44 protein-coding genes and 2 pseudogenes (1 of these 46 running past the window's edge) are annotated in these 57,671 nt (G+C 74.3%); 26 read left to right on the top strand and 20 right to left on the bottom strand.

Annotation, left to right across the window (positions count from 1 at the left end; translation table 11 throughout):
- Positions 1-370: 370 nt before the first annotated feature.
- From ykgO to rpmG, 4 genes and pseudogenes are all read right to left on the bottom strand, one after another.
- Positions 371-493 carry a type B 50S ribosomal protein L36 gene (gene ykgO, locus AB0J24_RS13200; RefSeq protein WP_358680030.1) on the bottom strand — a complete coding sequence of 41 codons (123 nt, stop codon included), beginning with the start codon at positions 491-493 and terminating at the stop codon, positions 371-373.
- Positions 494-601: 108 nt separating this feature from the next.
- A pseudogene (locus AB0J24_RS13205) lies at positions 602-870 on the bottom strand (uS14 family ribosomal protein).
- A 229-nt stretch (positions 871-1,099) separates the two neighbouring features.
- Positions 1,100-1,342, bottom strand: a pseudogene (gene rpsR / locus AB0J24_RS13210) (30S ribosomal protein S18).
- Positions 1,342-1,515 carry a 50S ribosomal protein L33 gene (gene rpmG / locus AB0J24_RS13215; protein ID WP_358680033.1) on the bottom strand — a complete coding sequence of 58 codons (174 nt, stop codon included), beginning with the start codon at positions 1,513-1,515 and terminating at the stop codon, positions 1,342-1,344. Before rpmG ends, rpsR begins: the two are co-directional and overlap by 1 nt.
- Positions 1,516-1,592: 77 nt before the next feature.
- Here rpmG and AB0J24_RS13220 point away from each other — a divergent pair, with 77 nt between their 5' ends.
- The 3 genes from AB0J24_RS13220 to solA all read left to right on the top strand — a co-directional run bounded on the left by AB0J24_RS13220 (position 1,593) and on the right by solA (position 4,502).
- The gene (locus tag AB0J24_RS13220) at positions 1,593-1,901 is read left to right on the top strand and encodes a hypothetical protein (RefSeq protein WP_358680036.1); all 309 of its coding nucleotides are present in this window, start codon (positions 1,593-1,595) and stop codon (positions 1,899-1,901) included.
- Positions 1,902-2,277: 376 nt separating this feature from the next.
- Positions 2,278-3,354, top strand: a complete 1,077-nt coding sequence (locus tag AB0J24_RS13225; RefSeq protein ID WP_358680039.1) for an LLM class flavin-dependent oxidoreductase — start codon at positions 2,278-2,280, stop codon at positions 3,352-3,354.
- The gene (solA, locus tag AB0J24_RS13230; RefSeq protein ID WP_358680042.1) at positions 3,351-4,502 is read left to right on the top strand and encodes an N-methyl-L-tryptophan oxidase; all 1,152 of its coding nucleotides are present in this window, start codon (positions 3,351-3,353) and stop codon (positions 4,500-4,502) included. Before AB0J24_RS13225 ends, solA begins: the two co-directional genes overlap by 4 nt.
- 24 nt (positions 4,503-4,526) lie before the next feature.
- On the opposite strand, the gene AB0J24_RS13235 is transcribed toward solA, so the two are convergent.
- Positions 4,527-6,005 (bottom strand): MFS transporter, encoded by a 1,479-nt coding sequence (locus AB0J24_RS13235; RefSeq protein ID WP_358680045.1) that lies wholly within the window; start codon positions 6,003-6,005, stop codon positions 4,527-4,529.
- Positions 6,006-6,142: 137 nt separating this feature from the next.
- On the opposite strand from AB0J24_RS13235, the gene AB0J24_RS13240 reads away from it, so the two are divergent.
- Genes AB0J24_RS13240 through AB0J24_RS13255 form a run of 4 tightly spaced genes read left to right on the top strand, consistent with a single transcriptional unit; the run spans position 6,143 to position 11,162 of the window.
- Entirely contained in the window at positions 6,143-7,714 is a 1,572-nt protein-coding gene (locus AB0J24_RS13240) for an ABC transporter substrate-binding protein (protein WP_358680048.1), read from the top strand.
- On the top strand, positions 7,698-8,669 hold the full coding sequence (locus AB0J24_RS13245; RefSeq protein WP_358680051.1) for an ABC transporter permease: 972 nt from the start codon (positions 7,698-7,700) through the stop codon (positions 8,667-8,669). The genes AB0J24_RS13240 and AB0J24_RS13245 overlap by 17 nt, the downstream gene beginning before the upstream one ends.
- On the top strand, positions 8,666-9,511 hold the full coding sequence (locus AB0J24_RS13250) for an ABC transporter permease subunit (protein WP_358680053.1): 846 nt from the start codon (positions 8,666-8,668) through the stop codon (positions 9,509-9,511). Before AB0J24_RS13245 ends, AB0J24_RS13250 begins: the two co-directional genes overlap by 4 nt.
- A 40-nt stretch (positions 9,512-9,551) precedes the next feature.
- A complete protein-coding gene (locus AB0J24_RS13255; protein WP_358680056.1) occupies positions 9,552-11,162 on the top strand; it encodes an ATP-binding cassette domain-containing protein in 1,611 nt (536 codons plus the stop codon).
- 31 nt (positions 11,163-11,193) lie between these two features.
- On the opposite strand, the gene AB0J24_RS13260 is transcribed toward AB0J24_RS13255, so the two are convergent.
- Genes AB0J24_RS13260 through AB0J24_RS13280 form a run of 5 tightly spaced genes read right to left on the bottom strand, consistent with a single transcriptional unit; the run spans position 11,194 to position 17,000 of the window.
- Complete coding sequence (locus AB0J24_RS13260; protein WP_358680059.1) at positions 11,194-11,907, bottom strand: class I SAM-dependent methyltransferase; 714 nt, start codon at positions 11,905-11,907, stop codon at positions 11,194-11,196.
- Positions 11,904-13,661 carry an ABC transporter ATP-binding protein gene (locus AB0J24_RS13265; protein ID WP_358680061.1) on the bottom strand — a complete coding sequence of 586 codons (1,758 nt, stop codon included), beginning with the start codon at positions 13,659-13,661 and terminating at the stop codon, positions 11,904-11,906. Before AB0J24_RS13265 ends, AB0J24_RS13260 begins: the two co-directional genes overlap by 4 nt.
- Positions 13,658-15,418 (bottom strand): ABC transporter ATP-binding protein, encoded by a 1,761-nt coding sequence (locus tag AB0J24_RS13270; protein ID WP_358680064.1) that lies wholly within the window; start codon positions 15,416-15,418, stop codon positions 13,658-13,660. Before AB0J24_RS13270 ends, AB0J24_RS13265 begins: the two co-directional genes overlap by 4 nt.
- A gap of 41 nt (positions 15,419-15,459) precedes the next feature.
- On the bottom strand, positions 15,460-16,215 hold the full coding sequence (locus tag AB0J24_RS13275; protein ID WP_358680067.1) for a class I SAM-dependent methyltransferase: 756 nt from the start codon (positions 16,213-16,215) through the stop codon (positions 15,460-15,462).
- On the bottom strand, positions 16,212-17,000 hold the full coding sequence (locus AB0J24_RS13280; RefSeq protein WP_358680070.1) for an alpha/beta fold hydrolase: 789 nt from the start codon (positions 16,998-17,000) through the stop codon (positions 16,212-16,214). The genes AB0J24_RS13275 and AB0J24_RS13280 overlap by 4 nt, the downstream gene beginning before the upstream one ends.
- Positions 17,001-17,103: 103 nt before the next feature.
- Between AB0J24_RS13280 and AB0J24_RS13285 the strand changes: the two genes are divergently transcribed.
- Entirely contained in the window at positions 17,104-18,303 is a 1,200-nt protein-coding gene (locus AB0J24_RS13285; RefSeq protein WP_358680073.1) for a cytochrome P450, read from the top strand.
- Here the strand turns inward: AB0J24_RS13285 and AB0J24_RS13290 are convergent.
- The 4 genes from AB0J24_RS13290 to AB0J24_RS13305 are packed head-to-tail and all read right to left on the bottom strand — an operon-like array spanning position 18,287 to position 33,544.
- Positions 18,287-20,338 (bottom strand): Gfo/Idh/MocA family oxidoreductase, encoded by a 2,052-nt coding sequence (locus AB0J24_RS13290; protein ID WP_358680076.1) that lies wholly within the window; start codon positions 20,336-20,338, stop codon positions 18,287-18,289. The two genes, AB0J24_RS13285 and AB0J24_RS13290, sit on opposite strands and share 17 nt — an antisense overlap.
- Entirely contained in the window at positions 20,335-21,462 is a 1,128-nt protein-coding gene (locus tag AB0J24_RS13295; protein WP_358680078.1) for a saccharopine dehydrogenase NADP-binding domain-containing protein, read from the bottom strand. The genes AB0J24_RS13290 and AB0J24_RS13295 overlap by 4 nt, the downstream gene beginning before the upstream one ends.
- Positions 21,459-26,954 (bottom strand): amino acid adenylation domain-containing protein, encoded by a 5,496-nt coding sequence (locus AB0J24_RS13300; RefSeq protein ID WP_358680081.1) that lies wholly within the window; start codon positions 26,952-26,954, stop codon positions 21,459-21,461. Before AB0J24_RS13300 ends, AB0J24_RS13295 begins: the two co-directional genes overlap by 4 nt.
- Entirely contained in the window at positions 26,951-33,544 is a 6,594-nt protein-coding gene (locus tag AB0J24_RS13305) for an amino acid adenylation domain-containing protein (protein ID WP_358680084.1), read from the bottom strand. Before AB0J24_RS13305 ends, AB0J24_RS13300 begins: the two co-directional genes overlap by 4 nt.
- A gap of 129 nt (positions 33,545-33,673) precedes the next feature.
- Here AB0J24_RS13305 and AB0J24_RS13310 point away from each other — a divergent pair, with 129 nt between their 5' ends.
- The 4 genes from AB0J24_RS13310 to AB0J24_RS13325 are packed head-to-tail and all read left to right on the top strand — an operon-like array spanning position 33,674 to position 37,585.
- Positions 33,674-35,320 (top strand): AMP-binding protein, encoded by a 1,647-nt coding sequence (locus tag AB0J24_RS13310; RefSeq protein WP_358680087.1) that lies wholly within the window; start codon positions 33,674-33,676, stop codon positions 35,318-35,320.
- A complete protein-coding gene (locus AB0J24_RS13315) occupies positions 35,317-36,588 on the top strand; it encodes a DegT/DnrJ/EryC1/StrS family aminotransferase (protein ID WP_358680090.1) in 1,272 nt (423 codons plus the stop codon). The genes AB0J24_RS13310 and AB0J24_RS13315 overlap by 4 nt, the downstream gene beginning before the upstream one ends.
- Positions 36,570-36,758 (top strand): 4-oxalocrotonate tautomerase family protein, encoded by a 189-nt coding sequence (locus AB0J24_RS13320; protein WP_358680093.1) that lies wholly within the window; start codon positions 36,570-36,572, stop codon positions 36,756-36,758. Before AB0J24_RS13315 ends, AB0J24_RS13320 begins: the two co-directional genes overlap by 19 nt.
- 41 nt (positions 36,759-36,799) lie before the next feature.
- The gene (locus AB0J24_RS13325) at positions 36,800-37,585 is read left to right on the top strand and encodes an ATP-binding cassette domain-containing protein (protein ID WP_358680096.1); all 786 of its coding nucleotides are present in this window, start codon (positions 36,800-36,802) and stop codon (positions 37,583-37,585) included.
- A gap of 3 nt (positions 37,586-37,588) precedes the next feature.
- On the opposite strand, the gene AB0J24_RS13330 is transcribed toward AB0J24_RS13325, so the two are convergent.
- Positions 37,589-38,404 carry a formate/nitrite transporter family protein gene (locus tag AB0J24_RS13330; RefSeq protein ID WP_358680099.1) on the bottom strand — a complete coding sequence of 272 codons (816 nt, stop codon included), beginning with the start codon at positions 38,402-38,404 and terminating at the stop codon, positions 37,589-37,591.
- A 165-nt stretch (positions 38,405-38,569) separates the two neighbouring features.
- Between AB0J24_RS13330 and AB0J24_RS13335 the strand changes: the two genes are divergently transcribed.
- Genes AB0J24_RS13335 through AB0J24_RS13355 form a run of 5 tightly spaced genes read left to right on the top strand, consistent with a single transcriptional unit; the run spans position 38,570 to position 44,170 of the window.
- Positions 38,570-40,852, top strand: a complete 2,283-nt coding sequence (locus AB0J24_RS13335; RefSeq protein WP_358680102.1) for an ATP-binding protein — start codon at positions 38,570-38,572, stop codon at positions 40,850-40,852.
- On the top strand, positions 40,828-41,478 hold the full coding sequence (locus AB0J24_RS13340) for a response regulator (protein WP_358680105.1): 651 nt from the start codon (positions 40,828-40,830) through the stop codon (positions 41,476-41,478). Before AB0J24_RS13335 ends, AB0J24_RS13340 begins: the two co-directional genes overlap by 25 nt.
- Before the next feature lie 53 nt (positions 41,479-41,531).
- Entirely contained in the window at positions 41,532-42,467 is a 936-nt protein-coding gene (locus AB0J24_RS13345) for a SurA N-terminal domain-containing protein (RefSeq protein ID WP_358680108.1), read from the top strand.
- The gene (locus tag AB0J24_RS13350; protein WP_358680111.1) at positions 42,464-43,387 is read left to right on the top strand and encodes a MazG family protein; all 924 of its coding nucleotides are present in this window, start codon (positions 42,464-42,466) and stop codon (positions 43,385-43,387) included. The genes AB0J24_RS13345 and AB0J24_RS13350 overlap by 4 nt, the downstream gene beginning before the upstream one ends.
- 45 nt (positions 43,388-43,432) lie before the next feature.
- Entirely contained in the window at positions 43,433-44,170 is a 738-nt protein-coding gene (locus AB0J24_RS13355) for a lytic transglycosylase domain-containing protein (RefSeq protein ID WP_358680114.1), read from the top strand.
- A gap of 25 nt (positions 44,171-44,195) precedes the next feature.
- On the opposite strand, the gene AB0J24_RS13360 is transcribed toward AB0J24_RS13355, so the two are convergent.
- Positions 44,196-44,597: a tetratricopeptide repeat protein gene (locus tag AB0J24_RS13360; RefSeq protein ID WP_358680117.1), complete on the bottom strand. Its 402-nt coding sequence runs from the start codon at positions 44,595-44,597 to the stop codon at positions 44,196-44,198.
- A 141-nt stretch (positions 44,598-44,738) separates the two neighbouring features.
- On the opposite strand from AB0J24_RS13360, the gene eno reads away from it, so the two are divergent.
- The 3 genes from eno (at position 44,739) to AB0J24_RS13375 (ending at position 46,937) form a co-directional block, all read left to right on the top strand.
- Positions 44,739-46,034 carry a phosphopyruvate hydratase gene (eno, locus tag AB0J24_RS13365; protein WP_358680120.1) on the top strand — a complete coding sequence of 432 codons (1,296 nt, stop codon included), beginning with the start codon at positions 44,739-44,741 and terminating at the stop codon, positions 46,032-46,034.
- Between the two features lie 121 nt (positions 46,035-46,155).
- Positions 46,156-46,734 carry a septum formation initiator family protein gene (locus AB0J24_RS13370; RefSeq protein WP_358680123.1) on the top strand — a complete coding sequence of 193 codons (579 nt, stop codon included), beginning with the start codon at positions 46,156-46,158 and terminating at the stop codon, positions 46,732-46,734.
- Complete coding sequence (locus AB0J24_RS13375; protein ID WP_358680126.1) at positions 46,731-46,937, top strand: hypothetical protein; 207 nt, start codon at positions 46,731-46,733, stop codon at positions 46,935-46,937. Before AB0J24_RS13370 ends, AB0J24_RS13375 begins: the two co-directional genes overlap by 4 nt.
- An 11-nt stretch (positions 46,938-46,948) precedes the next feature.
- On the opposite strand, the gene AB0J24_RS13380 is transcribed toward AB0J24_RS13375, so the two are convergent.
- Positions 46,949-48,517 carry an FAD-dependent oxidoreductase gene (locus tag AB0J24_RS13380; RefSeq protein WP_358680129.1) on the bottom strand — a complete coding sequence of 523 codons (1,569 nt, stop codon included), beginning with the start codon at positions 48,515-48,517 and terminating at the stop codon, positions 46,949-46,951.
- A 195-nt stretch (positions 48,518-48,712) separates the two neighbouring features.
- On the opposite strand from AB0J24_RS13380, the gene AB0J24_RS13385 reads away from it, so the two are divergent.
- The 3 genes from AB0J24_RS13385 (at position 48,713) to AB0J24_RS13395 (ending at position 51,056) form a co-directional block, all read left to right on the top strand.
- On the top strand, positions 48,713-49,270 hold the full coding sequence (locus AB0J24_RS13385) for a nucleotide disphospho-sugar-binding domain-containing protein (RefSeq protein ID WP_358680131.1): 558 nt from the start codon (positions 48,713-48,715) through the stop codon (positions 49,268-49,270).
- Between the two features lie 237 nt (positions 49,271-49,507).
- Positions 49,508-50,380, top strand: a complete 873-nt coding sequence (locus AB0J24_RS13390; protein ID WP_358680134.1) for an alpha/beta hydrolase — start codon at positions 49,508-49,510, stop codon at positions 50,378-50,380.
- A gap of 130 nt (positions 50,381-50,510) precedes the next feature.
- A complete protein-coding gene (locus AB0J24_RS13395; RefSeq protein WP_358680137.1) occupies positions 50,511-51,056 on the top strand; it encodes a DUF501 domain-containing protein in 546 nt (181 codons plus the stop codon).
- A gap of 57 nt (positions 51,057-51,113) precedes the next feature.
- Here the strand turns inward: AB0J24_RS13395 and AB0J24_RS13400 are convergent, their stop codons facing one another.
- Both AB0J24_RS13400 and AB0J24_RS13405 read right to left on the bottom strand, forming a co-directional pair.
- Positions 51,114-51,743, bottom strand: coding sequence for a response regulator transcription factor (locus AB0J24_RS13400; protein WP_358680139.1), 630 nt, complete (start codon positions 51,741-51,743; stop codon positions 51,114-51,116).
- On the bottom strand, positions 51,740-53,071 hold the full coding sequence (locus AB0J24_RS13405; protein ID WP_358680142.1) for a sensor histidine kinase: 1,332 nt from the start codon (positions 53,069-53,071) through the stop codon (positions 51,740-51,742). Before AB0J24_RS13405 ends, AB0J24_RS13400 begins: the two co-directional genes overlap by 4 nt.
- 111 nt (positions 53,072-53,182) lie before the next feature.
- Between AB0J24_RS13405 and AB0J24_RS13410 the strand changes: the two genes are divergently transcribed.
- Positions 53,183-54,373: an acyltransferase family protein gene (locus tag AB0J24_RS13410; RefSeq protein ID WP_358680145.1), complete on the top strand. Its 1,191-nt coding sequence runs from the start codon at positions 53,183-53,185 to the stop codon at positions 54,371-54,373.
- Between the two features lie 63 nt (positions 54,374-54,436).
- On the opposite strand, the gene AB0J24_RS13415 is transcribed toward AB0J24_RS13410, so the two are convergent.
- Positions 54,437-56,101 (bottom strand): acyl-CoA dehydrogenase family protein, encoded by a 1,665-nt coding sequence (locus AB0J24_RS13415; RefSeq protein ID WP_358680148.1) that lies wholly within the window; start codon positions 56,099-56,101, stop codon positions 54,437-54,439.
- Between the two features lie 86 nt (positions 56,102-56,187).
- Between AB0J24_RS13415 and AB0J24_RS13420 the strand changes: the two genes are divergently transcribed.
- Positions 56,188-57,141 (top strand): Ppx/GppA phosphatase family protein, encoded by a 954-nt coding sequence (locus AB0J24_RS13420; RefSeq protein ID WP_358680151.1) that lies wholly within the window; start codon positions 56,188-56,190, stop codon positions 57,139-57,141.
- Positions 57,138-57,671 carry the 5' portion of a uracil-DNA glycosylase gene (locus tag AB0J24_RS13425; protein ID WP_358680153.1) on the top strand. Its footprint extends 195 nt past the window's final position, so 534 of the gene's 729 nt are visible here — the first part of the coding sequence; the start codon lies at positions 57,138-57,140; its stop codon lies off the right edge, out of view. The genes AB0J24_RS13420 and AB0J24_RS13425 overlap by 4 nt, the downstream gene beginning before the upstream one ends.

Here is a 57,671-nt window from a genome sequence, read left to right on the forward strand (position 1 = left end):
TGGTCGCAGCGATCCTGCACAACGCCTCCAGCGTCGCCGTCGTCGGGAACAGCTCCCGGCTGATCCGCTACCGGCTCACCGGCTGAGGCACCGGCGACATCACCGACCGGAGGGCCCCAGCATGTAGCCCACGCGGCCCGGCGGTGTCATCCCCCGGTGGTGAGGTGGAGCCGCGCGAGCCTCTCGACCAGCTCTGGTAAGGCTCCTTCCGGAGCGCTACCTCGCCGCAGGGCATGGTAGCTCTGCAGGACCGCGGCCGACACCGTCGCCCGCGTCACGCTGCAACCGAACTCCGCGCACAGTCGTGTCGTGGCCTCGTCACAGCAAGCCGTGCACTGGGTCGAGGTGGCTGCCGCGCGGTTCGATCTGGTCACCCTTGACGGGCCTTGTTCCGCGGGTTCTTCTTGTTGATCACGTAGACCTTTCCGTGACGACGGATCACCTGTGCTCCCGGCTTGTTCTTCAGGGCACGAATCGACGTGCGCACCTTCATGTGCACCTCCTCAAGGCGGCGGCCACACCGGACCGCGACGGGCGTGTTCTTTCCACTGCTCCCGGTTCCGGTCGAGGCCCGGGACCGGAAACCACGTCGGCGGGTAAGTCACCAGCTGGACTTGTGCACCCCCGGCATGGCGCCGTCGTGCGCCAGTTCCCGCATCCGCACCCGGGAGGGGACACCCCGGTCTTGCTCGAATGCCCGCGCGAGCGCCCGTCGACCGAGTCGCGGTCGCGGACCCGGGTGGAGTTCGCGTCGCACGGCTGGAGACGCCACTCTGCGGCCGCCTCGGCCTCCTCCTGCGCGCTGGCGGACGGCCGCGCGAGGACGGCCTTCCGACGCTCGTTCTGGGTGATCTGCCCCGTAGGGGCCATCAGACACCTACTCCCCTCGTGCGGATCCGCGCGACCGCGGTGGTGACGCCGACCCGGCCCACGGTCTTGGTTCCCTTCGCCGAGAGCGTCTGCTGTGCCCAGCGGCTCTCCTCGGCGAACCAGTAGCAGTTTCGACTGCACGCTCGTGTCCCAGTGCCGGTGCGAGCGCCAGACCCGTTTCCCGGACGACGGTTCGCGGCCCCGCGGAACGCGACGTCGGGACACGTGTTCAACGCCCCGCGTTCGGGTAAGGCAGCAGGGCCATCTCCCGCGCGTTGCGGATCGCGACGGCCACTTGCCGCTACTGCTGTCCGGTCAGGCCGGTGACCCTGCGGGCACGGATCTTTCCGCGGTCCGAGATGAACGTGCGCAGCAGCGCAGTGTCCTTCCAGTCCACGCGGTCGATCTTGCGTACGGCGAGCGGGTTCGGCTTACGACGGGCGGTGCGCTGCGGCTTGTTCCGGGGTGGCATCAGTGCTCTGCCTTGAACTTGACGTGCCCGCGGACCCGCGCGTTGTACTTGCGCAGCACCAGCCGCTCCGGATCGTTGCGGCGGTCCTTCCGCGTGACAGAACTCGTGCCGGCGCCGGTGCCGGTCGTCGACCGCAGCTTCACGATCGGCCGGACGGCGGTCGTCGAGGCCATCCTCACCCTCCTGCACATGAGAATCATTATCGTTTAGGCTACACCCGGGCTTGTCCACGTCCAGTTCGGGGGCGGTCGTGACGGGACTCGTGGTCTTGTGCGAGACCGTGCCCATGCCGGGCGTGGTGGCCGCGCTCGACCCGGGCACCTTGCCCGACGGCGTCACCGGTGACGCAACGCTGCTGCCCGAGCGTGGCAGGGTCGATGGCGTGGGTGGCTCCGGCAGTCGTGGGGAGCCGGGCCGTGGTGCCCGTGGACTGGCGCCGTGTTGGCCCGCCGGAGTGAAGGGCGAGCTGCATGTCGGCTGTGAGCGCGAGGAGAGCCTCGTCGTGGCTGATGAGCAGTACGACAGCACCGCTGTCAGCCACGTGGCGGATCTGTTATGAGATGGACTGCAGGTGGCGGTGGTCGGCCGGGACCAAGGCCCGGCCTCCCGCTCATTGAATCGAGAACCTGCTGCCAGCGTGGGTGTGCGGCCCACGGTGGTCTACGGCTCGTACGGGTCCGAGGTGGGCCGGGTCGTCCTGGAGGACGCCGGGGTGACGGCCTTCGGCGAGGGCGAGCGGGCGAGCCCGACCTCGCCTTTGGCGGACCTGGAGGCACTCCTCGATCGCCCACCGTGTGCAGGCGACACGTCGGTCAGGCGTCGCCAGCAGCACCACGACTGCTGCGACCAACAGTGGGGCCGCGAACCCGCAGCTTTAACGGTAATGAGAGTCGATTTCATGTAAGACTGGTGGTCCCCGACATCACGGAGTACCGATGCGTCATGGGATCAGCCTCTTCCCGGTTCTGGAGCCTGCAGAGAAGAGCGCGACCGACTACTACGACGAGAGTCTGCGGTTAGTCCAACTGGCTGAGTCGCTCGGCTACCGCCACGCCCAGATCGTGGAGCACTATCTGGGTGGTTACGGCGGGTACAGCCCCGACCCGGCCACCTTCCTCGCCGCGGCGGCGGCACGGACGTCGGAAATCCGGTTGCTCACCGGCGCGGCCGTCCCGGCGTTCACCCACCCGGTGCAGCTCGCGGGCAAGCTCGCGCTGCTCGACACACTCTCGCACGGGCGGGTGGAGGTCGGCTTCGGGCGTGCTTTCCTGCCAGCCGAGTTCGCGATGTTCGGTGTGGACATCGACACCAGCCGCGACCGTTTCGTCGCCGGGGTCCTGGCCTGTCGGCGGTTGTGGAGCGAGACCGACGTCGTCGTCGACGACGGCTTCCACCGGTTCGGCCCGGTCACCTCGCTGCCCCGGCCGGTGCAGCGGCCACACCCGCCGATCCTGCTGGCCTCGGCGATGAGTCCGCAGACCGGGGCCTGGGCCGGTCGTGAGGGGTTCGGTCTGCAGGTGGTGCCGACCGTGACCTCGCGCGAGGGATTGCGGGAGGTACTGGGCGCCTATCGCACCGCCTGGGCGGAGGCCGGCCGTGACCCGGCGGAGGCGCGGGTGCAGATGAAGTTCACCTGCTACCTCGACACCGATGCCGACCGGGCGATCACCACTGCCGGGGAGCTGGAACGCAACTACGTCGCGAAGATGTCCGCCGTCGTCGCGGACTGGTCGCGCACCCGCACCCGGGCCTACGCAGGGTACGAGCGGCTGACCGAGAAGGTCGCCCGCTACGACTTCGCCGCCGCGCACCGGGACAACAAGGTTCTGGCCGGTGACCCGGCCGGGGTACTCGCCCAGCTCCGGACGATCCGGGAGTGGTACGGCGACGTCGAGCTCAGCTGCGTGTTCAATCCCGGAACGCTTTCCGAGGAACGCGCGGCCGCCGCCGTGCGGCTCTTCGCCGAACAGGTCGTCCCCGCGCTGGACGGCGATCGGGAGGCGGTCGCGTGAGCAGCGCGGAAACCGATGTGGCCGTCGTCGGGCTCGGCGCCTGGGGTGCCGCCGCACTCTGGCGGCTGGCCACCGAGGGGGTCGACGTCGTCGGCGTCGAGCAGTACACCCCCGGGCACCCGCACGGCTCTTCGCACGGTGGTAGCCGGATGTTCCGCACCGCCTGCCTGGAGCATCCCGGGCTGGTTCCGCTCGCCCGGCGCTCCGGTGAGCTGTGGTCCGAACTGTCGCGGGTCAGCGGCCGGCGGTTGGTCGAGCCCACCGGCGGGTTGCTGGTCGGCCCGGCCGGCGGGCACGTCGTCACCGGCACGCTGGCCGCGGCCAAGCGCTTCGACCTGCCGGTGGAGACCCTGGACGCGGCGCGGATCCGCGCGAGGTACCCGGGGCACGAGACCGTCCCGGACGGCCACGTCGCGGTCCTGGAGCGGACGGCGGCGCTGGTGCGGCCGGAGGAGACGATCCGCGCCGCGGTCGACACCGCCACCTCCCGCGGGGCCCGGGTGCTCACCGGGACCGCCGTGCACGAGATCGTGCTCGACGACGACGGGGTGCTCGTCCGGCTGGCCGGTCACGACCTGCGCGCCCGGCAGGTCGTGGTGACCGCCGGGCCATGGCTCGCGGAGCTGGTGCCCGGGCTGCCGGCCGTCGCCGTCCGTATGCCGATGACCTGGTTCGCCCCGAGCGATCCCGACCGGTTCTCGCTGGACCGGTTCCCGGTGTTCATCCGCGAGCTGGACTCCGGGGTCGCCGTGTGGGGACACGGGCTGGGTGCGGACCTGGGCCCGGTCGGTGAGGTCAAGCTGGGGCTGGAGGACGGTGGCTCGGCCTTCGCCGAGGTCCAGGCGTCCGGTGTGGACCGTTCGGTCGGTGAGGCCGACTGGCGGACGTTGACCGCGCTGCTGCCCGGGGCCGTCCCGGGCCTGGGTGCGGCGCCCACCCGGGCCGCGGTCTGCATGATCACCCGGACACCGGACGGGCAGTTCCTCCTCGGGCGGCCGGGCCGTGACCCGCGGCTGGTGGTCGGCGGAGGCTGCAGCGGGCACGGGTTCAAGCACGCGCTGGGGATCGGGGAGGTGCTGGCCGACACCGTGCTGGGCCGCGAACCCCGGCACGACCTGGGCTTCACCGACCCGAACCGGTTCGGCTGAGCCCCGTGGTCCCGGCCCCCGTCGTCATCGGCGGGCGGTCGGGACCCGGTCGGTGTCGCGCACCGTGGTCAGTGCGACGACGACGGCGATCGCGGACAGCACGGCCATCCCGGCGGCGACCACGCGCAGCCCCGATTCCACGGCGCCGGCGACGGCTGCCAGCTCGGCGGGGTCGACCGGTACGCCGGTCAGGGCGGCAGCCCGGTTCGCCGCGGAGAGCCCGGCGCCGTCCACCGCCGCCGTCAGGACGGCCCCGAACCCCGCCACACCCACTGCGGTGCCGAGCGGGAAGAAGGTGTTCGCGGTGCCCGAGGCGATTCCGGCCCTGGCCGGGTCGACCACGCCGACCGCGAGTCCCATCAGCGACGGGAACACCAGGCCCGCGCCCAGTCCGAGCAGCACGAACCCCGGGACGACCGTCCACGGCCCGGCCTGGGCGTCGACCCCGAGCAGGGCCAGCGAACCGACCAGCGCGCAGGCGTTGCCCGCGGCAATCAGCGTCCGTGCCGGAGCCAGCTGCTGCAGACGGCCGGAGACCAGCGCGACCGCCAGTACCGGCAGCGAGAGTGCGAGCAGGTACCCACCGGTCGCCACCGGGGACAACCCGACGACGCCCTCGAACCAGAGGACGAAGAACGGCAGCGCCCCGAACGAGGCCATCCGGCTCAGCAGGCTGAGCACGATCGCCCCGGAGAACGTCGGGATCCGGAACAACCGCAGATCGAGCAGGGCCCGTTCGCCCCGCCTGCGCTGCAGGGCGACGAAACCTGTCCCGGCCGCCACCGCCACCCCGAGCGCGGTCCACGGTCCTGCCCCCCAGCCCGTGGCGGCTCCGGTCACGACCGCGTGGTGCAGGGCGAACAGGGTGAGCGCGGCGAGCACCGCGCCGCCCCGGTCGAGGGGCCGGGCAGCGGCTCCCGCGGGCGGTGCGGGCGCCGTGATCCGCAGCAGGACGGCCAGCAGGGCCAGCCCGATCGGGACGTTCACCAGGAAGATCGCCCGCCAGCCGAGCGTCTCGACCAGAACGCCCCCGACGATCGGTCCCAGGTTCGCGGCGAGGGTGCCGACGGTGACCCAGGCGGTGATGGCGGCCGCCCGCCTGCTTCCGGAGAGGGTCCGGGCCAGCAGCGACATCGAGGTCGCGAGGATCATCGCTGCGCCGACGCCCTGGACCATCCTGGAGCCGACGAGCCACCCGCTGTCGGGCGCGAGGCCGCAGCCGAGCGAGCCGGCGGTGAACAGGCCGACCCCGGTGGCGAACACCGCGCGATCACCCAGCCGGTCGGCCAGGCCGCCCGCGGTGAGGATCAGTGAGGCGAACGCCAGGGTGTAGGCGTTGACCACCCACTGCAGCCCGGACAGGCCGGTGTCGAGATCGGCCCCGATCCGGGGGAGGGCGACGTTCACGATCGTCAGGTCGAGCGCGGTGAGCGCACTGCCGGTGCACACCGCCAGCACGACCACCCGGGAGCTGCCGTGAGGTCGTTCGGTCTCCTGGGTCACGGACCCCTCCGCTCTCCGGCGCTCGATGTGTCCGATGGCAAAGTATATTGACAACGGTTATCGGTACAAGAAAGGGTCGGTCGGTCCGACGTGCGGGGGCGCGGAGCCGAGGTACCGACCCGAAGAAGGAGAACCTGGTGAGGTCAGGACAGATGGACCGTCGCGCGTTCCTGCGCGCGGGCGCGGCGGCGATGGCAGTGGTCGGGGCGGGGGCCTGGCTGAGTGGTTGCGCACCCGGATCGTCCCCGGCGCCCGCGGCCGCTCCCGCCACCGGTGGGACCCTGCGTGCCGCGTTCGTCGGCGGTGGCGCGACCGAGACGCTCAACCACCTCACCGGGCCGACCGCACTGGACTACGTGCGTGCGCGGGCCCGGCACGGTGCGCTCGGCGCGATCGACCCGGCCGCGCCGGACGGCGTCCGCTACGACCTGCTCGCCGGTATCGACGTCTCGGACGACCTGTCCGAGTACACCCTGCGTCTGCGCCCCGGGCTGGTGTTCACCGACGGCTCTCCGGTCACCGTGCGTGACGTCGTCTACTCGCTCGCCGCCCCGGGGACCCTCGGTGCGCTGCCGTACCTGAAGAACGTGGTGGCCGCGTTCGACCTGGACGGCACCCGGGTCGAGGACGACCACACCGCGGTGCTGCGGGCGGTGAGCCCGATCGTCGACGGGCGGTTGCTGATCTGCCAGAGCAACCTCGTGTTCCCCGAGGGCACCCGGGAGTTCACCGTGGACATGCCCACCTGCGGCCCGTTCCGGATGACCGGTTTCGAACCCGGCCAGGGGGCCACGCTCGTCCGGCACGACGGGTACGTCCCGCCCGAGGGTGTCGACGGGCCGCTGCTCGACGGCCTGGAGCTGCGCTCGTTGCCCGACTCGGAGGCGCGGGCGAACGCGCTGCTCGGCGGGCAGGTCGACTACGCGGACAACCTCGCCCCGGCGACCGTCGCCACCGTCGAGGCGGACGGGGCGGTGACGCTCACCCAGACCGAGGTGCCGTTCGTCAACCAGCTGTCGTTCTCGATGAACCTGGCCCACGCACCGTTCGCCGACCCGCGGGTCCGGGAGGCGTTCAAGCTCGCGGTGAACCGCCAGCAGATCGTCGACACCGTCTTCTTCGGCCGGGCCGTGATCGGCAACGACCTGCTCTCGATCGGTTTCCCCGGCTACGACGACGGCATCGAGCAGCGCCCGCACGACCCGGACCGGGCCCGTGCCCTGCTGCGTGAGGCCGGTGCCGAGAACCTCACCGTCGAGCTCACCACGGGCCCGGAGATCCCCGGGATGGTGGAGACGGCGACCGTGCTGGTGGAGAACCTGAAGGCGGTCGGGGTCGACGCCACCCTCGACGCGCTCCCACCGGGACAGCTCTACGCCGACTTCGCCGGCTACACGGCGCTGCCGTTCGCCGGGGGGTACAACCCGCCGCAGCCGCTGCTGACCGCCTACCAGTCCGGCCGGGTGAGCGGTTCACCGTCGAACTTCGGGTTCGACCGCCCGGACATCGACGCGCTGGTCGCCACCGCCCGCAGCGCACCGGACGAGACGGCCCGGACCGAGGCCCTGAACCGGGCACAGCGACTGATGTGGGCCGAGGGAAACTCGATCATCCCGGTGTTCGCACCCGCCGTGAACGCCCAGACCCGCGCCGTGCGAGGCATCACCTACGCGCCTTTCGCCGACTTCACCGGTGCCTCGCTCGGGTGAGCGGCCCGGCTGGGTGCAGTTCCTGGCCGGCCGGCTGCTCGCGGGCGCCTCGACGCTCGCCGTGCTCTCGGTGCTGATCTTCACCGCGACTGCGGTACTGCCCGGGGACGCGTCCGGTTCGCTGGCCGGACCGGACGCCTCCGCCGCCGAACGTGCCGCGATCCGCGCCGAGCTCGGACTGGACCGGCCCGCTGCGGAGCGCTACCTCGACTGGGCGGCCGGTGTGCTGCGCGGTGACCTCGGCACCGCCTGGGTCGGCGGCCGTCCGGTGGCCGAGCTGCTCGCCGACCGGCTCCCGGTCAGCGCGTTGCCGGCCGGGCTGGCCCTGGTGGTGATCGTCCCGTTGGCGTCGGGATTGGGGCTGCTCGCCGGGATGCGGGCCGGTCGTGGCGCCGACCGTGCGGTGTCGGCCGGGGCGCTGGTCACCGCCGCCGTCCCGGAGTTCCTCACCGCGTCCCTGCTGGTCGCCGTGTTCGCCGGGTGGCTGCGCTGGCTGCCGCGGGGGTCGATGGTGCCACTGGGTGAGTCCCCGCTGGCCGACCCACAGATCCTGGTGCTCCCGGTCGCCTGCCTCTGCCTGGTCGGGCTGGCCACCGCGACCCGGCTGGTCCGGGCGTCCGCGGCCGAGGTCGCGGCGACGCCGTACGTCGAGTCCGCCCGGTTGAACGGTGTCCGCGGGCTGCGGTTGGCGTTCGCGCACGTGTTGCCGAACGCCGCGGGCCCGGCCGTGCAGGTGGTCGCGGTGGTCGTCGGGGCACTGGTCGGTGGCGCGGTGGTGGTCGAGACCCTGCTCGGCTACCCCGGGGTCGGGCTGGAACTCGCCCAGGCCGTGGCCCGCCGCGACGTCCCGGTCGTGCAGGGACTGACCCTGGCCCTGGCCGCGGTCGCACTGGCGGCCCTGCTGCTCGGTGACGTCGTTCGCCGGTTGCTCGACCCGACCGGGCGGTACCGGTGAGCCCCGCCGGCGCGCCCCGTGGGCGCAGCAACCTGGTCCCGCTCGCCGCGCTGGGTGCCGTGCTACCGGTGCTGCTGGTCGCGCTGCTCGGTCCGCTGGTGGCCCCGTCCCTGGCGGCGGGGTCGCCGACCGATCAGGTGGGTGCCCCGTTCGGGGCGCCCGGCCCGGTGCACCCGCTGGGCACCGACGTGCTCGGACGGGACGTCGTCGCCCGGGTGCTCACCGGTGGGGCGTCGGTCGTCGGGCTCGCCGCCGGAGCGACCGTGCTGGCCGGGGTGGCGGGGCTGCTGCTCGGCGTGACCGCCGGTACCGCGCCGCGCCGGGTGGGGGAGCTGCTCGTGCGTGCCGTCGACGTGCTCGCGGTGGTACCGGCCCTGCTCGTCGTGCTGGTCCTCGCGACCGGTTTCCCGGGCAGCCCGGCGGCGGTGTTGGTGGCGATCGCGCTGGTCAGCCTGCCCTTCTCGGTGCGGGTGAACCGGGCGGCGGCGGAACGGATCAACACCGCGGGCTACGTGGAGACCGCCCGGGCCCGGGGTGACGGCTGGTGGCGGCTGCTCCGTCACGACCTGCTGCCCGGCATCGCCCCCACGGCGCTGTCGGAGACCGGTCTGCGGTTCGTGGCGGCGCTCTACCTGACCTCGACCGCCGGGTTCCTCGGGCTCGGTGCGGGGCCGCCCGCGCCCGACTGGGGTCGGATGGTGGCCGAGAACCTCCCGGGTGCGGCGCTGAGCCCGTGGCCGTTCCTGGTGCCGGCGCTGTTGCTGGTGGTGCTCGGGGTCGGGGTGAACCTGTTGGTCGACGACCTGGCCGGCCGGTGGGCGTCGGGGGTGTCCGATGGCTGAACCGACCCCAGCGGGGTGCCCCCCAGCACCGGCGGCCGGTGTGTCGGGGGCCGCGCCGGTCACCACCGTCGAGGACCTCACGATCGCCCCGGCGGCCGGGGGTGCACCGATCGTCGACGCGGTGTCGTTCGTCCTGCATCCGGGCGAGGTGCTCGGGATCGCCGGGCACTCGGGCTCCGGGAAGTCGACCACCGCCCATGCACTGTTCGGGCATCTCCGTCCCGGGCTGGTCCGGCTCCGCGGTGCGGTCCGGGTGGGTGGGATCGACCCGTTCGCACCCGGTGGCGCGGCGCGGGTCCGCGGGCACCGGGCCACTCACCTCGGTCAGGACCCGGCCTCCGCGCTGAACCCGGCGCGCCGGCTCGGCGCCCAGCTGGCCGAGGCGGTGCGGCTGCGGGCCGGCGCCCGGCCCGGCCGGGGCGAGGTCGGCGCCACCGTGGCCGAACTGCTGGGCGCGGTCGGCCTGCCCTCCGACCGGGGTTTCCTGCGCCGGTTCCCGCACCAGGTCTCCGGTGGGCAGGCCCGCCGGGTCGCGCTCGCCGCTGCCCTGGCCGGGAACCCCCAGCTGCTGGTGCTCGACGAACCCACGGCCGGGCTGGATCCGGTGGTCGCCGCCGACGTCCGTGGGATGCTCGCCGAGACCCTCGGCCAGCGCTCGGCGGTCCTGGTCAGCCACGACCCCCGGGTGCTCGACGAGCTGGCCGGGCGGGTGCTGAAGATGGCCGGTGGGCGGGTCACTCACGGCCCGGTAGGTGTACCACCTGGCCCGGTCACGGTGCGGGAGATGACGTCACCGGAGCGCCGGACCGGTGCGCTTGCGGAGCGGTCCGCTCCGCGTGCGGTGCCCTCCGGTCCGGCCCGGCCGCCGGCCGTTCCGACCCGGGCCTCGCTCCGCTCGGCACCGACTCGGCCGCCCGGGCGCGGCGCCCCTGGGCTCGCGGTGGTCGGCCTGTGCGCCGGGCACGACGGCACGCCGATCGTGGACGGTGTGTCGCTGGAGGTGCCCCGCGGCGGGCTCGTGGCCCTGGTCGGGCCGTCCGGATCCGGCAAGACGACCGTCGCCCGGTGCGTCACCGGGCTGCACCGCCCGACGGCCGGACGCGTGGAGCTGGACGGCAGGCCGCTCGCCGCAACCGCGGCGGCCCGGGCCGCCGCGGACCGGCGCGCGGTGGCGCTCGTCGCCCAGGACAGCGTCGCTGCGCTGAACCCCCGGGAGACCGTGTGGACAGCCCTTGCTCGACCGCTACGACTGTGTGGGACCGCCCGTGGCCTGCTGGGCGCCGAGATCACCCGACTGCTCGATCGGGTCCGGCTACCTGCCGGCGTCGCGGACCGTCGCCCGGGCGGCCTCTCCGGCGGAGAGCGTCAGCGGGTGAACCTCGCTCGGGCGCTCGCGATCGGGCCGCGGGTCCTGGTCTGCGACGAGATCACCTCGGCACTCGACGAGACCACCGCCGAGGTGGTGACCGATCTGGTCGACGAGCTGCGCCGCGAGACCGGGCTGACCGTACTGCTCGTGACCCACGACGTGACCCTGGTGCGACGGTGCGCCGACACAGCCGTGCTGCTCGGCGCCGGCCGGGTCCGGGCCGAGGGCGATGTCGAGGTGGTGCTCGCCGCGCTGGATCCGGGAGGCCGGCCGGTACCGTGACCGACCCGCGGAGGCGGGGCGGCAGGGCCGCTCAGCGGGTGCCGATGACCAGGTCTCCGTCCACCCGCACGTCCAGTCCTGCTGTCCGAAGCTCATCGGCCAGCCGCTCGGCCGAGACGATCCACCAGTCGTAGCTGGTCACGACCCGTTCCAACTCCCGATCCCCGTCGACGGTCCGATACTGCATCGTCCATCGAACCGAGTCCGGGCCGGTCGGTTCAGCTCTGCCGGTGCCCTCGTACCGCACAGCACCGCGGACCACCCCGATCGGCGGGAAGGGCGGTACCGGCACCGCCGTGTAGGGCGGTTGTACCTGCAGCACGACGGGGGCGCCGGGAGCTAACCGGGCCGCCAGCGCCTTCCACAACGCCCTCCGGTCCTGTGGGGGGAGGTGTCCCACCATGTGCATCCCGACGACTGCAGACAACCGCTCGGGGAGTGGGACCTCCACCGCACCCCCCGGGTAGACGGTGACGCGCTCCGCTCCTGCGATCTCCTCGAGCCTTCCGAGCAGGACCGCGCGCATCGCCGCTGACGGTTCGGCGGCCACCACCGGAGCATCCGGCACTGTTGCCAGGATCGTGGCGGTCCCCGAACCGCTACCCGGCCCCAGCTCCAGGACCGGCCCGGTGGCCGGGTCGACCCTGGCCAGCGCTGCGGCAAGCCGGGGTCGTAGCGGTCTCCAGGCCTCGATGCTCAGCAGATGCACGTACTGCGCAGCACGGTCGTACTCGGTGTAGCTCATCGGTGGCCTCCTGCGGGTAGCGCGGGGCCCGGCACGAGCCGCCATCCCGCGGCGTGGTTGCGACGCTCCCAGAACCCGGCGTACCACCCACCCGTCGCGAGCAGTTCCTCGTGCCGGCCGCGTTCGACGATCCGTCCGCCGTCGAGCACCAGGATCTGGTCCGCGTCGCGGACGGTCGCCGGCCGGTGCGCGATCACCAGCACGCTGCCCCGCGCGGCGAGCTCGGCGACGGCGGCACCGACCACGGCGTCGTTCTCCGGGTCGAGCGCCGCGGTCGCCTCGTCCAGCACCACGATCGGGGTCCGGGCCAGCAGCGCCCGGGCGATCGAGACCCGTTGTCGCTGCCCACCGGACAGGGTGGCGCCGGCCTCCCCGACCCGGGTGTCCCAGCCGTGCGGCAGGGACTCGACGACCTCGATGAGGCCCGCCGCCCGGGCGGCGCGGTCCAGCGCCTCGTCGTCGGCGCCGGGACGTCCGATGCGGACGTTCTCGGCCAGCGTGCCCTCGAAGAGGTACACGTCCTGGAACACGCAGGCGATCCGCGCGGTGCGCTCGACCGTACCGATGTCCCGCAAGTCGACGCCGCCGAGCGAGACCGACCCGGTCTGCGGGTCGGCGTAGCGGGCGATCAGCCGGGCGACGGTCGACTTGCCCGAGCCGGACGGTCCGACCAGGGCGGTCAGGCCACGATCGGGCAGGGTGAAGGAGACGTCGTGGAGGACCGGCTCACCGGGTCGGTAGCCGAACCCGACCCGGTCGAACCGGACGACGTTCCCGGTCGGCATCCGCGGCTGGTCCGGTTCGGGCAGCGGTGGGGACTCGAGCACCTCGGCGATGCGGTCCAGAGCGTTGCCGGAGATGCGCAGGGTGGCGCCGGTCTCGGCGCCGGTCCCCACGGCCTCGGTGATCCGCCCGACGAGGACCAGCACCGCGATCGTGGTCGGGGCGTCGAGCAGGCCGCCCAGGAACCGGTACACCGCCAGCGCCAGGGCTGCGGTGAACACCACCCGGACGGCGAACCCGAACGAGACCAGACCGGGCACGGCGAGCCCGATCATGCGGCGGTCGGCGTCGCGCTGGGCGCGCAGCGCGGTGTCCAGCTCGCGATGTCCCTCCACGGTCCGGCCGAATGCCCGCAGCACCGGCTGGGCCCGGGCGAACTCCAGCACCCGGGCGGCCGCCTCCCCGATCGCGAGGTCCCGGCCCCGGTCGCTACGCGCGACCATCCGGTTGCTCATCCACAGCACGGCCAGCAGGAACGGTGCCGCCACCGCCAGCGACACACCGATCAGCGGGTCCAGCACCAGCACCACGACCACGATCGCGAGCGGTGTCACCACGGCGGTGACCAGCGGCCGCAACTGGTGGGCGGGCAGGCTCATCACGGCGAGCACGTCCTCGCCAGCCACCCTGGTCAGCGCACCGACCCGGGAGCGGGTGAACCACGCCTGCGGCAGCGCGACGACGGCCTCACCGAGCCGGTGGTGCAGCCGGCGGGCGACCTCGGCGCCGACCCGGAAACCGCGTCGCTGCGCGGCGAACGTGAGGACCACCGCCGGCGCCGCCACACCGCAGAACAACCACAACCACCCCCACGCCGCACCTGGCTGCGGGCCGAACAGGGCCCGCAGCAGCGGGACCAGCAGCGCGAACGCCACGCCCTGGGCGAGTGCGGCGGCGGTGAGCAGTCCGAGCAGGACGTGGACCGGTCGGGTGTGCCCGGCCCCCAGGGCGGTGAGCAACCTGCGGATCATCCGACGTCCCTCCCGGTGGTCATGGTCGGGGCGCCCTGCTGGGCGGCCCACATCCTGGCGTAGCGACCGCCCGCCGAGATCAGCTCCGGATGCGTGCCGCGTTCGACGATCCGGCCCTCGTCGAGGACGACGATCGTGTTCGCGCCGGTCACGGTGTAGAGCCGGTGCGCGATGACCAGCACGGTGCGCCCGCTGGCGAGCTCGGAGAGCGCGTCGCAGATCGCAGCCTCCGAGTCGGGGTCGGCGAACGCGGTGGCCTCGTCGAGCACCAGGACCGGGGTGTCGGCGAGCAGCGCCCTGGCGATCGACACCCGTTGCCGCTCTCCGCCGGAGAGCTCGGTGTCCTCGCCGAGCACGGTGTCGTAACCGTGCGGCAGCGCGGTGGTGCGGTCGTGGATCCGGGCGGCGCGGGCGGCCGCCTCGATCTCCGTCCGGTCCGCCTCCGGGCGGCCGAGGGCGATGTTGTCGGCGACCGAGATCCGCAGCAGCGTCACGTCCTGCAGGACGAACCCGATCTGGCGGTACAGCGTGCGCGGGGTCAGTTCGCGGACGTCCACGCCACCGAGCCGGATCGCGCCCGCGCTCACGTCGTGGAACCGCGGCAGCAGCGCCGCCAGCGTGGACTTGCCGGCACCCGAGGGACCGACCACCGCGGTCACCGTCCCCGGGGCCAGCTCCAGGTCGATCCCGTGGAGCACGTCGGTGTCGGAGCCCGGGTAGCGGAACGACACGTCATCGAGGGTCACGGTGCCGGGCGGAGCCCCGGTGCCCGGCCGGGCGGCGTCCTGGGCCGGGACGGCCTGGACCGGTTCGTCGAGCAACCGCCGGATCGCCGTCGCGGCGGCGATCCCGCCGCGCAGCGCCTGCAGCCGCGGCCCGATCGCACCGACCGGTGCCGCGGACGCCGGGCCGAGCAGCAGGAACGGGATCAGCGCGGCCGGGTCGGTGTGCCCGGCGGCGACCAGCATCGTCCCGGCGACCAGCAACAGCGCCAGCACCGGCAGCGGGGAGACCGCGAGCTGCGAGGCCGCCGTCACCGAGGTGGTGCGTCGCGACCACTCGCCGAAGAAGTCGTGGAACGCATCGCAGGCGGCCACGAACCGGCGGTGTGCGGTGCGGCCGCCTCCGAAGCCCTTGACCACCGCGATCCCGTCGGCGAACTCCACGATCCCGGCGTTCACCTCGTTGCGGGCCCTGGCGTAGGCGGCCATCTGCGGGCCGGCGCCGCGCATGGCTCGTCGGAACAGGACCAGCCCGACGATGATCGGGAGCAGGGCCACCACCGCGAGCGCCCCGTCGACGGTGACCAGGTAGCCGAACGCCACCAGTGGGGTCACGAGGACCGCGGTCACGTCCAGCAGGGTGTGTGCGACCAGGTAGTGCAGCGCGTGCACCTCCCCCTGCAACGCCGTGGCGACCTGACCGGAGTTGCGGGTGGCGAACCATCCGGGTTCCACCCGGCCCAGATGGGCGGCGATCCGTTGCCGCAGGTCGTGCTGGGCTGCGTTGTCGGCGAGGTGGGTGAGTGTGGTGGCGGCCGTGGTCGCGATCAGCGCGACCAGAGCCGCCAGCGCACCGACCAGCACCCGGTACCAGAGCGCGGAGGGTTCGACGGGACCGGCGAGCAACAACCGGCCGATGTCGGCGACCGCGACGAACGGCACCACCCCGGCCGCCGCCCCGGCCGCCTGCAGGGCGACCCCCGCGGCGAGCCGGCCGCGGACCGGCCGCAGTACGTCCAGGACCGGGCCGAACATGGACCCCCCTCGTACACGATGGAAACGATTGTCGTTTGTGTTCAGGAGGACGGTACCGGGTGCAGCACGGCGATCTCCGTGCCGTCCGGCCCGCTCCGCGGTTCCCCGCTCCAACCGGTCTCCGCGACCAGGTCGGACACCGAGAGCGTGTGCCACAGGTAGGACTCGGCCACCTCCCGGACGACCCGGGTGCCGGCGAGGACCCGCCAGGTGGTGTCGAAACGCATCGCGGCCGGCCCGGCCGGTTCCCCCGCGCTCCACCACTCGTAGACCTGGTCACCGATCTGCTCGCGCAGCAGCCGAACCGGCGGGATGTGCCGCGGGCGGGCCACTCCCATCAGCTCGACCGCGACCGGAGCACCCACCGGCAGCACGCGCTGCAGGGCCCGCCAGAGCCGGATCCGGTCGGGCCGGTCGAGGTGACCGACAACGCCGAACAGCACGGCGGCGCAGAACCCGGCACCCGGCGGGGCGGTCTCCAGCCGGACGGTGAGCGCGGCGGCGTCCTCGTCGGTGACCAGTACCCGTTCGCGCAGCCGCTCGTCGGCCGCGACCCGCGCGGTCAGTACGGCGCGCATCGTGTGTGCGGGTTCGGTGGCGACGATCCCGGTGTCGGGCAGCGTCCGTGCGATCACCTCGGTGACCGCGCCGGTGCCCGCACCGATCTCCAGGACCGGACCGGCGGCCGGGTCGGTCCCGGCCAGCGCGGCCTGCAGCGGGGGGCCACTGCTCGCCGCCTGCCTGCGGGCGACCAGCTCGTAGAACTCGCCTGCCAGGTGGTAGGCCTGTGCGCTCACCGGTCGCCCGCCGTGGGGGCGTGCGCGGCCAGCGCCGGATCTATCCGGCGGAGCAGCGTCGTGACCACCTCGGTGCGCTGCGGGCCGAGGTAGAAATGGCCACCGGGGAAGGTCACCACGTCGACCCGGCCGTCGCCCAGCGCCGCCCACTCCCGGGCGCGCTCGGCGTCCAGCTCGGGATCCCGGTCCCCGGTGAACACCGTCACCGGGCAGTCCAACGGCTCGGGCGGACCGGGCCGGTAGGTCTCGATCAGCCGGTAGTCGTTGCGCACGTAACCGAGCACGGCGGCGCGCAACTCCGGGTCGGCGAGGATCTCGGCCGCGGTCCCGCCGAGCCGGTCCAGCTCGGCGACCAGGGCGTCGTCGTCACCAAGATGCACCTGTCCGCCGCGGGGGCGTACCGGAGCCTCCCGACCGGACGCGACCAGCCGGCGCGGCGCGGGCAGGCCGAGTGCCCGTAGTGCGCGGGCGACCTCGTAGGCGACCGCAGAGCCCATGCTGTGACCGAACAGGACGTACGGCCGGTCCAGCACACCGGCCAGGTCCACGGCGATCCGTTCGGCCAGCACGGTCATCCGGTCGACCATGGGCTCGCCGAACCGGTCCTCGCGGCCCGGGTACTGCACGACCACCAGTTCGACCGCCTCGGGCAACAGGGCCGACCAGCCGCGGAACGCGCTCGCCCCGCCGCCCGCGTGGGGCAGGCAGACCAGCTGGACCCGCGCGGCGGGGCGGACCGGCCACCGTCGCAGCCAGGACGTGTCGGCGGTTCTCCGAAATTGCACGGGACCGAGCCTCGGGCATCCGGACACAATGCACAACAGAGATGCACGGAATGGCATGAGAGTTTTCTTGTCGAGTCCGGCGCTGGCGCCGTAATGTCGATGCGTGAGCTCTACGCATGAATTCCCGTTCCGGCGCGACGATCCGTTCCGGCCACCTGCCCGCTACGACACCCTGCGCGCCGAGGAACCGGTGTGCCGGGTCCGGCTGCCGACCGGTGCGACCGCCTGGCTGCTGACCCGCTATGCCGACGTGCGCGACCTGCTCGGTGACCCCACGGTGTCCTCCGACATCCGCCATCCCGCGTTCCCGGCGCTCGGCATCGGCGAGCGCGAGGCGGGGTCGCGGACACGGCCGTTCATCCGGACCGACCCGCCCCGGCACACCCGCTTCCGGAAGCTGTTCGTCGGCGAGTTCACCCCACGCCGGGTGCAGGCCGCCCGGCCGGTGGTGCAGAAGCTGGTCGACGGGCTGGTCGACGAGTTCGCCGCGCGGCCCGGGCCGGTCGACCTGGTGCCGGACTACGCCAACGCGGTCACCACCACCGTCGTGTGCGCACTGCTCGGAGTGCCCGCCGACGATGTCGAGTTCTTCCGTGAGGTCACCCGGGTCTCCGGGTCGCGCACCAGCACGTCGGAGGAGGTCTCAGCCGCGCTCGGCGAGCTGTTCGCGCTGCTCGGCGCGCTGGTGCGGGCGAAGGCCGCGACACCCGGTGACGACCTGGTCGGCAGGCTCGTCGCCGAGCACCTGCCGGCGGGCACCGTCACCGAGCAGGAGCTGGTGTCGGCACTGGCCATGACGATCATCGCTGGCCGGGAGACCACGACCAGCATGATCGCCCTCGGGACGCTCTACCTGATCGAGCACCCGGAGCTGCGCGCGGAGCTGGCCGCGAACCCGGCGGCCTGGCCGGCGGCCGTGGGCGAGCTGCTGCGGGTGCTCTCGGTCGGCGACTCGCTGGCGCTGCGGGTGCTCACCGAACCGCGGACCTTCACCGGTGTCACGATCCCGGCCGGGAACGGTGTGATCGGGTTGCTGGGGGCGGCCAACCACGATCCCGAGGTGTTCCCCGACCCGGCACAGGTGCGCCTGGACCGCGGCGGTCCCGGCCACCTCTCCTTCGGGCACGGCCGGCACGCCTGTTTCGGTGCCACTCTCGCCGGGGTGGAACTGGAAATAGCATTGCGGACCCTTGTCGAACGTGTCCCGGAATTGCGGGTCGCGGACGTCGCCGATCCGGTCGAGTACAAACACGAATCGGCGACGTTCGGAGTGGAGAGAATGCTCGTCACTGTTTCCGGGTGAGCACCCCCAGTGGTGCGGAATCACCGCGCAGGACACGCAGTTCCCACCCGGTCTCGGCGGCGACCCGGTCGAGTCCGAAGGCGTACCAGCGGTAGGTCTCGGTGACCTCCCGGGCCGGGGCGCCGCCCGGCCGCGCCTGAGCGGCCACCCGCCAGGTGCTCCGCAGCTCCAGCGCATCCGGCCCGGCCTCGGGGCACGGCTGGGCGGCGAACCACCATTCGTGCCGCCGCCCGCCCAGCTCCGGGGCGGCCAACCGGGTCGGAGGCAGCTCGACGGGCGCGTCGAGAGCCATCAGCTCCACCACGAGCGGGGCACCCGGCACCAACCGTTCGGCCAGTCGCCGCCACAGCCGCAGCCGCGCAGGCTCGTCGAGGTGCCCGACGACGCCGCAGAGCACGGCACCGGCGAGCCGGTCCGGCAGCTCCAGGCCCGGTGCGGCACCGGGTACGACGGTGACCCGCCGTCGCAGGTCCGGGTCCCGCACGACCCGGCTGGTGAGCACCGCGCGCAGCACCGGGGACGGCTCGGCGGCAAGGATCCGCACCCCGGGGAGCGCCGCGGCGATCACCGCCGTGGTCAGGCCGGTCCCGGCGCCGATGTCGGCCACCGGCCCGGCGTCGGGATCCACGCCGGCCAGCGCGTCCCGCAACGCCGGGGCAGTGGCTGCAGTGTGCCTGCTCGCCGATGGATCGAAGAACTCCGCGGTGGCGCCGTAGCCGATCCCCGGCCCGTCCGGTGGTGCGGCCTGCGGGGTCGGTCGGAGCGCCGCCGGCCGCACCGGGACCGACGGGGCCGCCCGGTCCACCGCCGGCTGCGTCGGGGCCGAGGGATCGGCCCGGTACCCCGCCGGCTGTGCCGGGGCCGGGAGGTCGGCCCGGTCCGCCGAGGCCGCCGGGCCGCCCGGCCCGGTCACCCCGGTCCGGCCGGCGCTCGGCGGCATCAGGTCGGCGGCGTCGAGGACCTCCGGTGGCCGGGGGCGGATCGACTCCGGGGGGCCGAGCCTGCCCACCAGATCGACCCACATCCGGGCCACCGCGAGGTCGAGGCCGCCGTCGCGCAGCGGGTCCGTGCCGGCCTCGGCGGCCGCCCGCAATCCGCGCAGCGCGTGCGCCACGGCCTCCGGCCACAGCCCGGTGACGATCCCGGCCTGCGTGCCGGCCGGAGCGAGCTCGGTGGTCGAGAGCCGGTCCGGGCCGCCCGGGTCGAGGTCGAGCCGGTGATCGGTGTCGCGCGACGCGTGCAGCCGCGGTGTCCACAGCACCGGGCCGTGCGTGTCGGCCAGGGTGAGCACGCCCCCCTCGCAGCCGATCGCGATCCGGTGCCAGAGCAGCGCGTGGTTGTCCCGGTCGCCGGGATGGAGCTGGTTGTGCACCCGCAGCGTCACCGGCACACCGGCCACCACACCCTGCACCGAGCGCAACGGCCCTTCCCGCCCGGCCCGTGCCACCGCCTCGGCGGGGAACGGATCCGGGGTACCGAACGACCAGGGCCGCACCCCGCCCAGGGCGCGGGCCACCACGTCCAGGAACGGCTGCAGCACGTGCACCGGTGTCGCCGCGTCGACGAACAGTGGAGGCTGCCGAGCGCGCAACCGACCGGCGGCGGCGAGGAACGTGCGGACCGGCGCCACGTGCGGGTAGTGCGTGGTCAGCCGGAACGCCACACCATTGCGGCGGGCCGTGCGCAGGCAGGTGGCCAACTCGTCGGGGTGCATCGGGTGCTCGGCGAGCACCGCGATGCCGCGTTCGAGCAGGGCGCAGGCCAGCTCGGCACCGCGACCGCCGGAGACCGCCGAGCCGACCGCGACACAGGCGGCGTCGATCCCGTCGATCCCGTCGATCTCACCGAGGGCGGCCGGGTCCTCGGGGAACGTCAGGTGCGGCACCCCGAACTCCTCGGCCTCCCGCCGGGAGCGGGCCCCGCCCCGCGAGGCCAGCCCGGCCAGCTCGAACTCGACCGGCGCCGAGCGCACCCCGCGGGCATGCACCCGACCGAAGTTGGTACCGACGACCAGGACGCGCCATGGTCTGCTCACAGCGCGCCCTCCTCGTCCTCGAGCCCGTCCCCGGCGATCTCGGTGAGCCGGGTCACGCCGAGCGCCTGGACGGCGTCGAGCACCATCGCCGGGTCGAGGACCTCCCCGGCGTGGTGCACCCCTGCCGGTATCTTCCCCGCGGTGATCGCCCTGGTGGCGACGGCGGCGACGGTGCCGGTCAGCGCGTAGGAGTCGGGACTGCGCAGCACCACGGTGCGGGCCCCGCCCTCGCCGTCGGGGCCGTGGACGGTGACGACCATCAGGTGGTAGGCCCGCTGCCCGGCCAGGTCCAGCTCGGCCGCCCGGACCAGCGCCGCCGCCGCGCCGTGTGGGTCCGTCCCGCGCAGCCTGCGCATGGCCTCCCGCACGTGCGGTCCGGGATGGACGTTGAACCAGTCCAGGCCGGCCAGTCCGGTGGTGCGGGCGAGGCGCTCGGACTCCGCGGCGAGGAACGGTTGCAGCGCGACCCGGCCGTCGAAGAACGGTGCCTGCGCGTCCTCCTCGGACCGCAGCGCGCGGGGGACACGAACGCCGTCCCGCCAGGCGGCCAACGGTTCGCCGTAGGCGGCACCGTCGGGGCCGCCGGCGTCCAGGGAGAGCAGCATGTCCCGGGCGACGCCGGGAGAGCAGCGCTCCACCCCACCGGTGTGCACCCGCATCCGGGACGGGTTCATCCCGGCGGCGCGTGCCCGGGTGAGGAGCAGCCGGGGCAGCAGCGCCGACAGACCCGGGACCACGCCGGCACCGAGGACCGCGACGTTCGGCACGGCCCCGCCGGTGAGCTGCTGGGCGAGCTGGGCGTCGCCGGAGACGTCGACGTAGCGTGATCCGGCGCGGGCGGCCGCGCGGGCCACCCGGTCCCCGATCGCGAACGCCGGCGCGGCGCAGTGCAGCAGCACGTCGGCGCCGTGGGCGAAGGCGTCCAGGGCGTGCGGGTCGTCCAGGTCCACCGGGTGGGTGCTGACGGCGGGTCCGTCGAGGGTGGCGGCCAGCTCGTCGAGCGGGCCGTGGCGGCGTCCGCCCAGCCGCAGCGGCCCGTCACCGGCCAGCACCCGGGCCGCGGCCGATCCGACCGCCCCGGTCGCACCGAGCAGCGCCACCGTCGGCCCGGTCGCGGCGCTCATGCGAGCACCTCCGCACCGGTGACCGCGGCCAGGTGCCCGAGGACGGCCGGGACGTGGTCGTCGGCCAGGCAGGTGAAGTGGTCCCCACCGATGTCGGTGACCGACAGCTCACCCAGGCACAGCTCCGACCAGTACCGGGTCACGCTCTCCCGGCTGCCCGGGAACGGGTACGGGCCGGCGTGGCGCAGGAACGCGACGTCACCGGGGTAGGGCTCGGCCCGGTACCGGGTGATGGCGAAGACGCTCTGCCGGAACGTGCGGAACATCCGCAGAAGCTGGGCCGGTGTGAAGGTGCCCACCGAGGGCGGTACCGCTTCGCACATCCGGGCGACGCGGGTCTCTCGGGGGACCGTCGAGAGCCGCCGGAAGCACTCGCCCACCGGTTCGAACCGGCCGTGCAGTTCGGCGAACCCGCCGTCGCGCATCACGCCGAGGGTCTGTGCGAGCACTGCCTCGGCGGCCTCGGTGAACAGCACCGGATCGTCCGGGAAGCCCAGTGACGGGGCGTCGATGCCCATCATGACCGCGAACGAGTACTCCGAGAGCAGCTCGTCGTCGAGCCGGAACGCCGGTGCGTGGCTGCTGATCGCGGTGAACGAGGCGACCTCGGCGCCGGACTCGGCCAGGGTGCGGGCCACCTCGGTGGCGACCAGCCCACCCAGGCAGTAGCCGACGACGTGGAACCGCCGGCACCCGCCCTCCAGCAACGCCCCGGCGTAGTCGGCGGCCATCCGTTCGATCAGGCCCTCCGGGTCCTCGTCGGCGAAGACGTCGAGGTCGACGATCTCCAACCCGACCATCCGGTTGCGGCCGGTGGCGCGGCGGCGGATCTCGGTGACCAGCGCCCGGTAGGGCATGATCGTGCCGACCCCGGCGTGTACCAGCACCACGGTGGTGTCCGCGTCGTCCGGGCCGTTGAGCGGCACCAGTGGGCTGCGACCCTGTTCCTCCACCTGCTGGTCGGTCGACCCCGACAGGCCGTCGAGGTACTCGGCCAGCCCGGCCACGGTGGGCCGGTGCAGCAGCCTGCGCAGCACCACGTCCCACTCGATGTCGACCAGTGCCGGTATCTGCTCGCGGAGCCTGCCGACCAGCCGCGCGACCAGCAGCGAGTCCCCGCCGAGGGCGAAGAAGTCCTCGTCCCGGCCGACCCGGTCGCGCCCCAGCAGCTCCGCCCACAGCGCGGCCAGTTCCCGCTCCCGGCCCTCGCGCGGCTCGGTTCCACCCGCCACCGGGGTGGCCCCGGCGTTCGTGCTGGGCAGCAGCTCGGCGAGCGCCCGTCGGTCGACCTTGCCGTTCGCGGTGTGCGGCAGCGCGTCGAGCAGCTGCCAGTGCGCGGGGACCATGTAGTCGGGCAGCCGGTCGGCCGTGTGCCGGGCCAACACGGCGGCGTCGAGCACGGCGCGGTCGGACTTGAACACCGCACTGAACAGCCGCTGTCCGGGTGCGGCCAGCGCGTCGTCGTCGGCGGGCAGCACCGTCTCGACCCGTCCGCCCGCCCCCTCCAGCAGCGTGCGCCAGCCGTCGACGTCCGGGAACGTCACGGTGTCGGCGCGTCGGGAGTCGGTCGGCTCCGGGCCGAGCGCCTCCAGGAACTCCATCGACGCCAGCAGCGCGGGCGAGCGGTCCCGGGTCTGCTCGACGAGCACCATCCGCCCGCCCGGGGTGAGCAGGGTGACCAGCCGGTCCAGCACGGCCGGCAGGTCGGCGCAGCGGTGCAGCGCGTTGGGGGCGACGATCACGTCGGCGCAGTAGGGCGTGAGGCCCTGGGCGTGCAGGTCCCGCTCGGGGTCGAACCGGGCGTGCCGGACCCAGGGGTGGTCGGCGAAACGCTCCCGGGCCTCCGCCACGAAGAAGGCCGAGGGGTCGGTCACCAGGAGATCGACGTCGGCTCCGGCCAGGGCCGCGACCAGCTCGGCGGTGGCCCCGCCGACGCCGGCGCCGATCTCCAGCACCCGCAGCGGGCCGGTGCCGCGCCGCCGGTGTGCGAGCTCGGCGACCGTGGCGGCCGCGGCGGTGTTCAGCCCGCGGACCGCGAGGTTGTCCCGGTAGGCCGCGCGGACCGCGTCCGCCGGGGCACCGGGGAACAACAGCGCCGCGATCGGGAGCGACCCGTCCAGCAGTTCGGGCAACCGGCGGGCGCAGGTCCGCACGTGGTCGAGCAGGTCGGCGGACCAGCCGAGCCGCCGTTCGGCCTCGTCCAGCGCCGTCCAGCGGGCGGCCGCGACGTCGGCGTCGGGCGCGGTGAGTCCGCTCCAGTGCCCCTCGGCGGTGCGCCGGACGAGACCGGCGTCGGCCAGCGCGGCCAGCCAGCGGCGGACCAGGCGGTGGTGGGCCGGCGGGGCGCCGAGCGCGACACACACCTGCTCGGTGCTGCGGCCCGGCCCGGACGCCGGGACCGCGCCGGTGAGCGTGGCCGCCATCGCGGCCGCCGCGGCCGCGTCCAGCTCGGCGGTGAACCGGACGAGCTCCGCGGCCCGGTCCCCGGCCAGCGCCGGCAGCGCCGCGCGGGCCGCGGCGGCCGGAGCCGGGTCCGGTGCGGGCGGCTCCACCCGGGCCGGGGCGACGACGGCGGCGAGCCGGCGCCCGTGTACCCCGTCCCCGTCGACCAGCACCGCGGCGACGCCGACGGCCTCGTGGGTCTGCAGCGCCGCCTCGACCTCGGCCAGCTCGACCCGGTACCCGCGGATCTTGACCTGGGTGTCCTCCCGGCCGAGGAACTCCAGGGTCCCGGCCCCGGCCCCGGCCGACGCGCCGAGATGCCGGCCCAGGTCACCGGTCCGGTAGAGCCGCCCGCCGGTGTGGGGGTCGGTGACGAAGCGTTCCGCGGTGCGTTCCGGGTCGCCGCGGTAGCCGAGGGCGACCCCGGCGCCTCCGATGTACAGCTCGCCCGGCACCCAGTCCGGTCGCGGCCGGAGCCGGTGGTCCAGTGCGCGCAGGGTCTGGTTGGTCAGCGGGCGGCCGTAGGGGATGCTCGGCCAGGTCGGGTCGACCTCGTCGATCGGGTACGCGATCGACCAGATGGCGCCCTCGGTGGCGCCGCCGAGGCTGATCACCCGCAGGCCCGGCACGATCGCGCGGACGGCGTCGGGCAGGGTCACCGGGATCCAGTCCCCGGAGAGCAGTGCCACCCGGAGCGAGGCCAGCTCCGATCCGGCGCCGGGGGGCAGCTGGTCGTGCAGCATCTGCAGCTGCCCGGGTACCGAGTTCCACACGGTGACCCGGTGCCGGGTCACCAGTTCGGTCCAGTGCGAGGGGTCGCCGCGCCGGGCCGGATCGGGCAGGACGAGGCAGGCGCCGGCGGCCAGGCCGCCGAACACGTCGTAGACCGAGAGGTCGAAGCCGAGCGCGGCGAGGCCGAGGATGCGATCGCTCGGCCCGATCCCGAAGCGCGCGGTGATGTCCGCGCAGGTGTTGCGTGCCGCCCGGTGGCTGAGCTCGACGCCCTTGGGGCGGCCGGTGGAACCGGAGGTGTAGATGACGTAGGCGAGGTCGCCGCACTCCGCCGAGGAGGCCGGTACCGCGGTGGGGTCTGTCACCGGGTCCAGCAGGTCGGCTGCGACCAGCTCGATCCCGTCCCCGGCGAGTCCGTCGACCAGCCAGGACTGGGTCACCCCCATCCGGACACCGGCATCGGCCAGCACGGCCGCCCGCCGAGCCGCCGGCTGCCCGGTCTCCACCGGCAGGTAGGCGCCACCGGCCAGCAGGATCCCGAGGACCGCGCTGACCTGCTCGACACCCTTCTCGGCGAGCACGGCGACCAGTTCGCCCGGCGCGATCCCGCGTTCGTGCAGCGCGACGGCCACCGCGCGGGCCCGCGCGGCCAGCTCACCGAACGAGGTCGCCCCGCGGGCGTCCACCACCGCGGTCGCCTCCGGAGCGGTGGCCGCGCGCGCGAAGACCGGCTCGTGCAGCAGTCCGGTGGGCAGCGGTGCGGCGGTGTCGTCGATCTCGGCCCGGACCCGGGCCTGGACCGGGGGGAGCCGTACCGGGTCGTCGTCGGACCAGGCCCGCTCCCCGTCGGTGCCGTCGGCGACCAACCGCTCGACCAGGTCGGCGAACGAGGTGAAGGCGTCGTCGAGCAGCCCGTCCGGGAACACTCCCTCGCGGCAGTCCCAGCTCACGGCCAGCCCGTCCGCGCGTTCCATGACCTGGCAGTCGATCCACACCTGCGGGGTCTGGGTGAGGGCGGACCGGACCCGGGGGGCGTCCGCGGCGGGTGCGGGCGCGGCACCGAGGGCGCTGGTGAACACGACCGGCATCAGCAGCTCGCCCGCGGCGAGACCGGCGCGGCGGGCGGTGTCGGCCAGCACCTCGCTGCCGCTGCACAGCGGATGGGCGAGGTCCTCCAGCAGCTGCGCGCCCAGCGCTGCGGCCCGGGCCGGCACCGTGGCGGGTTCGGTGACGTCGACCTCCAGCAGCTCCACCGCGGTGAAGTCGCCGACCAGCTGATCGACGTCGGGGTGCACCGGGTGCCGGGTGAAGGTGGGCACGTTGAGGGTGAACCGTGGGTGTCTGCTCCACTGCCCGATGGTCTCGGCGTAGGCGGCCAGCAGCACCGCGGTCGGGGTCACCTCGTGTGCGGCGGCCCGCCGGCGCAGCCGCGCCCAGCCCGGTGCGTCCGCTCCGATCTCGCGGCGACGGAACCGGGCCGGCCCGGCGTGCGGGTCGCCGGTGACCGGCAGCTCCGGCGCGGGCGGGAGGTCGCGGGCCCGCCAGTAGGCGCGGTCCCGCTCGGCCTGCGGCCCCGCCGCGAGACCTCGTCGGGCCAGCACGTAGTCGCGGAAGGTGAACTCCGGGGCCGGGCCCGACGAGCCGGGCGCCGTGTACTCGCGGTGCAGCTCGTCGAGCACCCGGGTCAGGCTGGTGAAGTCGACGACGAGCAGGTCGACCGACAGGTGCAGGACGGTCCGGTCCGGACAGCGGGTCACCCGCAGCAGACACAGCGGCCACCGGTCCGGTTCGGCGCGCCGGTGGTCGAGCTCGCCCCGGGTCCGTTCCAGCGCCGTGGCGACCCGGTCGTGGTCGGCGTCGCGCAGGTCCACCAGCACCGGATCCTCGACCACGACCTCGGCCAGCACCTGCTGGTAGCCGTCCGGGTGGACGACGGCGCGCAGCATGTCGTGGCGGGCGACGAGGGTCCGCCAGGCAGCACCCAACCGGTCCGGGTCCAGATCGGCCGGTGCCTCCAGCTCCACGTACGCGTGACAGGCCGTGCCGCCCCACGGGTAGCCGGTTCCCCGTCCGACCAGGTACGCGGCCTGGATCTCGGTCAGCGGGAAGGGCTCGTGCCGCGCCGCCGGGTCCGGTTCGACCCGGGCCGTGCCGGCCGAGCGCAGCAGCGCCAGCACCTCGTCGCGGTGCCGGCGCAGCGCGGCCCGGAACTCCTCGGTCATCGCCCCACGGGGTGCGCGGAACCGCAGCTGGTCGTCCTCGGCCCACAGCCGGACGCCTGCCGCGGTCAGGTCCTCGATCAACTCGCCGGCGTTCATACGGTTCCGATCTCCTCGTCGGGCAGGGCGGCCGCGATCTCGGCGGCCAGCGCGGACACGGTGGGTGCGGCCAGGAAGCGGCGCGCGGGGACGTCGACGCCGAAGCGGTCCGAGACCTCAGCGAGCAGCTGGAGCGCGGACAGGCTGGAGCCGCCGACGGTGAAGAAGGCGATGTCCCGGTCCGGGAGCGGGACCTCGCCCGGGAGGTCCAGGACCTCGGCCCAGAGCCGGGCCAGTGCGAGCTCCAACGGCCCGGCGGGGGGTGCCCCGCCCGGTGGCCCCTGGCCGCGACCGGCGGCCTCGGCCAGCGCCGCCCGGTCGACCTTGCCGTTCGCGGTCAGCGGCAGCGCCTCGACGACGGTGCACCGTGCCGGGATCGCGTGCGGGGCCAACCGGTGGGCCAGGAAGGTGTCCAGGTCGGTCGGTTCGGCACCGACCAGGAAGGCGTGCAGCCGTCGCGCCGTCCGTTCGCCGACGGCGACCACCGCGGCCTGCCGCACCAGCGGATGGTCGACCAGGGCAGCCTCGACCTCACCGAGCTCGAGCCGATGACCGGCGATCTTGACCTGTTCGTCGGCGCGACCGAGGAACTCCAGGGTGCCGTCCGGCCAGTACCGGCCCAGGTCACCGGTCCGGTACCAGCGCTGCCCGGCGTGTTCGACGAACCGCTCCGCGGTGCGTGCCGGGTCACCGCGGTAGCCGTCGGCCACCCCGATCCCGCCGATCCACAGCTCGCCGGGTACCCGGTCGGGGCGGTCGCGCCCGGCCGGGTCGACCACCCGGTAGCGCTGTCCCGCGAGCGGACTGCCGTAGGGGACCGACGACCAGGCCGGGTCGATCCGGGAGGCGTCGAACTCGTTCGACCAGATCGACGCCTCGGTGGCGCCACCCATGACGATCAGCCGGACCCGGCCGGCTCCGGCGGCGGCGAGCCTGCCCGGCAGGTCCACCGGCACCCAGTCACCGGAGACCAGGGCCAACCGCAGCGACTCCGGCAGGCCCGCGACCAGGAGCATCTCCAGCAGGACCGGGACGGTGTTCCACACCGTGACCCCGTGCGTGCGGCACAGCTCCCGCCAGCGGGCGGCGTCGCGCCGTTCGTCCTCGGCCGGCAGGACCAGCGCGCCACCGGCGCCGAGCAGACCGAACACGTCGAACACCGACAGGTCGAAGTCCAGCGCGGACACCCCGAGCACCCGGTCGGTCGAACCGATCCCGTGCCGGGCCACGACGTCGGCAACCGTGTTCGCGGCGGCACCGTGGCGGACCTGGACGCCCTTCGGGGCACCGGTCGAGCCGGAGGTGAAGATCACGTACGCCGGGTCGTCCGGGCCGACGGGTACGGGTGCCTCCAGTGGGTCGTCGGCCAGTAACGGTCCGATCCCGGTGAGCACCAGCCGCACGCCTGCGGTCTCGTGCACCTGGGTGTGCCGCCGCTGCGGGGCCTCGACCCCGACCGGGACGTAGACCGCACCGGCGGCCAGCACCCCGAGGACCGCGACGATCTGGTCGGGGCCCTTCGGGAGGGTGATCGCCACCGGGTCACCGGGACGAATGCCGCGCTCGACCAGGCCGGCGGCCAGCCGTAGCGCGGTGCGGGCCAGCTCGGCGTGCGAGAGCCGGCGTGGCTCACCGGGTCGCTCCTCCCAGATCACCGCCGGTGCGTCCGCGCGGTCCGCGGCCCGGTCCAGGAACGGCCGGTGCAGCACCCCGTCGGTGAGCACCGGCGGAACCCCGTTGAGCCGGTCCCGGACCGTCCGCTGCGACGGCGGGACCAGATCGGGCAGCGACGCGGACCAGTCCGCGCCGGCCAGGTGCTCCAGCAGGGTCCAGTACGCCTCGAACATGGCGTCCAGCACGCCGTCGTGGAACAGCTCGTCCACCGAGTCCCAGGTGACCTGCAACCGGCCCGCCGACTCCAGCACCTGGTTGTCCAGGCTGACCTGCGGCGACTGGGAGATCCCCCAGACCCGCTCGGGGAAGGTCGGTGACATCTCCATCGACACCGGATCGGCACGGTCACCGACCCCGAGCGCGCTGGTGAACACCACCGGCACGGCGGAGTCGAGGGTGCCGGTGCGCGCGGCCAGCTCGCGCAACAGCCAGGACGGCGACACGTCACGGTGGTCCAGGTCGGCGCCGAGCCGGTGCTGCAGCTCGCGGGCGGCACGCAGCCAGTCGCCGTCCGGGGCCGGGTGATGGTCGGCGAGGGTCAGCGAGGTGAAGTCGCCGAGCACCCGCAGCACGTCCGGGTGCACCGGGCGCCGGTTGAACAGCGTCAGGGTGACCGTCACCGCCGGGTTCGCGCTCCACGCGCCGAGCACCTCGGCGTAGGCGGCGAGCAGCACGGTCGACGGGGTCAGACCGTGCCGGGCGGCGGTGGCGGTGAGCGCCTGCCACTGCGGTGCGGACAGCTCACGGCGGCGCCGGGTGAACCGCGGCCGCTCGATCTGCGACGGGTCGACGCGCAGCGGCAGCCGGGGCGGTTCGGGAAGCGTGTCGAGGCGCTCCCGCCAGTGCCGTTCGGCATCGGCCACGGCCCGCGGGTCGGGATGTACCTGCAGCACGTAGTCGCGGAACGAGAGCCCGATCGGCGGGAGCTCGCGGCCCGGGTCGGCGTAGAGCCGGTCCAGCTCGGTGAACAACGTCATGATCGACAGCGCGTCGAACAGGATGTAGTCGAGACCGACCGCCAGCCGGGTCCGGACCGCACCGTCCGCACCGCGGTAGCGGACCGCGGACAGCTCGAACAGCGGCCACCGGCTCAGGTCGAGCAACCGGTGCGAGCACCGGTCGCGCAGGCCCTCCAACGCGGCCCGGCCGGCCACCGGGCCGTCGTCGACCACGTCGAGGACCTCGATCCGGTAGCGCGGGGGGTCGGGCAGGATCCGCTGGCGGCCGTCCGGATCGACCACCGCCCGCAGCATCTCGTGCCGGTCCACCAGCCGTAGCCAGGCCCGCTCCATCCGGTCCAGGTCGACGTCGACACCGTCGAACTCGGCGTACTGCCAGGTCCCGACACCGCCCAGGGTGAACCGGGGGTCCCGGCCGAGGCGGTAGGCGTTCTGCACGTCGGTACCGGGGAACGGTTCGTGCCGGGCGGCCGGGTCGGGGACGATCCGGGTACCGATGGTCGGGCCCACCTGGTCGTCGAGGGTCAGGGTCGCGGCGACGTCACGGAGTGCGGGCGTGGTGAACAGGGTGCCGAGCCGGCACCCGTGCAGGCCCGCGGCCGGGAGATCGGCCACCAGTCGGGTGGCCAGCAGCGAGTCGCCGCCGAGCCCGAAGAACGTGTCGTCGCGTCGGACGGTGCCGTGGCCCGGGCCGAGCCCGAGCAGCTCGGACCAGACCGCGGCGAGCCGCTGTTCCACCGGCCCCCGCGGTGGTTCACCGACCCGGTCGTCGTCCGCCGCGGTGCCGAGCAGGGCCCGCAACGCCGCCCGGTCGGGTTTCCCGTTGCCGGTCAGGGGCAGCGCGTCGAGGACCCGGACGGTCTCGCAGACCATCGCATCGGGCAGCCGCCCCCGCTGGTGGGTGACCAGCTCGTCGGGATCGGGCGCCGGGTGGTGGGCGAGCACGGCCGCGGCGAGGCGGCGGGTCGCGTCACCGACGACCACGACCACCGCGCGCCGCACACCCGGATGGGAGGCCAGCGCGGCCTCGACCTCGCCCGGCTCGATCCGGTGGCCTCTGATCTTCACCTGGTCGTCGGCCCGGCCGAGGAAGTCCAGGACGCCACCGGGGTGGTAGAAGCCGATGTCGCCGGTGCGGTACCAGCGAGTCCCGTCGCGGTGCACGAACCGGTCGGTGGTGCGCTCCGGATCGCCGCGGTAGCCACGAGCCACGCTCGCCCCGCCCACCCAGATCTCGCCCGGGACGAGATCGGGCCGGTCCCGCTCCCGGGAGTCGACGACCCGGCACCGCACCCCCGGCAACGGCACCCCCCACGGCACCGCGGCGCCGTCCGGGAAGGTGTCGCCGGGGGAGACCTCCTGCACCGTGGAGTGGATCGCGGCCTCGGTCATCCCGCCGAGCCCGGCGACGCGGGCCCGCGGGGCGATCGCGTGCAACCGGGTGGTCAGTTCGACCGGTACCCGGTCCCCGCCGAGCAGCACCACCCGGATCGGTATCGGCCCCGGCTCGGGGCCGGCGGCGGTGAGCAGCATGTCCAGCAGCACCGGGACGGTGTTCCAGATGCTCACCCCGTGCCGGCGCACCAGGTCCCACCAGCGGACCGGGTCGCGGCGCTCCGCGTCGTGCAGCGGGACGACCGCGCCACCGGCCGAGAGCGGGCCGAACAGGTCGTACACGGACAGGTCGAACTCGAGCGCGGAGACGAGCAGCACCCGGTCGTGCTCGTCGACACCGAACCGCTCGCCGAGCGCGTCGACGGTGTTCGCGGCGGCCGCGTGGGAGACCTCGACACCCTTCGGGGTGCCGGTGGAGCCGGAGGTGAACAGCAGGTAGGCCAGGTCGTCGGGCGAGACCGGGACCGGGCCGGGCAGCGGGTCGCCGCCGCAGGCCTGCTGCACGGTCAGGACCGGGATCTCGCCGTGCTCGGCTCCGTGCGGTGGCGCACCGAGGATCGCGCGGGCCCCCGCGCCGCGGGCGATCCGGGTCCACCGCCGGGCCGGCTGGTCGGCGGCGACCGGGACGTAGCAGGCGCCGGCGGCGAGCACCCCGAGGACGGCGACCACCTGGTCGACGCCCCGGGGCAGGCTGACGACCACGGCTTCACCCGGTTGCACCCCACGCTCGCGCAGCGCTCCCGCAACGCGCAGGGCACGCCCGGCGAGCTCGCCGTAGCCGACGACGACGTCGTCGCGCAGCACGGCGGGTCGCTCCGGCCGGGTCCGGGCCAGCTCGAAGAACGCCGCGTGCAGGGCCCGGCGCGGGCATCCCGGGCCGGTGGCGTTCGCGTGTCGGCGGACCGTCGCCGCCTCCGCCGGAATCAGCGGTCCGACCGGCCGGTCCCACGTCTGCGGTTCGGCCCCGGCCAGGCCCAGCACCAGGTCCCGGTAGGCGGCGAACATCTGCGCGGGCACCGTGTCGCCGAGCACGTCGGCGCGGACGTCCCAGTTCAGCAGCACGCCGCCGGGCTGCTCGCGGACCTGCGCGTCCAGCCAGACCTGCGGGTTCTGCGAGCTCACCCAGCAGGCGTCGCCGAACGTCGCCCGCACCGTCTCGTCGTAGACCGGGCCGACGCCGAGCGCACTGGTGTAGACGACCGGTGCCAGTACCGGTTCGCCGGTGCGGCGGGACAGGTCGCGCAGGACGTCGATGCCACCGTAGGCGCCGTGCCCGACCGCGGCGTGCAGCCGGCTCTGCACCTCGCGGGCCTGCGCGGTCAACGGCCGGTCGGTCGTGGTGTCGACGTCGAGCAGCACCGAACCGGTGAAGTCGCCGACCAACCGGTCGACGTCGGGGTGCAGCGGTGCACGCTCGAACAACGGCAGGTTCAGCAGGAACCGGGGTTCCGCGCTCCAGGCGCCGACGATCTCGGCGAAGGCGGCGGCCAGCACCGCGGCCGGGGTCAGGCCGCGGGAGCGGGCGGCCGCGGTCAGTGCGGCGGCGGTGTCCGGGGGCAGCAGGTGATGGTGGCGGACCATCCGGGCGGCGCGGCCGGGCGCACCTGCCTGCGGGGTGGTCGGCAACCGCGGCCCCTCGGGCAGCTCCGGGATCCGCTCGGCCCACCAGCCGCGGTCGCGTTCCCGGTCGCGTTCGCGGGCGGGTGCGTGCTCGTCGAGGTAGCGACGGAAGTCGTAGCGCAGTGGCTCCGGCTCGTCGCCCCGGTAGAGCGCCGCCAGGTCGGTGAGCAGCACCGACATGCTGCGGGCGTCGGCAACCATCATGTCCAGGTCGAGATGCACCCGGGTGCCGCCCTCGGGCAGCAGGCTGAGTCCGAGTTCGACGACCTCACCGCGGCCAGGATCGAGCCTGCGATGGGCCCATCGCTCGCGCAGCTCGTGCAGGGCGGGCGAGGTGTCGTCGAGCCGGCGCAGGTCGTGCAGAGCGACGGCGGGCAGGCCGGTGCGCTCGGTGATCCGTTGACGTCCGTCGTCGTCGAAGCGGGCGCGCAGCATCGGGTGCCGGGCCACCAGGGCGTCGAACGCCTCCTGCAGCCGGTCGTGGCGCACCCCGGAGCCGTCGAACTCCAGGTAGAAGTGCGAGCCGACGCCGCCGTAGGGCTGGCCGTCCTGGCGGCCGACCCAGTAGGCGAGCTGCATCGGGGCGAGCCCGAACGCCTCGTCTGCCGGGCCGCTCGGACCGGACGGCCCAACCGGACCGGACAGCAGCGGGCGGCTCCCCGGGGACCGCTCGGCGAGCAGTGCGCGCCAGGCGCGCAGCGTCGGCTCGAGCGCCAGATCCTCGAACGAGATCTCGATCCCGATCCGGCGCCGGGCGGCGGCGAACCGGATCACCGTCAGCGACTCCAGGCCGAGCTCGAACAGGTCGTCGTCCTCGGTCAGCTCGCCGGCATCGACCTCGAGCAGCGCGGCGACCTCAGCGGCGAGCCCGTCGGTCGTGCACTCGTCGGTGCGTTCGTGGCCGGTGTCGTGCGATGGGCCGGTGTGGATGTGCTCGGTCACAGCAGGTCCCGTCTTGAAAACGATTGTCATCTCGTATTGACTCATCCAAACACGGAACGTGGCGGGATGACCAGATGCCTGCGACACGAACAGGTCACTGCGAGGTGGCCAACGGAGAGGTGGGACACGATGGGTGACGGTGTGGCCGGCGGAGCGATCGCCGATGCCCCGACCTGGCCGCCTGAGGTGGCCCGGTCCTACCGGGAGGCCGGGTACTGGCAGGGGCGGACCTTCGGTGAGGTGTTGCGTGCCGCCGCCGGTGCGCAGCCGGATCACCCGGCCGTCGTCGACGTGCACCACAGGCTGAGCTACGCCGAGCTGGACACCGAGGTCGACCGGACCGCGGCCGGCCTGCACAGGCTGGGACTGCGTCGCGGGGACCGGGTGGTGCTGCAGCTGCCGAACCGGGCGTCGTTCCTGGTCGTCTGGTTCGCGCTGCAGCGTCTCGGCGTGCTGCCCGTGCACGCGCTGCCCGGGCACCGGCGGGCAGAGATCGTGCACCTCGCCCGGCTCAGCGAGGCGGTCGCATACCTGATCCCGGACGTGCACGCACGGTTCGACCACCGCACACTGGCCGCCGAGGTCCGCGCCGAGGTGCCGTCGCTGCGCCACGTGGTCGTCGACGGTGACCCGGGTCCCGACGCCGTGGCCCTGGAGGCGCTGCGAACCACCGCCCCCGCGGAGGCCCCGGCCGCGGAGCTCGACCCGCCGGTGGCCTCCGACGTCGCGCTGCTGCTGCTCTCCGGGGGGACGACGGGGCTGCCCAAGCTCATCCCACGGACGCACGACGACTACCTCTACAACGCCGTGGCCGCCGCCCGGATCTGCCGGTTCGGACCGGAGTCGGTCTACCTGGCCGTCCTGCCCGTCGCGTTCAACTTCACGATGAGCTGCCCGGGAGTGCTGGGCACGCTGGCCACCGGCGGCACCGTCGTACTCTCCGGTGCACCGGACCCGGCGACCGCGTTCGCGCTGGTCGAGGCCGAGCGGGTCACCGTGACCGCGCTGAACCCCCCGCTCACCCCGATCTGGGTGGAGGAGGCAGGGCGTACCCGGTTCGATCTGTCCAGCCTGGAACTGGTCCAGGTCGGCAGTGCCCGGCTCGCCGACGAGATCGCCCCCACCGTGGAGCCCGCGCTGGGCGCCCGGCTGCAGCAGGTGTTCGGCATGGCCGAGGGCCTGTTGAACCTGACCGGCCTGGACGACCCGGACGAGCTGCGGTTCACCACCCAGGGCCGGCCGATCTCCCCGGCCGACGAGATCCGGGTCGTCGGCCCGGACGGTCGCCCGGTCCCGCCCGGTGAGCCGGGGGAACTGCTCACCCGCGGCCCATACACGCTGCGCGGCTACTACCGTGCACCCGAACACAACGCGACCGCATTCACCTCCGACGGGTTCTACCGGACCGGTGACGTGGTCCGGCAACTGCCCAGCGGCCACCTGATCGTCGTCGGGCGGGAGAAGGACCAGATCAACCGCGGTGGGGAGAAGATCGCCGCCACCGAGATCGAGGGGTACCTGCTCTCCCATCCGCAGGTCGCCGGGGTGGCCGTCGTCGCGGCACCGGACGAGCGGTGGGGCGAACGGACGGTCGCCTTCGTCGTCCCCCGCGACGAACCACCGGGCAAGGTCGGACTCGCCCGCCACCTGCGCGGGCTCGGGGTCGCGGCGTACAAGTTCCCCGACCAGGTCGAGCTCCTCGACTCGTTCCCCCTGACCCCGGTCGGGAAGATCGACAAGAAAGCACTGCGGGCCAGGCTGGCGGGCGGACGGTGAGCCGCTACCGCGTCCCCTTCGCCGCCCGCGGGAGCATCCTCGGGCAGCGCGAGGCGGCCGTGCTGCACCAGCTGGTGCACGAGGACACTGTGCTGTCGTCGGGGGCGCTGCGCGCGGAGTTCGAACGCCGGATGGCCGCCCACCTCGGGGTCCGGCACGCGCTGAGCGTCACCAGCGGAACGGTCGCGCTGGAACTCGCGATCGGCCTGCTCGACCTCGCCCCCGGTGACGAGGTTCTGGTGACCCCGCAGACCTTCCAGGCCACCGTCCAACCTCTGCTGGACACCCCGGCCACGGTCCGGTTCTGCGACATCGACCCCGCCACGGCCAACATCGACCCGTCCCGGGTCGAGGAGATGCTCACCGAGCGCACCCGGGCCGTGGTCCTCGTGCACTACGGCGGGCTGCCCGCCGACATGGACCGGATCACCGCCGCGACCCGGCCCCGGGGAGTCGTCGTGATCGAGGACTGCGCACACGCACTCGGCGCGGACTACCGCGGACGACGACCCGGCTCCCTCGGCGACATCGGCTGTTTCAGCTTCCACTCCAGCAAGAACATCACCACCCTCGGTGAGGGCGGGCTCATCACCGTCGACCGGGACGACTGGGCCCGGCGAATCGACCGGCGCCGGTCCAACGAGGTGGACGCCGACCTTCTGGTCGGGCCGCACCCGGACGCCGTACCCGAGTCGCTGCCCTGGATGCGGTGGTCCGAGCGGGCGTACGGACAGGCCTGTTCGCGGGTCCGCCGGTCCGGGACCAACGCCACCCTCTCCGAGGCCGCCGCCGCGGTCGGCCTGGTCCAGCTGGACCGGCTACCCGAGCTCCACCAGCGGCGGGCGCATGTCGCCGCCCGGCTCGACGAGGTGCTCGCGGGCCAGGAGGGTGTGCGGCTGACCCGTACCGAACCCGGGACACGCAGTGGCCACCACCTCTACACGTTCTTCGTCGAGCGTCCTGGCGTGCGCGACGCACTGGTCCGGGCACTCGACGCACGGTCGGTCGAGGTGCAGCTGCGCTACTTCCCCCAGCACCTGATGCCCGAGTGGCGGGCGCGCGGGCCGCACGGCCCCGGTGAGTGTCCGGTCGCCGAGGCGTCCTGGTTCGGCGGCCACATGAACCTGCCCTGCCATCCGCACCTGACCGACACCCAGATCGACCACCTCACCGACGCCCTCGACGACGCGCTGCGCGAGGTCTCGCGCGCACCGTCCCGGCCCGGCGCTTCTGACACGGAGGCCACATCATGCCCTTCATCGACGTGAAGATCTTCGAACAGCGGCTCACCCCACAGACCCAGGAACAGCTCGTCACCGAGCTGACCGACGCCGTCGTACGGGTGTTCGGGGAATCGATCCGCGACCAGACCTGGGTCGTCCTGGACGGGGTCGACCCGGCGCGGTGGGGGATCGGTGGCCGCCCAGCGGGGAAGTGACGGTGAGCCAAACCCTGCCGAACGCTCGGCCAGGATGGTCCGTGCCGCTGATCGTGCCGATCCAGGCGGTGCTCGCAGCCACGCTGACCGTCGGCGCGCTGCTCGCCGGGGGACAGCCCATCGACGTCGGGCTGCTGGTCGGCATCCTGGTGCTCGCGGTCCGCTTCGCCGAACCCCTGACCGCGGTTGCGGGCATCGCCGCCGGGTTCCGGATGGCCGGGGTCGGTGTGCACCGTGTCCAGGCGTTCCTCGCCGAGCCGGCCCTGGCCGAACCGTCGACGCCGGCGCGATGGGGCGCGTCGGGGGACCTCGCGCGGGTCGCCGCGGCCGCCCGGGTGGACGAGATCGTCGACCGCCTCCCGCAGGGCTGGGCGACCCCCGTCGGGGCGGCGGGCCGCACCCTCTCCCGCGGGGGGCGACAACGCGTCGCCATTGCCCGCGCCCTGTTGCGCGACCGTCCCGTGGTGCTCCTCGACGAGGTCGCCTCGGCCCCGGACGCCACCAACGAACGGCTCGTGGGCGAGGCCGTCACCGCCCTCGCCCGCGACCGGGCGGTGCTGGTGGTCGCCCACCGGCTGCAGACCGTGTTGGCCGCCGATCGGATCGTCGTCCTCGACGAGGGACGGATCGCCGACGTGGGCACTCATACAGAGCTGCGCGAGCGCACCGGCGCCTACCGCCGGTTCGTCGAGAGTCGGCACGCGGCCGCAGACTGGTCACTGGTTGGGAACGTGCAGCGAACCCCACCCTCCTCGGTGGGATTCAACGGTTTCGACCCGCTGGGCTGCGTCTGCGTCGACGGGTCCGGATCCGCCGCCGTGGCCTGAGGATCAGCCGGGCTCGTCCTTCAGGTACAGGTACCAGTAGGCGAGCGCGACGAACACCGCACCGCCGACGAGATTCCCCACGGTCGCGATCGACAGGTTGATCGTGACGTCCGCCCAGGTGAGACCGGGCACACCGGCGAACATCGCGGCCGGGAGGAAGAACATGTTGGCGACCACGTGGTCGAAGCCCATCGCCACGAACGCCATGATCGGGAAGAAGATCCCGAGGATCTTCCCGGTGACCCGGTCCGAGGCGAGCGAGAGCCAGATCGCCAGGCAGACCAGCCAGTTGCAGGCCACCGCCCGCAGGAACACCTCCCAGGCGCCCGCCGAACCGCCCTTGGAGTCGGTGATCCCGACCAGGCGTTCGTAGGTGAGCAGTTCCATGCTGCCCGGCGGGGACCCGACATCTCCGACGACACCGGCCGCCACGGCGAAGAAGTACGCGACGAACACGGCGCCGGCGAGGTTCCCGACGAGCACGATCGCCAGGTTCTTCGGTACCGCCACCGGGCGCAGCCTGCGACGCAGCACGGCCATCGGCAGCAGCATCATGTTCCCGGTGAGCAGGTCCGCGCCACCCACCACCACCAGGACCAGGCCGAGGGTGAACGCGGCGCCGAGGAACAGGGTCGGCAGGGTCCCCCAGAACTCGGGGTCCATCCCGGAGGAGACGCTGATCGCGACGAGCGCACCGAAGGCGATGTAGGCGCCGGCGAGGAACGAACCCACGGCGACGGAGTCCCAGCGTCGGCTCGCTTTCGCGACGCCCTGTTCCACCGCGGCGGGTGCGATCTCGGCGGGGGTCCGGTCGGGCACGGTCGTCTCCTCCTGGCTGCGGGGACCGAGGGCCGGATAGACGAAGGAGGTACGCCCGAAACACCGCTTTCGTCACAATCTGGGCGGTCGGCCGGGAGGAGACGTTCAGCACGTGGTGACGAACCCGGCTAACAGGACGGCGGGAGAAGCGACACCCCCTCCGTGATGTTCCGGACCTCGCCGGTGGAGGACGCCGCGACCACACGGTTCCTGGACCTCCGGGGGCGCCGGTACTCGGTGTCGGCGCGGGCCGCCGTCGGGATCGGGGTGGCCGCTCTCGCACCGTTCGCGGGGCCCCCGGCCGGGCCGTGGCTCTGCGGGGCGGTCGCGGTCGCCTTCGGCGGGTGGAACCTCGTCCACCTGCGCTGGGCGCGCACCGGGCGCCCGGCCTGGGCCGGCCGGGCCGATCCGCCGGTGGTCGCGGCGCTGGGCCTGGCCCAGCCGTTGCTGGTCGATCCGCAGCTCATCACGGCGCAGCTCGGCTGGGTGTCGGTGGTGGTCTCGTTCACCGCGATCGCGGTGCAGTGGTACCGGCCTGCGCGTTCCGGGGCGGTGATCGCGGTGCTGCTGGCCGCCGCCTATCTCGGCGGCTGCCTGCTCTCCGGACTCGGGCCGGGCGAGGCGTTGCTGGCCGGGGGCGGGGCCTGGATCCTGGTCGGCGCGGCGCTGTCCCGGCTGCTGAGGGTGCTGGTGGCCAGGGCCGGGAGGGAGGCCGACGCGCTGCTGGCGGACCGTCTCGTCCGCGAGCGCGCGGCGGTGACCGAGTCGGCCCGGCGGGCCGAGCAGCGCAGGCACTGGGCCGCGGTGCACGACACCGCCGCCGGGACCCTGCTGATGGTCGGCCTGGGTCAGGTGAGCGGGCGTGAGCCCTGGCTGCCGGACCAGCTCGACCGGGACGTCGCGGCGCTGGAGGGCAGGCCCGGCGGCGTCGTGCCGTCGCTGGCCCGCACCGTGGCCCGGTCCCGGGTGCGGGTACGTCCCGAGCCCGTTGCACCGTTCCCGGAGCTGCCCGCGCCCGCGCTCACCGCGCTCGACGGCGCCGTCGGCGAGGTGCTGGAGAACGTGCGCCGGCACGCCGGGACCGGCTCCGCGCAGCTCCGGTTGCGGGCCCGCGACGGCGGCGTCCGGATCGAGATCACCGACGACGGCGGCGGGTTCGATCCGGCGGCCGTGCCGCGCGGGCGCACCGGGTTGCGGACGTCGGTGGCCGATCGGATGGCCGGTGCCGGGGGCCGGGCGACGGTGGCGTCCGCGCCGGGGCGCGGGACCACGGTGACGCTGGAGTGGCCGACGCCGGACCCGTCCCGGCCCGCCCCGACCGGCCGCGATCCGGAACGGGGCGGGCACGCCCTGCACCTGCTGCGCGGACTGCGGCTCGCGCAGTCGCTGGTCGTGCTGGTCGTGCTCGGGGTGTTCTGCCTGGGGAACCTGCTCGCGACGACGGAGCTGTACCCGGCACGGTGGACCGCCTGGATGTGGTTCGCCGGCATCGTCGCGGTCGCGCTCGCCGACCTGGCGCTGGTGCTGGCCGGCCGCTCCTGGGGCGCGGCGCGACTGCCCGCCGCGGTGTTCGTGCTGCTGATGTCGCTCGGGGTGACGCTGTCGCTGCCGGCCGACGAGCTCGTCCGGCCCGCGCACTGGACGCTCGGGGTGACCGGCTTCCTCGGGGTGCTGCTGTTCTGCGACCGGCGGCTGAGCCGGACCGTCGGGTTCATCGCGGTGCATGTCGTGCTGATGGCCGGGGTACTCGTGCTCCGCGGACGTGCTGATCCCGCCGGTCTGGTGGAGTTCGGCATCGTCGTGGTCGGCGTGGAGGGCCTGCACCTGGCGGTCGCGCTCGGGGCGACGGCGTTGCGCGCCGTCGCCGCGGAGGCGGCCGGGGCGGCGTCCGCGCGGGCGGCCGTCGTCACCCGGGAGGAGGTCGCACAGCGGGTGCACGCCGATCGGGAACAGCGCTACGCGGCGCTGCGGGCCGGTGTGCTGCCGTTGCTGCGCGGCCTGCGCGACGGCGCGGCGTCACCCGCCGACCCGGACGTGCGGCGCCGGGCGGCGACGGAGTCCGCCCGGCTGCGGCGGCTGTTCGCGCGGGTCGACGACGACGGTGGCGAGCTGGCCGGTGAGCTGGAGGTGCTTCTCGAACACGCCGAACAGCGCGGCCTCGGCCTGCGGGTCTCCGTCTCGGCGCCCCGGACCGAGCCGCCGGCACGGGTGCGGCGGGCGCTGGTCGGCCATGCGGGAGCGTTGCTGGCGTGCGCGACCGGGACCGCGCGGCTGACCCTGCACGACGACGACGACGGCGAGCTCGTGCTCGCGGTGGTGGCGGCGCTCGACCCGGGACGTGGGCCGCCGGCCGCCCCCGGTGTCGTGGCCGGCGTCCGCACCGAGACCGTGGAGCACGAGGGGCACAGCTGGTTGGAGGTCCGATGGCAGCAGCGGTCACCGCGGTGATCGTCGACGACCACCCGGCGATCGTGGAGGGGGTCGGCGGCTGGTGCGCCGCGGCCGACCCGCCGATCACGGTGCTGGCGGCCGGCCCCCGGCCGGACGTCGCGCTGACCGGCGCCGGCGCCGGTGCCGACGTCGTCGTCCTGGACCTGTTCCTGGGCGGCCCGGTGCCCGATCTCGCCGCGCTGCGCACCCTGGTCGAGGCCGGCCGCAACGTCGTCGTCTACTCCCAGGACGAGACGCCGGCGACCGTGCTGGGCTGTGTCGATCTCGGCGCGTCGAGCTACCTGGCCAAGTCCGAGGGGGCCGGGCACCTGGTCGCGGCGGTGCACGCTGCGGCCCGCGGCGAGTCATACACCGGGCCGATGCTGAGCGGTGTGCTCGCCGGCGACCGCCGTCCGGGCCGGCCCGTGCTGTCGGCCCGGGAGCGCCAGGTGCTCCTGTCCTGGTTCGAGTCGGAATCGAAGACACTCGTCGCGCACCGGCTGCACCTGTCGGTGACGACCGTCGACACCTACATCGCGCGGGTGCGGGCCAAGTACGCCGACGCCGGCCGGCCCGCTCCGTCGAAGGCCGCGCTGGTGGCACGGGCGCTGCAGGACGGTCTGGTGGAGCTGGGCGAGCTGTGACCGGCGTCCCGGCCGCCGGAGAGCACCGCCACATCGCGTGAGAGGCTGGCCCGGTGCGCACTCGGACGGGCAGGTTCACAGCGGCCCTGGTGATCGTCTCGGCGCTGGTCGCGGGCTGTGGTGCCGGGCCGAACCGGGCCGACTCCGCCGCGATCGTCGGCGAGACGTCGATCCCGCTGGACGAGACTCAGCAGTCGATCACCCAGGTGCTCGTCCGGCCGGGGCTGGTCGAGGGGCTGACCGCGCAGGGCGGCTCGGAGGCCGACGTCGGCCGCGCCGTGGTGTCCCAGCTCGTCATCCGGGACCTGCTCGCCAGGACTGCGCAGGAGCAGGGGATCACCGTCACCGATCAGCAGGTCGAGGCCGCGATCGCCCGGGCGGGCGGTCCGGACGCGGTGGCCGAGAGCTCGCTCGCGGTCGGCGGGGCGCAGGCGGCGATCCGCGACCAGCTGACCCTCACCGAGCTGGCCGGCCGCGAGCTGGACCGGCTGTCGGTCACCGCCGACGTGGCCGTCGCCGAGTCGCGCGAGCAGGCACTCGAGCTGGCGCGCGAGGTCGCGGCCGGCGGCGCGCGTGCCGAGCAGGCACTGGCCGGGGCCGGCACCGCCCAGCGTGACCTGGCGATCCGCCCGGCGGAGACGCCGCAGGCCGCGCTGACCCCGTTGATCGGAATCCCGGCGGGCTGGGTCGCCGCGTTCCAGCTGGGCACCGGCCAGGGCTGGGTGGTGGTCCGGGTCACCGACCGTACGCTTCACGCGCAGGCCCCGCCGGAGGGTGGCGCCGCGGAGCGGCTCGATCCGCAGACGCTGTCCGAGGCCGGGATCCGGCTGCTGACGCCGACCGCGCTGCGCGCCGGGGTGGAGCTGAACCCGCGCTACGGCACCTGGGACCCGATCCAGATGCTCGCGGTGCCGGGGGCGGACGAGGCGGCGACGGTGCTGCCGGTGTCCACCGGTGCGGGCGCCGGCTCCGCTGCGCCGGCGCCGTGAGCGCGACGGTCGTCGCGTGCCCGCGCCGTGGGGCCGCGCTGCCGGCGGCCGCGGTGCCGGCACTGCGCGCTTCGACGGCGGTGCTCGCCGTCCCCGGGCTGGACGCGGGCCTGGCCGCCGGCGCCCAGGAGTGGGACGGTACCGATCCGGCGTCGCTGCCCGACGGCACCGTGCTGCTGGTCCCGGCCGGGCACCCGGCCGCGGATACGGACGCCGTCGCCCCGCCCACCGGGCACGCCGTGCTCGACGCGATCGCGGTGATGGACCGGCTCCGCTCGCCGGGCGGCTGCCCGTGGGATGCCGAGCAGACCCACCGGTCGCTGCTGCGCTACCTGGTCGAGGAGTGCTACGAGCTCTACCAGGCCATCGAGGACGGCGACCGCACCGAGCTGCGCGAGGAGCTCGGTGACGTGCTGCTGCAGGTGCTGTTCCACGCCAGGGTCGCCACCGAGCACCCGGACGACCCGTTCGGCATCGACCCGGTCGCGACCGGCCTGGTCGACAAGCTCGTCGGGCGGCATCCGCACGTGTTCGGCAGCGGCGAGCAGGTCGCGACCGCGCAGGACCAGGACCGCCGCTGGGACGAGCTGAAGCGGGCCGAGAAGCGGCGGGAGTCCAGTGTGGACGGCGTCGCCACGGCGCAGCCCGCGGTCGCCCTGGCGGCGAAGCTCGCCTCCCGCACGGCCCGGGCCGGACTGCCCGCGGACCTGCTGCCCGACGGGGACGAGCCCGGTGAGCGGTTGTTCCGGCTGGCCGCGCTGACCCAGCTCGGCGGGGGCGACCCGGAGGACGCGCTGCGCGGCGTCGCCCGCGCGTTCGACGCCCGGGTCCGTGCGGCCGAGAAGGCCGCGGCCGCCGACGGCCGGGACCCGCACGCCCTGACCGCCGACGACTGGCGCCGGTACTGGTCGACGCCCTGAACCGGTTCACCCGGCCGGGTGGCTCCGGTCGGTACGGTGGGCGGGGTGCTCATCCGATCTCTGGTGGCGGCGGTCGGCGGGATCCTGGCCCTCGTCGTGCTCGTCGCACTCGCGGTGCTGGTGACCGGCCCGGACCGGGGCGGACCGCGGACGCCGGTGGACCGGGACAGCCCGCCGCCGGCCGCGGCGCCGCTGCCGGACGGCACGGACCCGGTCGCCTGGGCCGCGGCCACGGCGCCCGGTGCGGACGTCCCCGAGCGCACGTTGCGGGCCTACGCGAACGCGGAGCTGCGCCAGCGCGAGCTCACCCCGCAGTGCCGGGTCGGCTGGGCGACCCTCGCCGGGATCGGCCGGATCGAGTCCCGGCACGGCACGCTGGGTGACGCGCAGGTGCGGGCCGACGGCCGGGTGGAGCCGCCGGTCGTCGGGATCCCGCTGGACGGCACCGACGGCACCCGGCTGGTCACCGACACCGACGGCGGCGTGCTCGACGGCGACCCGGACCTGGACCGGGCGGTCGGACCGATGCAGTTCCTTCCCGAGACCTGGCAGCGCTACGGCGCGGACGGCAACGACGACGGTGTCGCCGACCCGCACCAGATCGACGACGCCGCGCTCGCCGCCGCCGGTTACCTGTGCGGCGGCGACCGGGACGTGACCGAGGCCGAGGACTGGTGGGACGGCGTGCTCGCCTACAACGCCTCCGGTTCCTACGCCCGTGACGTGTGGTCGGCCGCCGCGGACTACGCCGCCCGCACCGCGCCGGACGAGGCCGCGCGCTGACCGCCCGCGGATCGCGCGGGGCCGGTCAGGGCCGGTCGGTGACGACCGCGATCCGGGCCCTGACCTCGCCCAGCGCCTCCTGGTACTCCGGCCGCGGGTCCATCGCCGAGGCCATCTTGAGCGAGGTCTCCGCCTCGCCCAGCCTGCCCTGGCGCTGCAGTGTCTTGCCGAGCGCGAAGCGCGCGTAGTGGTCGGCCGGGTCGATCTCGATCACCCGCAGGAACGACTCCTCGGCCTTGCGCAGCTGCGCCGAGTCCAGGTATGCGCGGCCCGCGAGCAGGTGCACCGACGCGTCCGGCGAACCGGCCGGGCCGAGCACCGCGCGCAGCGCGTCCAGCGCCTCCAGCGGCCGGCGCCGGGAGAGCAGCGAGTCGGCGCGGCGGAACGCGGCGACCGGGTCCGAGGAGTGCGCACGTGGACTGCTCATGGTCACGCCCACGTTAGGTGTGATCCACGTTCGACGCGAGGGATTGACACCGCGGCACCGTGACGTAAGCGTCCCTCGCGGGTCACGCCGCTGTGGCTACGCTGGCGCCGGACACGACCGGCGACGCGAGAAGGAGTGACGGTGGCGGTCATCGAGCAGGTCGGGGCACGCGAGATCCTCGATTCGCGGGGCAACCCGACGGTGGAGGTCGAGGTCGCGCTGGACGACGGCACGCTGGCGCGTGCCGCGGTCCCGTCCGGCGCCTCGACCGGTGAGCACGAGGCCGTCGAGCTGCGTGACGGCGACGCGAAGCGCTACGGCGGCAAGGGTGTGGAGAAGGCCGTCGCGGCGGTCCTCGACGAGATCGGCCCGGAGCTGGTCGGCGTCGAGGCGGTCGACCAGCGCCTGGTCGATCAGCGCCTGGTCGACCTCGACGGCACCCCGGACAAGTCGAAGTTCGGGGCGAACGCGCTGCTCGGCGTGTCGTTGGCGGTCGCGAAGGCCGGTGCCGAGTCGTCCGGGCTGGAGCTGTTCCGCTACGTGGGCGGTTCGAACGCGCACGTGCTCCCGGTGCCGATGATGAACATCCTCAACGGGGGAGCGCACGCCGACACCTCCGTCGACGTGCAGGAGTTCATGGTCGCCCCGATCGGGGCGGAGACCTTCCGGGAGTCGCTGCGCTGGGGCGCCGAGGTCTACCACGCGCTCAAGTCGGAGCTGAAGGACAAGGGGCTGTCCACCGGCCTGGGTGACGAGGGCGGCTTCGCACCGGACGTCACCGGTGGCACCCGCGGAGCGCTGGACCTGATCGCGGCGGCCGTGCAGCGGGCCGGGTACACCCTGGGGACCGACGTCGTGCTGGCGCTCGACGTCGCGGCCACCGAGTTCCACGAGGGCGGCACGTACTCCTTCGAGGGCAAGAAGGTCTCGTCGGAGAAGCTGGCCGAGGTGTGGGCCGAGCTGGTCGACAGCTACCCGCTGGTCTCCATCGAGGACCCGCTCGACGAGAACGACTGGGACGGCTGGGTCGCGCTCACCGAGACGATCGGGGACAAGGTGCAGCTGGTCGGCGACGACCTGTTCGTCACCAACCCGGAGCGGCTGGAGGACGGCATCGCCCGCGGAGCGGCGAACGCGCTGCTGGTGAAGGTCAACCAGATCGGGACGCTGTCCGAGACCCTGGACGCGGTGACGATGGCGCACAACGCGGGGTACCGCTGCATGATGAGCCACCGCTCCGGCGAGACCGAGGACGTCACCATCGCCGATCTGGCCGTCGCCACCGGCTGCGGCCAGATCAAGACCGGCGCCCCCGCCCGGTCCGAACGGGTCGCGAAGTACAACCAGCTGCTGCGCATCGAGGAGCTGCTCGGCGACGCCGCCCGCTACAACGGCGAGCTGGCGTTCCCCCGCTACCAGGTGCCCGGGCAGGGCTGAGGCGGGTGATCCGGGTGGCGCGCCCGATCCGCTCGGCGCGGCACCCGGACCGACGCCCGATCGGGCGGCATCCTGGGGGCGACGACCACGCAGCGGTACCGGTTCGGGGGAGGGGGTCACCGTGGGGGAGACACGCAGCCGTGCCCGCGACGCCCGCGCGCGTACCGCCGGTGCCGGGCGTGGGCGCGCACCGGCCAAGCCGCGGACCTCGCCGCCGGGCGCCCGCAAGGGCACCGAGCGGTCCCGCCCGGCCGGCCCGCCGCCGCCCCGACCGCGGCTGACCAGGGCCCGGTCGAAGGCCGGCGAGGTCGTCGCGCGGACCACCGGCATGCTCGGGCTGTCGTCGACCAAGCGGGCCGCGATCCTGGCGATCGTGGTGTGCGCGCTGGCGCTGACCGTCGCCGTCCCGCTGCACAACTACGTCGCCCAGCGGCAGGAGCTGGCCGCCGTCTCGGACCGGCAGCAGGCCCTCGAGGCCGAGGTCGACCGGTTGTCCACGGACCGGGCCCGGTTGTCCGATCCCGCGGAGGTCGAGGCCCAGGCGCGCACCCGGCTCGGGATGGTGAAGCCGGGCGAGACCCCCTACATCGTGCAGTTCCCGGCGCCGCCGGAACCCGAGATCGACGACGGCCAGGCGGAGCCGGGGGTGCCCTGGTTCCACACCCTGTGGAACGACGTCACCGGTGAACCTCAGCGATGAGCCAGTTTCAGATGACGCTGACCTGCGGTTTTTGCTGGAAGGCGGCCACATTGGACTCCGACCTCTTCGCCGTGTCCGGCTCGGCCGCGGTCTACGACTCCTCTCCCCTGCAGCGGCTGCTGCGCGACGTCCACGTCGCGGGCCAACACCTGCTCAACCGCCCCCGGACCGTCGACGCCGTCGGCACCGCCCTGGTGGGCTGACCGCCCCAGGCTCAGCGCATCGCGTGGCGGGCGGCCAGGTGGCCCCAGGTGAGGGCGCCTGCGAGGGAGAGCCCGCCCGCGAGGATGCCGGGACCGAAGACGGCGGCCATGGCGTTGCCCGCCGCGTAGAGACCTTCGATCGGCGTGCCCCGCCAGCTCAGGACGCGGGCGTCGGCGTCGGTGCGGGGGCCGCCCTTCGTGCCCACCGAGCCGGGGTGGATGCGGACGGCGAAGAACGGGCCGCGCTCGAGGGTGCCCAGGTTGGGGTGGTCGGCCCGCGGGTCGCCGAGGTTGCGGTCGTAGGCCGTCTCGCCGCGATGGAAGTCCTCGTCGACGCCCGCCCGGACGAACCCGTTGAACCGCTCGACGGCGGCCTCCAGGCCCGCCGGGTCGACGTCGATCAGCTTCGCCAGTGCGGCCAAGTCGGGTGCCTCGACCGCGCCCGCGGAGACGGCGTAGCGCTGCCGGTACCGGTCGTCGCCGACCGCCCACGCGGGCAGGTTGCGCGGGGCGCCGGTGGCCGGGTCGACCTCGCCGAACGCGAGCGCGCAGTTGTGGCTCGACTCGTTGACGAAGCGCTTGCCCGCCGGGTTCACCCAGATCACGTGCGGCAGCACCCGCTCGGCCAGCACCTGGGAGTGGCGTGGGGTGCCCGCGGCGTCGCCCCAGGTGCCGCTGCCCGCGGTGACCGGCCAGCACCAGTCCTCGCCGAGGCGGGCGAGCGCGGCGCCGACCTCCCCGGCCATGCGGACCGCGTCGCCGACGTGCCCCGGCGGGCTGACGGGGTGGGTCATCGGGGCGCCGAGCAGCTCGCCGCGCAGCCGCTCGTCCCACTCGAAGCCGCCCGTGGCCAGCACGACCCCGCGCCGGGCGCGCACCTGCCCCGGCTCGCCCGCGCACTCCACACCGGTGACTCGGCCGTCCGGGTCGCGCAGCAACGTCTCGACGCGCGCGTCGCGCAGCATCGTCACGCCCGCGGCGCGGCAGGCCCGCAGCAGCCCGACGACGAGCGCGACGCCCAGCGTCACCTCGCCGCGCGCCATCCGGCCCTCGACCAGCTCGCCGGGGAAGACCGACCCGTCGACGTGCAGGCCGATGCCGAACACCTCGTCGTTGGTGAGCACCGGCGGGATGGCGGTGGGCCACACCTCGTCGGCCCACCCGTCGCCGACGGCGAGCGGTGCGGGTTCGAGGTGGCGGGCGCCGGGCCTGCCGCCGGGGCTCTCGGCGAACGAGTCGGGCCACGCGCTGGCCTGGAAGCGCAGCTCGCTGTGCTCCTCGACGAACCGCACCACGTCCGGCGCGGCGGTGAGGAACGCGCGGATGAGCGCCTCGTCGCGGTCGGGGCTGTGGTGGCGGCAGTAGCGCAGGGCGTCGTCGAACGAGTCGTCGACGCCCGCCGCCGCCATGTGGTGGTTGCCCGGCACCCAGACGTGCCCGCCGGACATGGCGCTGGAGCCGCCCCAGTGGGCCGCGGCCTCCAGCACGAGGACCTCGGCGCCCGCGGCGGCCGCGGTCATCGCCGCGGTGAGGCCAGCAGCACCGGATCCGGCGACGACGACGTCGAACTCGTTCTGCATGGCACTCGATGCTAACGAGACCCGCGCGGCACGTCCCGGGATCGGTTATGCCATCCGCGCTGCGGCCCGGTTCAGCACCTCCCCGCCCCTACCGTTGGGTGGACGAGGTGATCGACCCGTGGAGGGAGCACCGGATGGTGTCCGCCGCGGCTTCACGGCGATGGAGCTGCGCGCGATCCTCCCGCTGTACGACTGGTGCCGAACGGCACCATCGCCGACCTGGGCGGCGGCACCGGCGGGTTCATCGCGGGCCTCTACGTGGGATTCGGGTCGATGGGGTTCGGGAAGGGAGCCGACGAGCGGCGCGACGCGGTGCTGGGCGCGCTGCGGACGAACCGGATGCGCGGAATCCTCGCGACCGGCTGGGGCGGTCTGAGCGCGCCGGACTCGCCGGCCGACGACGTCCTGGTCGTCGGCTCCGCTCCCCACGACCGCCTGTTCGAACGGGTCGCAGCGGTGGTGCACCACGGTGGGGCCGGGTCCACCGCGGCCGGGCTGCGCGCGGGCAGGCCGACGCTGGTCTGCCCGTTCGTCGGTGACCAGCCGTTCTGGGGGGCCCAGGTACACGCCGCGGGGGCCGGTCCGGCGCCGCTGCGTCCGGCCAGGATGCGTGCGCAGCTCACCGGGCGGTTGGGCGATCTCGTCCGGAACGAGGGTTACCGGGAGCGGGCGCGTGCGATCGCCGGTCGGATCGCCGCCGAGGACGGGCTCGCCACCGGCGTACGCGTACTGGAGGACCTGCTGCCCGCCTGACCGGACGGGCTGTCGAACCCGGGATGCCCGGCGAGCAGCCTCCCTCGGGAGGGAAGGCCGGACGGGCAGTCCGACGCCGGCCCGCGCGTCGGGGGGACGGCATCAGCAGCGAGCTTGATATTTGCGGGATCTTGATGGCTGCCTCCGTCGCGGTACGCAGCCTCGCGACCTACTCTCCTGCGGGGTGCCGGGAAGTCTGGTCGGCGAGCGATGCACCGTGCCGTCGAGAGGACCACTGTGGACGTCTATCGTTCGGAAGCCGGCCGCCGGGCCCTGCAGGACTGGTGTCGCCGCGAGCTCGATCGTGCTCTTCCCGGCGCGCAGCGACGAACCCTCGAGACCTGCCTGGGCCCCACGCACCTCACCACCGCCGGGTCCGGGCCGGGCGTCGTCCTTCTGCCGGGGACCAACTTCGGGGCGGCGACCTCGATCCCGTTGATCTCGGCACTGTCGAGGTCGTTCCGGGTCACCGCGGTCGACACACCGGGGCAGCCCGGGCTGAGTTCCGGTCGGCGGCCGGTCGACGACCTGATCACTCAGCACCAGCACTGGTTCACCCAGGTCCTTCGGGGTATCGGTCCGGACACCGGGCCGCTGCTGCTGATCGGCGAGTCGCTCGGCGCCGTGGCGGCGCTCTGCGCGGACCCCGCCCCACAGATCCGCGGGTTGCTGCTGGTGGCTCCGGCCGGGCTGATCGAAGCTCGCGTCGATCTGGTCACGCTTCGCGCGACCCTGCCGTGGCTCCTGCGACCGACCCCACGCCGCGCCGCCCGGTTGCTCGCCACGATGGCAGGCGGGGCGCCGATCGCTGATCACGACCGATTGGTGGAGTGGATGGCGATGGTGCCCGAGCATGCACGGAGCAGCCTCGCGCCGGCGCCGCTGCCGAACGTGACGATCTCCGCCTGGCAGCACACCCCGTGCCGGGTCGTCGTCGGTGAGCACGATCGCTTCTTCCCCCCGCCCCGGCTCGCCGAGGTCGCACGAACGGCGCTGCACGCCGGCACACGCGTCGTGCCCGACGCAGGCCACCTCGTGGCCCACACCGCACCCGAGGTGATCGTGGACGTGGCCGCCCAGCTGCACGGGGTCGGGCAGGACGCCGAGTGAGCTGATCGGCCCTGCGGTGCCCGGCGTGCGGACCGCGCCCGGGCGCGCGGTGGTGGTGGCCGCGCGGCAGCGACGCCGGTGCTGCCGCGCCGCGGGCCGGGACGGCACGGCCGTGCGGGAGAATGGGGTGGTGAGCTCGCCGCACCGTCCTCCCGGCCTGGAACCGGGCCCCGTCGCCGAGGCCGACGTCCGGGCCGTCGAACAGCAGCTCGGCCGGGCCCCGCGGGGCATCCTCGCGGTCGCCTACCGGTGCCCGTCCGGTCACCCGGCGGTCGTGCAGACCGCGCCGCGGCTCCCGGACGGCACACCGTTCCCGACGCTCTACTACCTGACCTGCCCGCGGTTGGCGTCGCGGATCGGGACCCTGGAGGCGCAGGGCCGGATGAGGGAGATGGAGGCGCGGCTCGCCGCCGACCCCGACCTCGCCGGGCGCTACCGGGCCGCGCACGAGCGCTACCTCGCGGAGCGGGACGCGATCGAGCCGCTGGCCACCCACCCCGACGTCACGGCGGGCGGGATGCCGGACCGGGTCAAGTGCCTGCACGTGCACGTCGCGCACGCGCTCGCCGCCGGATCCGGGGTGAACCCGTTCGGCGACGAGGCGATCGAGGAGCTCGGCGCCTGGTGGCGTGGCGCGGACTGCGCCGGAACCGGCACACCGGTCACCGGGCGTTAGGTCCGGTGCGACCCGGTGCTCTCCGGAGCGACCCGGTGCCGACGCCGCAGATCCTCCTCAGACCAGGCCGCTCTCCCACGCCAGCCGGACCGCCGACGCCCGGTCGACCACACCGAGCTTCTCGTAGACGTGCACCAGATGCGTCTTCACGGTCGCCTCGGAGATGCCCAGCCGACCGGCGATGGCGCGGTTGGTGGTGCCGTCGGCGACCAGCCGCAGCACCTCGATCTCGCGGCTGGTCAAGGCCGGCCGGGGCGACCGGTCGGTCAGCGTGGCCAGCGCGACCGGGGCGAGCACCGGGCGTCCGGCGACGAGGTCGTGCACGGCCCGGACCAGGTCGGCCCGTCGGGCGTCCTTGAGCAGGTATCCGTCGGCACCCGCGGCCATCGCACCGCGGATGTCGCGGTCGGTGTCGTAGGTGGTCAGGACGAGAATGCGGGGACGTTCGGGGTCAGTGGCCCGGATCGCGCGGATCGCGTCGATCCCGGAACCCTCGGGCATCCGCAGGTCCAGCAGCACGACGTCGGGCGCGGCCCGGGACACGATCCCGACGGCCTCGTCGCCACCCGCCGCCTCCCCGACGACCTCGATCCCCGGCTCGGCGGTGAACATGCCGGTGATCCCGTCCCGGACCACCGGGTGGTCGTCGACGACGACCACCCGCACCGACCGTCCCGTTTCGCTCATACCGGCCCTCCCGCTCGCTCCGCCGGTGCTGCCGCCCGGTCGGTCGTCGTCGTGGCCCCACCGGCCCGCCCGGCCGCCGAGCCGGCCCGATCGGCCGCCGGGCCGCCCGGGAGGCGGGCCCGGACGAGCGTGCCGAGCCCGGCGGTCGACCGCAGCTCAAGCTCACCACCGGCCGCCCGGACCCGTTCGGCCATGCCGTCCAGGCCCCGTCCGCGGGGCACCGTGTCCGGGTCGAAGCCTGCTCCGTCGTCGCGCACCTCGAGCACGGTGCCCACGTCCGACCCGGCGAGGCGCACCTGCACCGTCGACGCGCAGGCGTGTGCCGCGACGTTGGCCAGCCCCTCCTGCGCCACCCGCAGCAGCACCCGCTCGTGTGCGATCGCGGTCGGGGCGTCGTCGGCGTCGAGCTGGGTCACCACCCGGTGCTCGCGCGCCCACCGTCGCACCAGATCCTCCAGGGCGGCGACCAGCGAGCGGTCGGCCAGCTGGTGCGGGGACAGCGCGGCGACCGCGCTGCGGGCCTCCAGCAGACAGTCCCGGGCAGCCTCCTCGGCCCGCTCGATCCGGTCCCGCACCGGCGGATCAAGGCCCGGCGGGAGCGCCTCCAGCTGGCGGATGACGGCGACCAACCCCTGGGCGACCGTGTCGTGGATCTCGCGGGAGAGCCGGGCCCGTTCCTCGGCGACGCCGGTCTCGCGGGCCTGGGCGACGAGCCGGTCGTGCAGGGCGGCGTTGTCCCTGGTGACCCGTGCGAGTTCCTCGACGGCCCGCTCGCGCTCCGCGACCACCCGCTCCCGCGCACGGTCGGCGCGGATCATGACGGTGGCCACGACGACGTTCACCGCGGCGATCAGCACGAAGACCACCGGAGCGCCCTGGATCCCGGGGATGCTGCCGCTCTGCCCGAGCGCGCAGGTCAGTGCCGTGAGCAGGACCCAGGTGATCTGCGGGCGACCCCGCAGGTGGGTCATCGCGTCGATGTAGCCGATGAAGGCGTAGATGCAGAAGAACGGGTTGAGCAGGGTCGCGGCGATCACCGCCACCTGGTGGAGCAGGAGCAGGACGACGACCGTGGGGGACCCTGGGGCCCGGTGCAGCTCGGCCCGGCGCAGCAGCACCCTGCCGACCGCGGCGACCCCGGCGGGGAGCATCGACCAGGCGACGTCGTCGGCGTCCAGCAGGATCCCGACGGTGACCCAGCCGACCAGGCAGGCCGCCGCGATCATCGCGAACGGCAGCCGGCCGACGGCGGAACCGCCCGCCACCGGTGCGGGCCGCGGTCGTGCGGGCGCGCGGGGCCGCTCCAGGAGCGGGCCGGACGGAGCCATGGGGGCATTCTTCCCGGTCGGCGCGCTCGCGGGACCTCCACCACCTGGTTGATGCGGCGATCGACGATCGTCGGAAGCGCGAGGGCCGGCCGGGTTCCTAGCGTGTGCGGCATGTCATCGACCACCGACACCGTCCCGGCCGGGACCGAGCGGCGCAGGCTGCACGGCCTCGACGCGCTCCGTGCGCTCGCGCTCGGGCTGGGCATCGTGTTGCACACGATGCTCGCCTACATACCGGACTCGGGCTGGTTGGTGACCGACAGCGTCACGGATCCGGCGGCCGGGCTGCCGGTGTACGTGATCCACCTGTTCCGGATGACGACGTTCATGCTGCTCGCCGGATACTTCGGCGCGATGATGCTGGGCCGCCGCGGGCCGGGCGGGTACCTACGTGACCGGTTGCTGCGGATCGGGCTGCCGCTGGTCGCGTTCTGGCCGATCTCGGTCGGGGGGATGGTGGCGCTGGTGGTGCTCGGCGCGGCCGTCCTCGGCACGCCGGTACCGGTCCCGCCCGAGCCGCCGCCCGGTACGCCGACCGGCCTGCTCGCCCTCAGCCCGGGCCAGCTGTGGTTCCTGCTGGTCCTGATGGAGATCATCGTCGTCTGGCTGGTGCTGCGGGCGGTCGCCACGACGGTGCTCGGGGCCGAACGGGTACAGCGGCTGGTCGCGGCCGCAGGTGGTCTGCTCGCCGGACCGGCCGGGATGCCGGTCGCCACCCTTCCGTACCTGGTCGCGCTGCTGGTGCAGGGCTCCGGGGGCGGGATCGTCGAGCCGCGCACGCTGGTCCCGTCGCTGCCCGCGTTGATCGGCTACGGCGGCGCGTTCGCGGTCGGCTGGGCGCTGCACGCCCACCCGGAGTCGCTGCGCCGGATCGCGCGGGCGTGGCCGGTCCACCTGGGGATCGCCGTCCTCGCCACCGTGCTCGGGGCACTCGTCGAGGGGTGGGGTGCCCCGCTCGTCGTCTCGGCGGGGGTGACCGCGCTCGCCGGCACGGCGTGGACCTACGGCCTGCTCGGCCTGTTCGCAGGCGTCCTCGACCGGTACAGCCCGACCGTGCGCTATCTGTCGGATTCGGCGTACTGGGTGTACCTGCTGCACCTGCCGGTGCTGATCGGGATCCAGCTCCTGATGGTCGACCTCCCCTGGCCGATCCCGGTGAAGGTGCTCGTCACCTGGGTGGTCGCCGGGGTATTGCTGCTGGTGAGCTACGACGTGCTGGTCCGCGGCACCTGGGTCGGGCGGTGGTTGAACGGGCGCCGACACCGGCCGGTGCTGCTGCGCCGGGGGCACGCCGAGGCATGAGGCCGGCCGCGCTCGGCGGGATCGGTGCCGGGTGGCTGCACCGCGGGGAGCGCGGCGCCACGCTCAACCGGCCGGGGTGGCCCGCTCCAGCAGCAGCCCGACGGCGTCGGTCGGGACGCTGCCGGGCCGGGCGCCCGCGGTGCGCAGCGGCCCGTCGCCGTCGAGGCGGGCGGCGAGGAACACCTCGGCCACCGCGGACGGGGCGTGCCGGACGAGCAACGACCCCTGCAGCGCCAGGCAGGCCAGTTCGGCGAGCCGCCGGGCCCGCCGCTCCTGCGGTGCGGCCAGCTCGGTGCGCAGCGCGGTGATCACCGCGTCGAGCCGGGCGTCCCGCCCGGCGCCCAGGTCGATCTCGGTGAGCAGCGCGTCCACCGCGTCGGGCTCCCGGCCGATCGCCCGCAGGGCGTCCAGCGCGGTGACGTTGCCCGACCCCTCCCAGATCGAGTTGAGCGGGGCCTCCCGGTAGAGCCGGGGCAGATCGGACTCCTCGACGTAGCCGTTGCCGCCCAGGCACTCCAGCGCTTCGGCGACGACCGCCGAGGTCCGCTTGCACACCAGGTACTTCGACACCGGGAGCGCGAGGCGCAGCAGCGCACCCTCGCCGCGATCCACCGCTGCGGCCAGCCGCAGACCGAGCACGGTCGCGGCCTCCGACTCGGCGGCCAGCTCGGCGAGGACCGTACGCATCAGCGGCTGCTCGATCAGCCGAGCGCCGAACGCCGACCGGTGCGCGGTGTGGTGCGCGGCCTCGACGACGGCCGCCCGCTGGGTCCCGGCGGCGCCGAGCACGCAGTCCAGACGGGTCATCGAGACCATCTCGATGATCGTCCGGACGCCGCGGCCATCCTCGCCGACCCGCCATCCGACGGCGCCGTGGTACTCGATCTCGGACGAGGCGTTGGACCGATTGCCCAGCTTGTCCTTGAGCCGCTGGAGCCGGATCGCGTTGCGGCTGCCGTCCGGGAGCACCCGGGGCAGCACCAGGCAGGTCAGGCCGCCAGGGGCCTGGGCGAGGGTGAGGAACAGGTCGTTCATCGGGGCCGAGGTGAACCACTTGTGCCCGGTGAGGCGGTAGCTGCCGTCCGGCTGCGGGGCGGCGACCGTGGTGCCGGAGCGGACGTCGGATCCGCCCTGTTTCTCGGTCATCGACATCCCGGCGAGCAGGCCCGGCTTGGTCGACGGCTCGGCGAGCCCCGGTGCGTAGTCGCGCGCGGTCAGTCCCGGCTCGTACCCGGCGGCCAGCTCGGGGGCGTGCCGTAGCGCGGGGATCGAGGCGTAGGTCATCGAGATGGGGCACAGATGGCCCTGCTCGACCTGGGAGGTCAGGTAGAACCCGGCCGCCCGGGTCACGTGGGCGCCCGAGCCGGGCGCCGCCGTCCACGGCGTGCCGCCGAGCCCGTGCTCGACGCTGACCCGCATCAGCTCGTGCCAGGACGGGTGGAACCCGACCTCGTCGATCCGGTGGCCCGCCCGGTCGTGGGTGCGCAGCTCCGGCTCGTGGACGTTCGCGGTCCTGGCGTGCTCGTGGTGTTCCGCGGTGCCGACGGCGGCGGCGAGGCGTTCCAGCGCGGCCCGGTCCCCGCCTTCCCGCAGCAGCGCCTCGACCAGCGCCGGGTCGGTGGCGAGCAGCCCGCCCTCCGGACGGGGCGGGACCTGGTTGATGACCTCGTGGGTGCCGAGATCGGACACCGGGGCCGGTGTCTCCGGGCGGGCGCGCGTCGTCGTCACTACCCGAGAGTAACTTGGTCGGCGGGTCGGGTTCCAGCCGTGCGCGTACGGTGGCGGCGACCGGTCGTCCAGCCCAGGGAGTGCCGATGTCGCGGGTGGCCGCCATCGACTGCGGGACCAACTCGATCCGACTGCTCGTCGCCGATGTCACCGAGGCGTTCGACGGGGCGAAGGAGCTGCGCGACCTGCATCGCGAGATGCGGATCGTCCGGCTCGGCAAAGGTGTCGACGCGACCGGGAAGCTCGACCCGGAGGCGCTGGAGCGGACCAGGCTCGCGCTCGTCGACTACGCCCTCGCAGCCCGGCGCAAGGGCGCCGAGCGGGTCCGGATGGTCGCCACCTCGGCGACCCGCGACGCCGCGAACCGCGAGGACTTCTTCGCGATGGTGCGCGACACGCTCGGTGTCGAGGCCGAGATCATCACCGGCGACGAGGAGGCCCGGCTGTCGTTCGTCGGTGCGGTGGGTGATCTCGACCCCGACGACGGGCCGTTCGTGGTGACCGACGTCGGCGGCGGATCGACCGAGGTCGTCGTGGGCGAGCTGCGCGACGGTGTCGCCGAGGTGAGCGCGGCCCGATCGGTGGACATGGGGTCGGTCCGGCTCACCGAGCGCTGCCTGCACTCGGACCCGCCCTCGGAGTCCGAGGTGGACGACGCCCGCCGGGTCGCGGCCGATGTTCTCGCCGAGGCGTTCGCGTCGGTGCCGGTCGAGGGCGCACGGACGTGGGTCGGTGTCGCCGGGACGATCACCACGCTGTCCGGGATCTCCCAGGAGCTGCCGCGCTACGACCCGGAGGCGGTGCACCTGTCGTCGCTGACCCGCGACGAGCTGCACCGGGTCGCCGACCTGCTGATCCACTCGCCGCGCGCGGAGCGGGAGAAGCACGGCGCCCTGCACCCGGGCCGGGTCGACGTGATCGGCGCCGGGGCGCTGGTCGTGCAGGCGCTGGCCGACGAGCTGCACGCCCGCGCGAAGATCGACCGCGTGATCGTCTCCGAGCACGACATCCTGGACGGCATCGCGCGCTCGATCGCATGAGCCCGACACTGGCCGGCCTCGACGCGCAGATCGTCGAGTGCCGGGCCTGCCCGCGGCTGGTCGAGTGGCGGGAGCGGGTCGCGGTGGAGAAGCGGGCCGCGTTCCGTGACCAGACCTACTGGGGGCGTCCGGTTCCCGGTTTCGGGCCCGCCGACGCCGCGATGCTGATCGTCGGGTTGGCCCCGGCCGCGCACGGGGCCAACCGAACCGGGCGGATGTTCACCGGCGACCGCAGCGGTGACGTGCTGTACGCGGCGATGCACGCCGTCGGGCTGGCGTCCCAGCCGACCTCGGTGCACGCCGGGGACGGCCTGGAACTCCACGGCGTCCGGATCACCGCGCCGGTGCACTGCGCGCCGCCGGGCAACAAGCCGACGCCCGCGGAACGGGACACCTGCCGGACCTGGCTGGAACGCGAGCTGGACCTGCTCGCCGGCACGGTCCGGTCGATCATGGTGCTCGGCGGGTTCGGCTGGCAGGCGCTGCTGCCGGTGCTCTCGGGTACGGGATGGGAGGTGCCCCGGCCGGCG

Origin of the sequence: Pseudonocardia sp. NPDC049635, from assembly GCF_040659795.1 — a bacterium.
Classification (GTDB): Bacteria; Actinomycetota; Actinomycetes; order Mycobacteriales; family Pseudonocardiaceae; genus Pseudonocardia.

Excerpts from the sequence above, each read along its gene's own strand:
- ykgO (WP_358680030.1), bottom strand. The coding sequence starts at position 493 with ATGAAGGTGCGCACGTCGATTCGTGCCCTGAAGAACAAGCCGGGAGCA.
- rpmG (WP_358680033.1), bottom strand. The coding sequence starts at position 1,515 with ATGGCCTCGACGACCGCCGTCCGGCCGATCGTGAAGCTGCGGTCGACG.
- AB0J24_RS13225 (WP_358680039.1), top strand. The coding sequence starts at position 2,278 with ATGCGTCATGGGATCAGCCTCTTCCCGGTTCTGGAGCCTGCAGAGAAG.
- AB0J24_RS13260 (WP_358680059.1), bottom strand. The coding sequence starts at position 11,907 with ATGAGCTACACCGAGTACGACCGTGCTGCGCAGTACGTGCATCTGCTG.
- AB0J24_RS13265 (WP_358680061.1), bottom strand. The coding sequence starts at position 13,661 with ATGATCCGCAGGTTGCTCACCGCCCTGGGGGCCGGGCACACCCGACCG.
- AB0J24_RS13270 (WP_358680064.1), bottom strand. The coding sequence starts at position 15,418 with ATGTTCGGCCCGGTCCTGGACGTACTGCGGCCGGTCCGCGGCCGGCTC.
- AB0J24_RS13295 (WP_358680078.1), bottom strand. The coding sequence starts at position 21,462 with ATGAGCGCCGCGACCGGGCCGACGGTGGCGCTGCTCGGTGCGACCGGG.
- AB0J24_RS13300 (WP_358680081.1), bottom strand. The coding sequence starts at position 26,954 with ATGAACGCCGGCGAGTTGATCGAGGACCTGACCGCGGCAGGCGTCCGG.
- AB0J24_RS13310 (WP_358680087.1), top strand. The coding sequence starts at position 33,674 with ATGGGTGACGGTGTGGCCGGCGGAGCGATCGCCGATGCCCCGACCTGG.
- AB0J24_RS13320 (WP_358680093.1), top strand. The coding sequence starts at position 36,570 with ATGCCCTTCATCGACGTGAAGATCTTCGAACAGCGGCTCACCCCACAG.
- AB0J24_RS13335 (WP_358680102.1), top strand. The coding sequence starts at position 38,570 with ATGTTCCGGACCTCGCCGGTGGAGGACGCCGCGACCACACGGTTCCTG.
- AB0J24_RS13340 (WP_358680105.1), top strand. The coding sequence starts at position 40,828 with ATGGCAGCAGCGGTCACCGCGGTGATCGTCGACGACCACCCGGCGATC.
- AB0J24_RS13360 (WP_358680117.1), bottom strand. The coding sequence starts at position 44,597 with ATGAGCAGTCCACGTGCGCACTCCTCGGACCCGGTCGCCGCGTTCCGC.
- AB0J24_RS13375 (WP_358680126.1), top strand. The coding sequence starts at position 46,731 with ATGAGCCAGTTTCAGATGACGCTGACCTGCGGTTTTTGCTGGAAGGCG.
- AB0J24_RS13380 (WP_358680129.1), bottom strand. The coding sequence starts at position 48,517 with ATGCAGAACGAGTTCGACGTCGTCGTCGCCGGATCCGGTGCTGCTGGC.
- AB0J24_RS13400 (WP_358680139.1), bottom strand. The coding sequence starts at position 51,743 with ATGAGCGAAACGGGACGGTCGGTGCGGGTGGTCGTCGTCGACGACCAC.
- AB0J24_RS13405 (WP_358680142.1), bottom strand. The coding sequence starts at position 53,071 with ATGGCTCCGTCCGGCCCGCTCCTGGAGCGGCCCCGCGCGCCCGCACGA.
- AB0J24_RS13410 (WP_358680145.1), top strand. The coding sequence starts at position 53,183 with ATGTCATCGACCACCGACACCGTCCCGGCCGGGACCGAGCGGCGCAGG.
- AB0J24_RS13420 (WP_358680151.1), top strand. The coding sequence starts at position 56,188 with ATGTCGCGGGTGGCCGCCATCGACTGCGGGACCAACTCGATCCGACTG.